Source organism: Mycobacterium hackensackense, from assembly GCF_025822555.1.
Classification (GTDB): Bacteria; Actinomycetota; Actinomycetes; order Mycobacteriales; family Mycobacteriaceae; genus Mycobacterium; species Mycobacterium fluoranthenivorans.
This window is the reverse complement of sequence record NZ_JACKUC010000038.1, coordinates 111,582-167,760: the sequence shown is the minus strand read 5'-3', so window position 1 is coordinate 167,760 and position 56,179 is coordinate 111,582. Positions and strand designations below refer to the sequence as shown.

Genomic DNA, 56,179 nt, shown 5'->3' with positions numbered 1-56,179 from the left:
GAACAGGGTGTTGTCACGCTCGATGGCCATGATGTCGGCGTGCTTGGTGATCGCCCAGAACGGGCGGTAGGGCGGGTTGTCCACCCATGCCACCGGTTCGTTGGCGCGCAACCAGGCCAGGTTGGCGTGCAGTCGTTCGTCATCGGCGTAGGCCGACGGATCGGCCAACACCTTCCCATGCTCACTGGCGCTGTGACCGGTCAACGTCGTCATGGCGCCCATGGTGCCATGCGCCGTCGGCGCCTGCGCTCCCCGATGGCCTCGAAGCGCGCCCCGAGCCCGTCGATGAAGGATGTGAGCGCCAATTCAAAGCTGGCCGTGTCGATTTCATCGGCCTTACCGCGCAGCAGGTGGGCCTGGTTCATATGCGGGTAGCGATCGCGATAAACCTGCACATCATCGGCGAATCCGCGGGAGAAGGAGCCGACCGTGGAGCCCAGTACCAGTGAGCGGGTCGCCGCACCGATCAGGGTCGCATCCCGCGGAGGCCAACCCGCGCGCACCAATCCACCGTGTACGACGTCGGCGATCCGAAGGCTTGCGTCGCGTTGGCCGATACCGCCGGCGAGATAGGGCACCAGATTGGGGTGCGCGGCCAGGGCGGTCCGGTAGGAGCGCGCCCAGTCGGCCAGTCCCACGGCCCAGTCGGCACCCTCGTCGAATGCGCTGGTCCGGACCTCGCCGACCACTCGGCTGGCGACGTCGTCGAGCACGTCGTCCTTGGTGGGGTAGTGCTTGTACAGCGACGCGGCCTGCACCCCGAGGACTGTGGCCAGCTTTCGCATCGACAAGCCGTCCAGGCCGTCCAGATCGATCATCTCGAGTGCGGCGTCGCGGATTCGATCGCGGCTGAGCAGGGGCACGCGGGGCCGGCCCATGGCGCACCTCGCTTCCAGGAAACTTGCCTAAGCTAACGATGTTAGCTTATAGTGGCTCGCATAAGCTAACACTGTTCGCTACTGGGTGCCACACCCCGAGGAGATACCGATGCGCAGGACCGTTTTCAGTTCTGAACACGAGGACTTCCGCGCCATGATCCGGGCGTTCATCGAATCCGAGGTCACGCCGGTCTACGACAAGTGGTTCGAAGAGGGCATCGCGCCACGCGACTTCTACTACAAGCTCGGCGAGCTGGGGATCTTCGGTATCGAGATCCCGGCCGAATACGGCGGCGCCGGGCTGGACTCGTACAAGTTCCAGGCCATCATCACCGAGGAATGCGCCCGCGCCGGGGTGTCCTTCGGCGGCTCCAGTGTGCACATCGGCCTCTGCCTGCCCTACCTGAAGGCCCTGGCGACCGACGAGCAGAAGCAGCGCTGGTACCCCGGCATGCTGAGCGGCGAGACCATGTTCGCCATCGCGATGACCGAACCGGGTACCGGATCAGACCTGGCCGGAATGCGCACCACCGCAAAACCTTCCGGTGACGGCACCCACTACGTGCTGAACGGGTCGAAGACGTTCATCACCGGCGGCGTACATGCCGACCGGGTAATCGTCTGTGCGCGCACCGCGCCGCCGCGCGAGGACGACCGCCGTTTCGGCATCACCCTGTTGGTCGTGGATACCAAGTCCGCCGGCTATCAGGTCGGACGCAAGCTCGACAAGCTCGGCCTCCGGGTTTCCGATACGGCCGAACTCAACTTCACGGATGTGATCGTCCCCGCCGAGGATGTGCTCGGCGAGGTCGACATGGGCTTCTCCTACCTGGGCCAGAACCTGCCCCGTGAACGCCTCGGCATCGCCGTCGGCGCCTACGCTCAGGCCAAGGCGGCCGTGCGGTTCGCCACCCAGTACACCAAGGACCGCACCGTCTTCGGCAAGCCGGTTGCCGCGTTCCAGAACACCAAGTTCGAACTGGCAGCCTGCCAGGCGGACGTCGACGCCCTCGAAGCAGTGGTCGACCGGGCCATGGAGGCGCACGACCTCGATGAACTGACCCCGGCCGACGCAGCCTCTGCCAAGTTGTTCTGTACCGACGTCGCGGCCCGCGTCATCGATCGTTGCCTGCAGCTGCACGGCGGCTACGGGTACATCAACGAGTATCCGATCGCCCGCCTGTACGCCGACAACCGTGTCAGCCGTATCTATGGCGGCACCAGCGAGGTCATGAAGATGATCATCGCGAAGAACATGGGCCTCTGACCTCAGTAACCCTACGGGGTCCAGGTACCGTACGGCACAAGTGGATTGGTCCCGTACGGGATGTGCGGATTCGCGCCGCCGGTCGCCTGATCGCGTGGGATCACGATGGTCGGCACATGCTGGTTGGGGCTACCGGCCGCGGGCCGAGGCCCGAGTTCTGCCGGCACGTGGGGTGGTAGCACCACGGCGCCACCGGGGCCGGCGGTCTCGGAGGCCGTGGCATGGGTATGTGGACTGCTCGGATCGTTGAGCGGCGCCATGTCTGCACCCATGAACGTGCCCACTCCCACAATGACTTTCGCCGCTCCAGCGGTCAATATCTCGATCATGTCCTCCACGATGCCGCAGATTTTCCGAGCCGGCCGCTTTCTCTAAGCGACCTCATATCTATCGGCCAGGGGTCAGTGCCCCTCCGGCGGCACGCCAGTGCACCAGGCCACCGCTCATGTTCACCGCGTCGAAACCGTTCTCCACCAACAGGTTCGCCGCACCGGCAGACCGAAGCCCGCCCGTGCAGAACGCGATGATCAACCGGTCCTCGGGCAATTCGAGGCATCGGTCCGGCAGTGCTTCCAAGGGAATGTGCACCGCGTCGGGTATGTGGACGCGGTTCCATTCGAAATCCCGCCGGACGTCGACCACGAGTGCGCCGTCGGCAACCAGACGGACTGCCTCCGCCGCGGTGACGGATGGCGGCCGGCGCAGGAAGTGCCGAAAACTCATGCGGTGCGCACCTCCCGCCGGACGTTGACCATGGTGAGGGGACCGCTGAGCACCGGCACCAGCGCCCCTATTCGGGTCCGCATTGCCAGTCCGCGGCCGAGCATCGCCGTGACAGCGACGGTGAGGTAGAGCGCTCCGTGGAGCGGTCCCAGAATCCTGGTCACGGCGGGGTCGTGCACGGTGGCGAGATTGCCCAAGAGCACGAGCACACTGATGAGCTCCAGCGCTGACAACGCGCCGAGGGCGCGCAGCAAAGGGCTCATGCGAGGTGCGATCCCGGGCGCACGACCATCAGGACGACGACCACCGTCCACAGCAGATTGAAGATGCCGGCGAGCATGCCGAGTCGCCGCAGGGCGGCGCCGTCGACGGGGGAGTCCAGCGCTTCCCGTTGGCGCGGTGCAATCTGCGCAGCCAGCAGTCCGCCCGCGATGACGGTCAGCACCATCGCGACGATGATCCATACCTCGGTGACGCGACCTTGCACAAAGGCGAGGATGAATCCGATGATCGGCACCACGAGAGCCAGTGCGCCGTAGACGCGGGTGATGCGGTAGTGCGCACCGGCCACGTCGGGACTACCGCGCTCGGGGTCGTCAACGACGGCTGCATAGCGCGGAAACAAGCTGGTGGACACGGCGATCGGGCCCACGAACAGGATGCCCGCCACGACGTGCGCGGACAGCAAGACGGATTCCATAACCTTCAGCTTAGCTGAAGGTTATGGCGAAGGTGGGAACACTCCCGCCAGGTATGCCCGCAACGCCTCGGTCAGCCCGGGGTGCTGCGTGGCGAAGTCCGTGTCGAGCCGGGCCACCACCTCGGCGGCCCGGGCCAACAGTGCGTCACCCGCTGCGGTCGTGTGCAGCGTCGAGGCGGCACCCGCATGCGCCGTGCCGTCGTCGACCAACCCCGCTTCGACGAAGGCTGCAACCGCGGTGTGTGCGCTCTGCACGGTGATCCGTGAGCGCCGGGCGAGCTCGCTGAACGAGATACCCGGCATTCCCCGGATGTGGCCCAGAAGTCCGTACTTGCGGGTGGTGAGTCCGAGCGGCTTCAGTGCTTCGGTCAACGCGGCCTCCCAGACCCTGCTGACGGTGAGGAGACCGATCATCGGGCTGAAGGGAGGCGGGTCTGGCATGGGGGCAGGTTACCGGGGCGAGCGAAGCGACGGGAAAAGTTACCGGGGCGAGCGAAGCGACGGGAAAAGTTACCGGGGCGAGCGAAGCGGCCGCCTCAGCGCCATGAAACCGAGTGCCATCACCACGACCTCCGCGACCACGCTGACCACCGCATACGGCTGGGGCTGCCAGCCGTGTTCGGCGAAGCCGAAGAAGCCGATGGTCCGGGACAGCAGAAACGCCACGAGCGCCCCCGCCGACACGATCGCCGCCGCGGCCCGCATCCAGGCCGGCCCGCCGACCAGGATCAGGATCGTCAGGGCGCCGAGAACCGCAGTCAACACCAGGAAGCCGGGGCCGACGACCGGGATGAACCGGTAGCCGTGCAGGTACAGCCGGGCATGCGCGATCGCACTGGCGGCCATGGCCGCCACCAGACCGACATCGATGAGCCGGGGCCGCTTCACAGCAGCTTCTCCTCTTTGAGTGCCAGCGCCCGGTCGCCCTGGGTGTAGGTGACTTCGCGGATACCCAGCGCATCCTGGAGTTGACCGGCCGGCAGGGTGAGTGGCTTGGGCGCGGGGCCATCGCCGGGGTGGGGTAGCGGGTAGGCGGTGGTGGTACCGCTGTAGAAGGTCACGTTACCTTCGGTCTTGGAAAACAGCTGGTGCACATGGCCGTTCAGGCACGTCACCGAGGCGAAGCGGCTCATATAGCTCAGCGCTTGCGCGGAATCATCGGTGCCCCAACCCCAGTCGGGGTACATCGCGAACAGCGGGATATGGCTGAACACGATGATCGGGGTGTCCGAGGACAGCGGTGCAAGGTCTTTCTCGATGAACTCCAGTTGATCGGTCCCGAGATGGCCGAGCTTCTTGAGATTGAGCGTGTTCACCAGACCCAACACGTGTACGCCCGCGATGTCGAAGCTGTACCAGCCGTCACCCCGGCTGCCCGCACCGAAGGCGGCCCGGTACTTCTGGCCGGCGTCGTCGACCGAATCGTGCTCCCCGGGCACGGTGAAGATGTGCGGGGTGTTGATCCCCGCCATCATCTGCTTCACCTGATCGAACTGCGCCGGTATGGCCAGATGCGTGAGGTCCCCGGTGTGGATGACGAAATCGGGTGTGTAGCCGAGGTTGTTGATCTGGGTGATCGCACGGCCAAAGGAGCCGACGACGTCGGGGTTGGCCGTCCCGTTGAAGCCGATATGACTGTCGCTGATCTGCGCGAACCGCAGGCCGGGCCGGGTGGCCTTGGCATCCGCGGGGGCGCCGGCCACATGGGAGAGCACTTCGCCACCGACGACGGCCAGGCCGACGGCCGCACCGAACCAGGCACTGTGCCTCATGAGCTGGCGACGGGTCATACCGCGTGGATCGATGTCGGTCACGGTGCCACCACCACGGTGCCGTGCATGAACGGATGGATGCTGCAGATGTAGTCGAACGTGCCGGCGTTGGTGAACGTGAACGTGTAGGTCCCGTTGGCGTCCAAACCGGGAGAATGAAACGAGTTGTCCTGGGCGACAACGGTATGCGGCTCCTCGTCCTGGTTCGTCCAGACCACCGTCTCACCCGGCTTGACCTTCAGGGTGGCGGGTGTGAACGCGAAATTGGTGATGGTGACCTTGGTGCCGGCCACGGGCGCGGCCGACGTGGCCGTGCCGGCTTGCGGTCGTGGGGCTGCGGCACTCATGCCCGGCATTCCGGGCATACCCACCGAGGTCCCGCCGTTGGGGGCGAAGTCGACGGTGGGATCTGAGGGCGCCGCCGGGGCGGAACACCCGGCCAGCGCGATCGCCGTGATCATGACGCCGATGTGGCGTCGGGGTGCAAACATGGGTCGGTACCTCCGGGCTGACGGATTTCCGCGGTGCGGAGCGGTCACGAGTAGATAGGCCGCGCGGTTACACCGGGCCCGTGTAACCCCGCCCCCTATCTATCGGTGCACGGTCTCACCGACCGGGCAGGACGGAGGGTGGAAGCGATGCGGGTGGAGACTCCCGGTGACGCGACCTGAGCATGGGCGGCAGCAACCGAACCTGCGGCTGGTATCCGAGTCGTGCTACCCGAATTGGGAAGCCCTCTACGAAGACAATGCCACGTGGGTCTACCGCACCATCTTCGCCAAGGTGGGAAACCAGGCCGACGCCGAGGACCTCACCTCGGAGGTGTTTCTGGCTGTGATGCGACCGTTGCGGCTGACAGCCAGCGTCGCCGAGGTGCGCGCATATCTGCGGAGCACCGCCCGGACCGTCCTGGCCGCGCACTGGCGAGCCACCTTGGGTCGGGAGATCACCTCCATCGAGGACGTGGCAGCGCCGCCGGAGAGCGAAGCGGCGATCAGCACGGCCCCGCAACGGGTGGCCGCGGTGCTCGAGGCGCTGCCGGACAAGTACCGGAAGGTCCTGGAGTTGCGATTCCTGCACGGCCGCGCCGTGCGAGAGGTGGCCACCGAGATGGGGATCAGCCTGGCCAATGCCAAGGTGTTGCAACACCGCGCGCTGCGGTTGGCGGCTCAACTCAACGAGGGAGGCGCCCGATGAACCGGCGAGGTACCCGCAAGTACATCGACGATCTGCTCGCCGGACGTCGTCCGAAACCTTTCAACCCCGACGATTTCGAAGCCGAGCAGATCCGCACCGCGATCGAATTGACCGCCGGCCGCCCGGGCGCGGACGCCCCTCGCCCGGAGTTCCTCGACGGCCTGAAGGCGCGGCTGGCAGCCGAGATGTCGGGATCCGCGCCGGTCGCGGGAACCACCGCTGCGAAAGCTCCCTCAGCGACGCGCCGACAGGTCATCGTCGGCACCACCGCTGCGGCGACGGCTGCGGTCGCCGCGGTGTCGGTGGACCGGCTGCTGCTCCAGCCCGAAGCGCCGCCGAACCCCGATGGGGGCGAGGTGGTGCCCACCGACGGACAGTGGCGGCAGGTCGCGGCGAGCGCCGACGTCGCCGACGGTGCGGTGTACCCGTTCGACCTGGGCTCGATCAGTGGATTCGTGCGGCGGACACAAGGCCGAGTGGAAGCCGTGTCCGGTGTGTGCACGCATCAGGGCTGCAAGCTGTGGTTCGACCGGCCCGCCGATCAGTTGCGCTGCCCGTGCCATCTCACCTCGTTCTCGCCGGCCGGGCAGGTGCTCACCCATGCCCTGCCGGCGGCGCCGAAGCCTCTCCCGCACTTCGATATTCGTGAGCGGGACGGGGTCATCGAGGTGTTGGCGCCTCCGCCGAGCCAACCGGTATAGCCCAGCGGCTCAGCTCACGAGGCTCAACGCATGAGCACGCCGCAGCTTGCCAGACGGAGTCTTCGGGATCGTGCCGGGCTCGAGCACCACCACATTGCGCGGCCGGACATCGACCTCGGCGACCACCTCGTGTGCCACCAGCCGCTCGATACGGCGTACGTCGTCGGGCTGGTCATATTTCGTGGATTCCACTGCGACCGCGAATGTCTCACGGGACAGCCCGGCGTCGAGACGCACGGCAACCGAACATCCCGGCCGAACCCCCGGCACCCGACAGGCGGCACGTTCGATATCGGTGGGGTAGATGTTGCGCCCGGCCATGATGATGACGTCCTTGAGCCGGCCGCACACCACGACGTCGCCGGACTCGGTGAGGTAACCCAGATCGCCGGTGTCGTACCAGCCCCGGGCGTCCTGTGCCGCCAGGAACCCCGCTTCGGTGGTGTAACCCTTGGTCACCGGGCCGCCGCGCACCTCGATGACCCCGACTCCGCGGGGCGCGAGCACACTGCCGTCCTCATCGATGACGCGCAGTTCCAGGCCGCTCAGCGGCCGGCCCAGGTTGACCAGTCGCCGGGTGCGTCCGTGTGTGGCGGGAACCGCTCGGTGCAGCAGGGTCAACAGATCCGCGTCGACCTCGTCGACGAGCATGCCGCCACCGCACGGCGAGAATGACACCGCCACAGTCGTCTCGGCCATTCCGTAGGCGGGAATGATCGCCTCCGGCCGCAATCCGAACGGAGCCCCCGCATCGCACAGGTCCTCGACGTCGAACGGATCGACCTGTTCGGCACCCGAGAGGGCCCAGCGCAACGAGGACAGGTCGAAATCACCGGGAGTGGCCTGCCCGCGCAGCCGCTTGGCGAACACCTTGTAGGCGAAGTTCGGTGCGGCCGTCATCGTGCCCTTGTACTTGTCGATGAGCCTGGCCCACAGCAACGTATCGCGCAGGAAGTCCACTGGCGTGACCTTGACCAATTCGGCACCGACGTACATCGGCACGGTCAGGTAACCCGTCATGCCCATGTCGTGGAAACACGGCAGCCAGCTGACGATGACGTCGGTGTCGAGATCGAACCGGCAGCCGATCATCATCGCCTCGGCATTGGCGACGATATTGGCGTGGCTGATCTGAACGGCCTTGGGGGACCCCGTTGAGCCCGAAGTCAGCTGCATCAGCGCGATATCGTCCTCGCCCGTCGCGGTGGGCCCGGTCGGGGGATGGGCCAGCAGCGCCTCGACGGTCAGCACCGTCAGACCCCGCTCGGCCAGCACCGGCGCGGCCGCCATGAACGGATCGGAGACGATGACTGTTTTCGCCGAGATCATGTCGATCACACCGACGGTCTCCTCGGCCCAGCGTGGGAGGTCGGTGCGAGGCGTGGGCTGGTGCAGCATGGTCAGGCTGGCGCCGCGCATCCACACCGCTTGCGCGGTGGGAGCGATCTCGACCGGCGCGCCCGCCAGTACCGCCACGGCGTCGGCGTGTCCGATACCGGCCGCAGCGAGGCCGCCCGCGACCCGACCGGCCCGCTCATGCACCTCGGCCCAGGTGTGCCGCAGGGGTGCGTCCGGTTCCCCGGTCACCATCCCGTGTGGGCTGGTGCGTGCGTTGTGGAACATGGTTTCGGTGAATCGGCTCACGGCAGTCCTTTTTCGGCCCACCCGCACGGTGCGGTGTGCCTTCATCGGAGGGATCGCCACGCCCGTGTCATCGGGCGTCAATAGATCAGAGCCGTGGGGCTCGGCCGTCCTCGAAGCGCTTCTTACTTCGACGAGCGGCGGAAGTGCACCTGCCCTTTTCTGAGTCTGTTCTCGCTCATCTGTCACCCCGGCCGGAGGGACATGGCGGTGCACTTCAGGTGCGTCGACTATAGCGACCCGCGCACGCCGAGGCGCGCCAACGCGCCACAGACCGCGACGTTCATGGCACAACCCGCACTGACCGTTTCGGTGCCGCGTGATTTAGTGACTCGGTGACTGCGGATGGTTCTCGTGACGCGGGCAAGCCGTGAGTGCACGCGGTTGGCTGCTGTTCGCTGCCATGAGCGTGATCTGGGGTATTCCCTACCTGCTGATCAAGATTGCGCTGGAGGGGCTTTCGGTTCCCGTACTCGTCTTGGCCCGCACCTTGATCGGCGCCGTTGTACTGCTGCCACTGGCGCTGTCGCGGGCCAACATTCGATGTGTGCTTGCCCATGGGAAACCAGTGCTGGCCTTCGCATTCTTCGAGATCATTGCCGCGTGGTTGTTGTTGTCGAATGCCGAGCGACACCTCACCAGCTCCACGACCGGCCTGCTCATCGCGGCGTCGCCGATCATCGCGGCGGTGCTGGACCGGGTCAGCGGTGGCACCCACCGCCTCGGCGCGATCCGGTCAACCGGCCTGGCAGTCGGGCTCACCGGTGTGGCGGTGCTGGCAGGCCCCGGTCTTTCCGGCGGGGGTGCTTGGCCTGTCGCCCAGGTGCTGCTGGTGGCCACCTGCTATGCCATTGCCCCGATCATCGCCGCCCGCCATCTCGCCGATGTCGCCGCGCTTCCACTGACCGCAAGTTGCCTTGCGTTCGCGGCACTGGTGTATGCCGTGCCCGCGGCCCTGTCGTGGCCCACCGAAGTCCCCGGCACGCGCGTGCTGGTGGCCACCGCCCTGCTCGCCGTGGTGTGCACCGCGCTGGCCTTCGTCGTGTTCTTCGCGTTGATACGTGAAGTGGGACCGACCCGCGCAGTGGTGTTCACCTATGTGAATCCCGCAGTGGCCCTGGCGGCCGGCGTGATCGTCCTTGCTGAGCCGCTGACGCTGTTCAACGTCGCCGGCCTGGCACTGGTCCTCATCGGCTCGGTCCTGGCCACCCGTCAGTCCGCTGCGGAACAGGCACGGTAGCGCGTCACGCGAGGCGGCTGGCCAGTCCGCTGAGCAGAATGTCGAGTCCGCGGTTCAGCTCTGCCAGTCCGTCGTAGGAGGCCCACGCGGGCGCGAGGTCACGGATGTTGGGGAACTCGCCGATCGGCAGCCGGTGCAGTCCGAGCCGCAGGACGTGATCGGTTTCCTCGGGCCGTTCCACGATCTCCTGCAATTCGGTCAGTACATGGCCGTAGAGGAAGCCGAACAACGCCCGGTAGATGTGCAAGGCGTCGGCTCCGGTGAACCCTGCCGCGGTCAACAGCGCCAGGACCTCTTCGAGGTGACGCAAGATCCCCGGTGGCCGCATCCCCAATGGTGTCGCAAGTGGACGGGTGACCAGCAGGGGCACCACGTGGGGATGGCGGTGGGCCAGATCGCGAAAGTCGTGGCCGAGACGGCGAAGTGCCGCAACCCAATCCGATGCCGAGGTGTCCAGCGATAGCTGCTCGAAGACCAGCTCGACGACCCCGTCCAGCACGGCAGCCTTGTTCGGAACGTGTCGGTAGAGCGCCATCGGATCGCGCCCGACCGCCTCACCGAGTCGGCGCATCGACAGCGCGTCGACACCTTCCCGGTCGATGATCTCCAGGGCCTTGGCCAGAACTGCGGCGCGGGTGATCGGCCCACCCGCGCCGTCCTCGGACAGGCCCGGACCGGGCGGACCCATCGGTGTTTGCGTCATGAATGACACGCTCCCTCCGGCATCTGACTCACAGGCACGCTGGGACCGCAGACCTCACGTGTTGAAACGTGTTGAACAGGGAATATCTGATCAGTACAGCTGAGTCTACGTTGTAGACATACGACGTTGACAACGTCTCCCATGAAGCGTTGACTGGACTTCTAGCGCGGATTGAGGCGTTGCCATGATCGTCATCGTCGGATTGGTCGTTCTGCTCGCCGCGGTGATCGTGGGGTTCACCGGCGTACTGACGAATTCAGGGCCGGATCACTCCCTCCCCGACCACTTCAATGCGCTCGGCTACCACGTCACCGGGTCGACCGGCACGCTCTTCCTGTTCGGGATGATGGTCGGCGCAATCGCCATGTTGGGGTTGAGCGTGTTGTTGGCCGGCACGCGGCACACCGCGGCTCGCGGGCGCGACGCTCGACACAAACTCGAGAGATCCCGTCGCGAGACCGCGTTCTTGAATCAGGAACGCGACCAACGCCTCGCACATGACCAAAACGACGCGGAGGCGGATACCACCGGACCAATTGTCACCCGGAGGCGACCGAGCCTGTTCGGCCGCAGGCCGGCCGGTCGGCACCAGGGGAGCGCCACCGAGATCGACGCCTCCGGCAGGACGTCCACCGTGGCCACCGTCGCTCAGTCGCGGGCGACGGACAACGACAGGCAAGGAGTCCGCAATGAGGGTCGGTAAAAGGATCGCCCACAAGGTCGAAGCTGCCACGGGCAACGTGAAGAAGGCCTTCCGCTGCTCTCCGTCCGTTCACATCGAAACCAGGTAAACACCATGATCGTTCTCGGCATCATCCTCATCGTCCTGGGCCTGCTGCTGCCCAGCCTTGTTCCCACCTTCGCTTTCGCCCACATCGTTTTGGTGATCGGGGTCATCCTGCTGGTCGTCGGCCTACTGCTGATGCTCATGGGGCGGATGGGGCATGCGGTCGGCGGCCGTCGCCACTACTACTAGACCCGATACCGGGGCGAGCAGACTCACGGGTACACCCGTGTAGCCGACTAGCTCGACGCTCGAATAACCACTCGCGCAATGCATCCATTGGCTCGCGGAGGGTGCGGGCGGCTCCGACACGACCTGATTCACCCACTGACCAAACCTAAGGAGCCGATATGGCCACCCCCAGCATCCTCTTGATCGTCCTCGTGGTGTGCGTGGCGATCCTTCTCATCGTCGCCATTGCCTGGGTGGCGCGAGACAGACGCAACGCCCATCGCCATATCGCCGCCGAAGAGATTCGTGAGTCCGCGAAGGACGAGGCACGCGACGTGCGACAGCGCGAAGCATGGGCGGACGAGACCGCCGCCCGCGCTCGCGCCGCTCAGGCCGAATCCGATGTCAAGGCCGCGCAAGCCGCCGGTCTGCAACAGCAGGCCGAGGCGCACCGCAGCGAAGCGGTGGACTCGCGCGAGAAGCTCAATCAGCAATGGGAGCGCGCGGACAGCGTCGATCCGGCCGTCCACACACCCGAGAAATCCAGCGGTGTGCGCAAGGAGCATCAAGACCGATGACGAGGCCAGGACCTGCCCCCGGCCGAGAGGGGAGCGTCACGATGACAGCGCAGGAGACGAGGCCGCTCACGGGCTGTGCGCGCGAACGGGACCCGCGCGCACAGGCACTCAGCGCTCAAGAACGCTGGGAATCAGAGGGCGGCACCACAGACCACCAGGACCAGCGCTGATCAGCGGATGAAGGTATGTGCACCCCAAGGCATTTCGTCACCACGACGAAGTGACGCAGGGGAGTGCGTGACGTTCAGCCGGCTTTTCCGTCAGTCGCCGATCCGGGCAACGCGGTGAAACGCTGGACCAGATCAGCGGCCACCGTACGCAGGGGGACGTTCGAGTTCTGGCTTTCACGGCGGAGCCGATCGAAGGCCTCGCCGGCATCGATCCCGTGAATCGCCATCAACATGCCTTTGGCCTGTTCGATGGGCGCACGCGTCTCCAGCGCGCGCTGCAGTCCGACTGCGACGTCACGAACCGAACGGAACCGTGCGAAATCACCTATCGCTCGCGAGACCGCCGTGGTCAGCAGCTCCAGGATTTCGGCATCGAAGCTGTCGAACGCCGAACGCGCTCGCCCGTAGAGATTCAACGATCCGAGCGACTGGTCGACGGTGACCAAAGGTGCCGCCAGAAAGCTGAGGATGCCTTCGGCACGTGCCGCGGCCGCGAACTCCGGCCAGGTGGCCACCGCTTCCTCGGAGTCGACGAGCACGATCTCACCGAGGCGGGCAGCCTGCAGGCAGGGCCCGTCGCCGGCGTCATACTGTTCGGTGTCGACGCGCAGCGTGCGCTCGTCGGTGTGCACCGCGGTGTAGGTCCGTCCGGCCAGATCAATCGTGACGCCCGTACTGTCGGCTCCGGTGATCGCCTTCTGCGCGATCTGAGCGAGGTTCTGCAGCAGGCTGAGGAGTTCATCCTCGTCGGCCACGGTATGACTGACCGAGAGCAACATCCTTGCGAGTTCGGTGGCACTGATCTGCCGCTCACCGGAGGCCGCCGCGATCACCACGTCGGCGGCTTCGTCCGCGTCCTGGTCCACCGCCTTTGCAGGCAGCGAGTCCTCGGTGCGCGGGTCGGAAGAAATCATCCGGACAGTGTGACACAGCCGGAGACGGCGGAAACAGAATACTCATGCAGGTATATCCAGGGAACGAACCGGCCCAGCTAACCGCCTGAATTCGTCACTGTGACGCCGGTGACCTAGTCGACCCGAACGCCGGTGGCCTTGTCGAAGAGGTGGATGGCGTGGGGATCAGCGGTGACGTGCACGGTATCGCCCATCCGAATCTGGTCGCGACCGCTGGTTCGGACGATGACGTCGGCGCCGACGGGACCGGCGGTGCCGTACAGGTAGGCATCCGCCCCCAGGATCTCGACCATCGCGACAGTGACGGGGATACCGGCACCCGCCTGCGTCAGGCGCCATCCTTCGGGCCGCACACCGACGATGACCGGCCCGTTGATGGCCCCGTTGCGTTCCACGGCCATGGTGTGTCCCGCCGCGGTGACTCCTGCCTCGTCGAGATCGCCGTCGAGGAATTTCATCGCAGGTGATCCGATGAATCCCGCGACGAACACGTTGACCGGCCGGGCGTAGAGCTCCATCGGGGCGCCGACCTGTTGCAGTTCACCGTCTTTCATGACGGCGACGCGGTCACCCATGGTCATGGCCTCGGTCTGGTCGTGGGTGACGTAGACGGTGGTGACACCGAGGTCACGCTGCAGCTTGGCGATATCGGTGCGGGTCTGCACGCGCATCTTCGCGTCGAGGTTGGACAGCGGCTCATCCATGCAGAACACCTGGGGATTGCGGACGATCGCACGGCCCATCGCGACCCGCTGGCGCTGCCCACCCGAGAGCGCCTTGGGTTTGCGGTCGAGATAGTCGGTGAGGCCGAGGGTCTTGGCGGCCTCACCGATCCGACGTTCGCGCTCGTGTTTGGGCAGGCCCGCGTTCTTGAGACAGAATCCCATGTTCCCTGCGACGGTCATGTGCGGGTACAGCGCGTAGTTCTGGAACACCATGGCGATGTCCCGGTCCTTGGGGGCGGCCGTGGTGACATCGCGTCCGCCCAGGTGTATCGAGCCGGCGGTCACTTCTTCCAGGCCCGCCAGCATGCGCAGAGTGGTCGACTTGCCACAGCCCGAAGGTCCGACGAGCACCATGAATTCACCGTCGGCGATCTCCAGATCGATACCGGCCACTGCCGGCGCGGGAGCTTTCGGGTACCAGCGCTGGGCCTTGTCGAATCGAATGGTGGCCATGGGATGTACTCCTGTGATCGAGGGGGGGTGCGCGGACGGGGGAGTCGGTGTCAGCGGGACGAGATGCCACCGACCATTCCGTTGATGAATCGCTTCTGCAGTGCGAAGAAGAGCACTGCGATCGGTAGGGCGACCATCACACCGGCGGCAGCCAGCAGCGAATAGTCGGTGAGGTGTTGACCCTGGAACAGTGCCAAGCCGAGAGGGGCGGTACGTCGGCTGTCGGAGACGACGAGGACCAGCGGCAGCAGGAACTCGTTCCATGTCCACATCGTGACGATGACGGCCATGGTCATCATCGGCGCCAGGCTCGGCGGCACGACAATGCGCCAGAGCAGCCGGAAGTCACTCGATCCGTCCAACCGGGCGGCCTCGATGATCTCGCCCGGGAAAGCACGAAACTGGTTGCGCATCCAGAACACCGCGAATCCCAGGGACTGGGCGGTTTGCGGCAGGATCAGTGCCCAATAGGTGTCGGTGAGTCCGATGGTGCGCAGGTTGAAGTACAGCGGGATGATGAAGGCCTCGGCCGGCAGGGTGAGGCCGAGGAGCAAGGTATAGAACAGGATCGAGGAGCCGGGAAACCGCATCCGGGCGAACGCGTAGCCGGCCAACGTCGCCAGCGTCACGGTGAGCAACACGACGGCGGCGGTCACCACCACGCTGGACAGTAGGTAGCTACTGAAGTTCCCGCGGTTCCACGCCGCACCGTAGTTGTGCAGGTCGATACTCGTCGGGATGTTGAACCCACCCGAGTTCTGCTTGGCGGGTGTGATCGAGGACAGCACGACACCGAGCAACGGGACAACGGCGAACACGGCGAAGAGCACGAGAATGATCTGGTTGACCGTCTTCTCGGTCCGGCTCAGGTTCATTCGGCCTCCCTCGGGGTGATCCTGCTGATCAGGAAGGTCAGTGCGACGATCGCCACGGTCAGCACCACCGCGATGGCCGAGGCCAAACCCACCTGCCCGGTGTTGAAGGCGCGGTTGTAGGCCTCGAAGGCCGGGACGGTGGTGGCGGTTCCGGGGCCGCCGCGGGTGGTGATGTAAACCAGGTCAAAGGTTTTCAACGCCGACACCACGGTCAGGGTCAGCGCCACCGCGATCTGGCCGCGCAGGGACGGCAACGTGATGGCGAAGAACTCCCGGACCCGCCCGGCACCGTCGAGGCGGGCCGCTTCGAACAGTTCTGGTGCGATGTTGCCGATGCCGGACAAGAACAGCACCAGGCACAATCCGATGTTGAGCCATGTGCCGATCAGACCGATGGCGATCAGGGCGAAGGTGTGGTCGCCCAGCCACACCCGCGCCAGCGAGCCCAGCCCGATGGCGCGCAGTGTCTGGTTGAGCAGGCCGTTCTGCGAGTAGACGGAGATCCAGATCGTGCCGATGACGACGGTGGTGATCACCTGCGGCAGGAACAGCACCGTGCGGAAGAACGACATCGACCTCATCGCGTGCGCCCGTGAGATCACCGCGCTGAGCAACAGCGCGATGGTGACGGGTACCACCGCGTAGAACACCATCAGTACCCCGGCATGCAGGAATGATCCTCGCAACTGCTCGTCGTCGAACACGGTGAGGTAGTTGGAGATTCCGGCGACGGTCGCCGTCCCGATGCCGTTCCAGTTGTAGAACGAGTACTGGACGGTCTGTACCAGCGGGGCGCCGAGGAACGCCGCGAAGACCACGAACGCCGGCAGCACATAGAGATAGCCGCGTAGCGCTCCGCGGGCCCGACGACGCCGCGCCCGCGGTGGCCGGCTGAGCCGGTCACCGGGGCCGGGACTGTCCGGCGTGGTCGTTCGTCGTGGTGGGCGCAGCGTCACGGTCATTTCTGGTTCTTGAGGAAGGCGGCGTAGTCGGTTTGCAACGCATCCACGAATTGCTGCGGATCAGACTGCCCACCAAGGAGTTCCTGCATTCCCGCGGTGAGGGTGTCATAGAAGGTCGGCGTGGTGTAGTCGAGATAGGGGACCACGCCGTCGGCCGCCTGGACATCCCGGTACCGCGTCGCGATATCGCCGGCCAACGTGCCCGCCTTGGGCTCGTAGCCTGACGGCAGTACCGTCGGCAGATTGCCCGAATCCAGGAGCAGCTGTGCGGCTTTGGCGTTGGTGATGAAATCGATGTAGGCCGCGGCGACATCGGGGTGGGCGGACTTCGACGTGATGGCCCAGGCCAGTCCCTGCCCGCCGGTGGTGGCCGGCTTGCCGTCCGTGGAGGTCAGTGTGGTGAAGCCGACATCGTCACCCAGGGCGTCGTGCAGGGGCTGCTGCATCCAGGTTCCGGTGAGGGTGAACAATGCACCGCCCTTTCCGAATGCGGCCACGGCGTCGTCGCGGGAGACACCGTTGGTGCCCGGAGTCAGATAGCCCTTGGTGGACCATTCGGCGATCTGCTGGGCGGCTTTCAGTGAGGCCGGATCGGTCCATGCGCCACTGTGGCCGCTCACGAGATCCTTGACCGCCGGTGCGCCCGCCAGTGCGGCCTGGACGACGCCGAACAGGTGGATGCCGGGCGATTTGTCGAGATTGCCGAACGACATCGGCAACATCCCCTTGGCTTTGGCGGCGCCCATCGCCGAATCCAGCTCGCCCAGTGTGGTGGGCGCGGACAGGCCGAGTGACGCGAGCTTCTGGCGGTTGTAGTAGATGCCCACGACCTCGCCGGTCTGCGAGACGCCGAACAGCGTGTCGCCCTGCCAGGTCTTGCCGTCGCTGCTGAAGCTGTTCTGCTTGAGCAGGCCTTGGGGGTAGTAGCCGTCCCAGCCGTAGAGCTTGGCGTAGTCGTTCATCGGGCGCAGCATTCCTGCCGAGACGAACGCGCCCATGTCGGGGTAGCCCTGGTTGGCCTGGACGACGTCCGGGGGAGTGTTACTGGACAGCGCCAGCTTCAGGGTCGTCTTGAGATCACTGAACGACTCGACGGTCCGGTTGATCGTGACGTTGGGGTACTTCTGGTGGAACTCCGCGTTGAGCTGCTCCTGTGCCTTGGCGATACCGCCGTCGGTGTTCTGGTCCCACACGGTCAATGTGACGGGGCCGGCCGACGAGATGTCTTTGGACACCGGGCTGGTGGGCGCGGCCGGTGCGCCACCACCCGACGGGCCAGGTGCACACGCGGTCGCTGTCAGCAGGGTGATGGTCGCGGCCAGGGCGCCGCCGAATCGAAACAGTCGGGTTCTTGTCATGAGGTCAGGGCTCCTCGGGTTGCAGGGATGGCGGACTGGCGGTGTTGTTCGGCCCAATGCCGGACCGGTGCCCACTCCGGGTCATTGCGGTGCTCGTCGAGCAGATCGGCGATATCGGCGGGACGGGGTGCGCTGCGGGCGCCACCGGCGCCGCGCACCGAACAGGTGGCGCTGATGCTGGCCAGCCGCAGCCGCTGGGAGATTTCCCAGTCCCATGCGGTGGCGGCCATGAACGCGGCGGTGAAAGCATCTCCGGCCCCGGTGGGGTCCACCGCGCGGACGGCGATGGCGGGGACGCGCAGCCGGATCGGTCCCTGCGCCGCCATCGCCCCGCCCGGCCCCAGCGTGATGACCGCCAGATCGACGCGCTCGGCAAGGACATCCAATGCCGCGTCGGCGGTCTGCGCGCGGGTGTAGCCGAGCGCCTCGACCTCGTTGACGATGAGGACGTCCACATTGTCGAGCTGCTCGAGCATGGCCTCGGACCACTGGCCCGACGGGTCCCAGCCGACGCCGCTCACCAGGGTGGTGCCCCGTGCGCGCAGCCGAGTGGCCTCGGTGTGGACGGGACCGCGGCCCAGACCGACATGGGCGACGCGGACCGGCGTGGACTCCGGCCAGGACGGAAGGTGCGGGGGCTGCTGTTCGTAGGTCACGAAGGATCGGTCGTGCCCGTCGGTGATCGCCACCGAGATGGGGTTCTGATAGCCCTGGTGCTGAACGGCGAAGCGCAGATCCATATTCGGCTCATCGCGCAGGGTGCGCGCGATGATGCAACCGATGGGGTCATCGCCCAACTCGGTGACCAATGCGGTGTGCGCGCCGAGCCGGGCGGCCGCGACCGCACGGTTGGCGGCACCGCCGGGCGAGATCGCGAAGCCCTGGGCGTACACCTCGGCTCCGGGCGCCGGTGCCTGAACACCGGTGAAGACCAGGTCGCTGTACACCTGACCCGCGATCAGCACGTCGATTTCACGATCGGTCACTCGTGGGCACCTCCACAGTTTTTGACTGAGTTTGACGTTGTTTGCGCGCTTAGCGTGGCTGTCTTGCGTGACGATTATGTTGCTTGGACGTCTCCCGCGGGTAATTTCGCTGAAATTTGTCGAATATCGTTCAAAGTCGCGCAAAGTCGGTCATTCAGTGGGTACGATTCCGGACATGTTCCTTGCCCGACGCCATGAGCGCATCCTCGCCGCGCTGGCCGGTGGTGGCCAGTCAGTGGTCCAGCTCGCCGAGTCCTTGGGGGTCAGCGAGTCCACCATCCGTCGCGATCTGGACATCCTGGCCAAGGGGGGACGACTCGAGCGACTCTATGGCGGGGCCATGCTGACGCAGGGGAGCCGGGCCACCATCACCGATTCGGGCGCCGTGGAGGACCCCTTCACCTCCGATGGCCGTGGCGATCTCGAGCTGCGCCAGAAGATGGCGGTCGAGGCCGCTCGGTTGGTGTCCGACGGGGACGTCGTGGTGCTCGACATCGGGTCGACGACTCAGCTGGTCGCTCGGGAGTTGCGGGGTCGCCCCGTCACCATCATCACGTCGAACCTGGCAGTCCTCGACGAAGTTCGCGACGATGACGCCGTCGAACTCGTACTTCTGGGTGGGGTGCTACGACGCAATCAGCAGTCACTGGTCGGCCCACTGGCCGAGCAGGTCATCGGCCAGCTCAGCGCCGACATGATGTTCTTGAGCTGCACCGGCGTTCGCGGTGGCCGGGTGTTGGACAACATGGCTGTCGAGGCGCCGATCAAACAGGCCCTCATCGCCGCCTCCCAGTCGATCATCCTGCTGGCCAGCGAACTGAAATTTCCAGGCTCGGGCGCCCTGCGCCTGTGCTCACTCGACGATGTCGATGTGCTCATCACGACGGCGGGCACGCCCCAAGACGAACTTGTTCATCGCCGGGAGACCGGCAGAAAGGTCATCGTTGCATGAAACTCACGATCCTCGGTGGGGGCGGATTCCGCACCCCGTATGTCTGGCAAGCCTTGATCCGCGACGAGGGGTCGCCGCGGGTGACCGAGGTCGCCCTCTACGACGTCGACCAGGGCCGGTTGGCCACGATCACCACCATCCTCGAGCAGCTCGCCGTCGGGTTCAGCGACGTGCCGACCGTGCGGACCTATACCCAACTGGAGCCCGCGCTGGAAGGCGCGGACTTCGTCTTCGCCGCCATCCGCGTCGGTGGCGTCGAACAACGCTGCTGTGACGAACATGTCGCGTTGGACCTCAACGTGATCGGGCAGGAGACGACAGGCCCCGGCGGTATCGCCTATGCGTTGCGCACCGTGCCGGTGATGCTCGATATCGCCCATACGATCCGCAGGGTCGCCCCTGACGCCTACTTCCTGAACTTCACCAATCCGGCCGGCATCATCACCGAGGCCCTGCAGAGCGTGCTGGGGGACCGTGCCCTCGGCATCTGCGATACCCCGTCCGGTTTGGGCCGCAGGGTCGCCGCAGCGCTGGGCTACGACCACACCCGCATACACATGGACTACGTCGGTCTCAACCACCTCGGCTGGATGCGCCGGGTGCTCGTCGACGGCCACGACGTGCTGCCGGACCTGCTCGCCGACGAGCAGCGGCTGAACCGGATGGAGGAGGCGCAGGTCTTCGGAGTCGATTGGATCCGCGCGCTGCAAGTCATTCCCAACGAGTATCTCTATTACTACTACTTCAACCGCGACGCCGTCCGGCACATCCTCGAATCCCCGCAGACCCGTGGCGATTTCCTCCTCGAGACCCAGGGCAAGTTCTTCACCGAAGCCGCCGCGCAGCCCGAGCATGCGGCCAAGTTGTGGACCGCCGCGGTCGATGAGCGTGGCGCCAGCTATATGGCCGAGGCCAAGGGCGGGGTCCAGGGAGCCCCGGCCGTCGAACGGGATCGCGAGACCGATCCGGCGCATCTGGGCTATGCCGGCGTGGCCCTCGGGGTGATGGCGGCAATCAGCCGCAACGAGCGCCGCACGATGATCCTCAACGTGCGCAACCGTGGCACGATCCAAGGATTGCCCACCGATGCGGTGGTCGAGGTATCGACGATGGTGGACGCCAACGGTGTGCATCCGCTGACGTTGGAGACCCAGCCGGATCTGCATCAGCTCGGTCTGATGCAGCAGGTGAAAGCCGTTGAGCGTCAGACGATCAGTGCAGCATTGACCGGATCGAGTACCGACGCCCTCAAAGCGTTCGCGCTACACCCATTGGTCGATTCGGTGAGCGTGGCGCGCGAACTGCTGTCGCGCTACGTCGATTCCAATCCCGATATCGCCCGGGTGCTGGCCAAGCGGTCGAAGGCGGCGTGACACTGGACGTCGAGATCTGCTCCGGTACCGAGGTGGCGGGGCAACGGGTTGCGGCGCGGATCGCGGCGCTGATTCGCGACAAACCGGACGCGGTGATCGGCGTGGCCACCGGGTCGTCGCCCGAGCCGGTATACCGTGCCCTGGCACGGTTTGTCGACGACGGACTCGACGCATCTGGGGTGCGCTGGTTCGCCCTCGATGAGTACATCGGTCTGCCACCTGGCCATCCGCAGTCGTATCGGGCAGTCCTCGAACGTGTCCTCATCGGACCGCTGGGCCTGCACCCGACGTCGCTGCACGTTCCCGACGGCACCGCCGCGGATCCCGATGGGGCCGCCGAGGCCTACGAAGCCGCCATTGCCGGCGCCGGGGTGGATCTGCAGATCTTGGGCATCGGAGGAAACGGACACATCGGCTTCAACGAGCCGGGCACCCCGTTCTCCGCCACCACGCATCGCGCGACACTCACAAAGTCCACCCGCCGAGCCAACGCACGGTTCTTTCCCTCCACCGACGCGGTTCCCGTTGAATGTCTGACCCAGGGACTCGCGACGATCATGCGTGCCGGCCGCATCGAACTCGTCGCCTCCGGCAGCCACAAGGCCGATGCCGTGGCCGCGGCTGTGCGCGGCCCGGTCACCGAGCAATGCCCGGCCAGCATCCTCCAGCGGCATCCGGATGTCTGCGTCAACCTCGACACCGACGCCGCCGCAGCGGTTTACGAGTCGTCGTAGTCGGGGATAGAGCCGCTCGATGCCACAAAGTCGGCAGCACCGTCCTACCGCGGTTCACCGTCCACGAATCGCCGACAGTCGTCGCCGCGGAAGGCGGGGTCAGAACGTAACCGCGGCGATATCAACAGGTTTGGGCGCGACAGCGAAGAGACGCTCGATGTTGTCGCGGGTGCAGGGCATGGTGCCGGGAGTCATCAGCATGGCCGCCCCGGCGGCGATACCCAGCCGGACCGCCTCATCGAGCGGCCAGCCCCTGCTCAGGCCCACCGTGATGCCTGCCACCATGCTGTCTCCGGCTCCGACTCCGCTGCGGATGGGCACAGGAACGGCGGGGAAACGGTAGTCGGCGTCGGCGGTTGCCAGTAGGGCGCCGTCGCCGCCGAGGGACACCACCACAACCTCCGCGCAATCGCGGGCCATCAATTCGTGTGCTGCATCGAGTTGATCCGATTCGCTCAGTAGCGCCCGCCCGACGCATTCACGAAGCTCACGCACGCTCGGTTTGAGCAGAAAGACCCCGGATGTGATGTGGTGCAACCCAGCCCCGGAGGTGTCCAGGACCAGTCGCGCGCCGCTTTCGCGGCAGATGTCGGCGACCCGCTGGTAGAAGTCCGGGGGCACTCCCGGCGGGAGGCTTCCGCTCGCGACGATGAAGTCCGCGCCTGCCGCCGCAGAACGCAGTAGGGCCAGGCAGTCGGATTGCTCGTCGGCGCTCAGCGTCGGGCCGGGCAGCACGAATCGGTACTGGCGGCCGGTGCTTCGTTCGTTGACGGTCAGGCTTTCCCGGGTAGAGCCTGCGATAGCGACTTGGTGGACGAGCACCCCCGCGTCGGCGACCAGGGCGGCGACGCGCTCACCGATCGGGCCGCCCGCAGGAAAGACCGCCGAAACCGACGCGCCGAGGCCGTGCGCAACTGCAGCGACGTTGATTCCGCCGCCGCCCGGATCGTATCGTGCTGGGCTGCAACGCATTTTATCTGTGTGAACAACCAGGTCCACGTCTGTGGTGACGTCGAGAGCCGGGTTCATCGTGATGGTGACGATCGAGGAACCCGTTTCCGGGGTGGTAGGTGCGGCCACAATCTCAACTCCGCTCTCGAGTGCTCGTTTCTTCTTGCTAGGCAACGTTGGTGGTGGCCGGATCGTGGTGTGGATCGGGATGCCAGGAGTCCAGGGTCGGCATGAGGGCGGTCTTCTTGTAGTGGTGATCCGCCATCCGTTGCAGGATGTTGCCGAGAACCGACACCGCCTCGTTGATATAGGGGCCCTTGTTGAGCATCACGCATTCGGCGCGTTCGCTCAGTGCCGCGTCGCTGATCTCGGCCCGGGACGGATTGCCCGTCTTGGCCAATTGTTCGAGCACTTGGGTTGCCCAGATCACCGGGAGGTGCGCCGATTCACACAGCCACAGGATCTCCTCCTGTAGTTCGGCGAGTCGTTCGTATCCGCATTCCACAGCAAGGTCACCTCGCGCGATCATCACCCCCACTCGCGGACGACGCATCACTGTCAGCAACAGTTGCGGTAGATTCTCAAACGCTTGCCGGGTCTCGATCTTCAGCACGATCCCCAGCGACTCGTCACCGAGACAACTCAGCTCATCGAGCAACTGTGTGACATCGGCTGGGCTTCGGACGAAAGACATCTCAACGAGATCCGCCAGCTCGACCACTGTGGACAGGTCAGCGACGTCCTTCTCGGTGAGGGCAGAGATGGGCAGCTCTGCATCGGGCAGATTGATTCCTTTGCCCGCGCGCAGTCGCGATCCGTCGTCGGCGGCGTGGTCGATCCGCACACCCAGCATTCCGGAACTCACGCTGACGACCTCGCCGGCGATCAGTCCATCGTCGAGGTGCACTTTTTGACCCAGGCGTGCGTGGTCGAAGACCTCGGGCAGTGTGCAGCCGATGCGGGGTGGGCTGTCAGAGGCGACTGGAGCGGGTGCACAGTCCCTGGTCAGCTGAAGGGTGTCGCCCCGGTGCAGGGTCAGGGTCTGTTCGGCCTGGGGCAGTTCGCAGAGGTGCGTCGAATCCTTGGCTCCGTCGACATGCAGAACCATCCCGGTGGCGAGGTAGGTCGTCTGGCCGGCAATGACGACGAATCCACCGCCTTGTGCTGCTGCCGACTGATCGGCCGCTTCAAGGACCAGTCGGCGCTTCACACCGCGGGTGTCGTGCAGATGCAAGGTGTCCCCGTCGTGGCGGCGGCGCAGCCAGTCCCCGGATACCGGCAACGACACCAGGCTCGGGTCGGGCGGGTCAACGGGGTCCTCGGTGGCGGTCAGCCAGGCACGTGCCGGCGCGGTTACCTGCCCGAGCTGGTTTCTGGACGGCCGCAGTTTCACACAACGCGGCCCGGGTTCGAGCGGACCGGTACGCAGCTTCGGTCCGGCAAGGTCCATCGCGATGAGACAAACTTTGCCGGTGGCGTGGGCGGCCTGCTTGACGTGATGTGCCATCGAGCGCCACGCCGCTGCGTCGTCGTGCGCGCAGTTGATACGTGCGACGTTCATCCCGCGTTCCACCAGATCGCGAACCAAATCGGCGTCTGTGGCCGCCGAGGAGGGCAACGTCACCATGATGCGGGTCACACGGTCGACCGGCTCTGGCCCCAAGAGCGTTCGGGTTCGGTGCCGCAGCAGTTCGGCTCCTTGCTCGATGAGCACGCCACCCGGTAACGGCTGTTGCCACCGCCCGCCGAGCATGGCCTCGATGGCTGATCTGACCAACAGAAGTGTGGCCTGCACGTGCGGCTCACTACGACCTAGTGAGGACAGTCCATACGCGCTGAGGCGCGCTTGCAGGCCGCGCAGATCCCCTTGCCGAAGAGCCCAGTAATGCAGCATGTTGCGGGCGCTGGACCGTTGCGATTCGGCTATCCCGCGCAGCCACCAGGACCACAGCGACTCGGCGCCGGCCAGCTTGGCCAGGAGCTCGTCCACATCGTCGCGTAACTGGGTCAATTGCGCCATCGTGCTGTCGGCGTCGATCTGTGTACCCGGCACCGGAGGCTCCTGTGTGTTCGGTGGCGCCGACGTCTGCTGACATCGATCACCAGAGCGTCGCGGTGACTGCGGCGTTCCGCCGTGTCGAACCTCTGACGCGTCGCGCTCTTGCTTCCGCCCCGACAGTACGACGGCACCGACGCCGTGCCCTAGAGGCTTTGGTCCCCTTGACCCGGCAACATCGGCCGGCGATCTGCACTGCAGCGTCGGTGGCGGTCCCGGTGTTCATCAGATGTTCGTCGGTATCAGGTTGCGCATCAACGGATTCGGGCGACGGTGTCGGTGTTGGGCGGATACCGCTGGGGGCCGCCGAGTCGGCCACGGCCACAGCTACTTCGATCAGCCATCAGCCGGGAAACCGAACGGTAGTTCCGGGCATCAGGCGAACGACGCGGCCGTGGCATTCCACTTCGATCCCGGCGGCGTCGCGTGGATCCACACTGATGATGACGCCCTTTCCGCTGACTCGCAGGTGCAGGTGCAGTCCGCGGTAGTGGATCGGTATTGCCAGCACACCAAGTGATTTCGGCCAGTGCGGCGATAGGATCAAACGATTGGACCGGGTCTCCAGCCCGGTGAAGCACCGCTGCATGAGGTCGACGGTTCCCGCCATAGCGGCCAGATGAATACCCTCGGATGTGGTTCCGCCCTGGATATCCGACACATCGGACTTCAGTGCCTCGGTAAAGAACTCCATGGCCCGGTCGCGATTGGCCCTGGCCAGCACCCAGGTATGCACGACACCGCTGAGGGTCGACCCGTGCGAGGTGCGGGCCAGGTAGTAGTCCACCATCTTCGGAACCTGTTCGGGCGAAAGGTGATAACCGAGCCGCGCGAGGATCTCCCGCAACTCCGTCGCCGACAGAAGATAGAGCAGCATCAGCGCGTCGGCCTGCTTGGATGCCTTGTAGCGGTTGACGTCGTCGTGCTCCGCCTCCAGGATGCGGTCCAGTCGTTGGATGTTGCCGTACTGCCGACGAAGGCGGTCCCAATCCAGTTCCGCCAGATCGCCGTATCCCTGGAACTGGCTGATGACCCCGTCGTGGAACGGGACGAACATCCGGCGGCTGACGTCGTCCCAGTGCGCCAGTTCGGCACTGCTGAGTCCGAGCGTTTCCAGCAGGTCCAGCCTGTTCGGCAGCGGCAACAGGTCCAATGCATCGATGGCCCGCATGATCACCCACACCGCCATCACGTTGGTGTAGGCGTTGTTGTCGATACCGTCGTACGGCGCATCGGGATAACCCGAGTGGAACTCATCGGGCCCGATCACGCCACGGATGCCGTACCGGGCGAGCTCGCCGTCGTAGGTCGCCAGGCTGACGAAGAAACGTGCCACCTCGGCCAGCAGCTCTGCGCCGTAATCGATCAGGTAGGCCAAGTCTCCGGTGACCTGGTAGAACTTCCAGGCGCTGTAGGCGACGGCGATGCCGATGTGGTGCGCACGAGCGCTCGCGTCGGGATTCCAATGGCCGCTGCGCGGATTGAGATGTAGCCGTTGACTTTCCTCGCGTCCGTCACTGCCGGACTGCCATGGGAACATCGCACCCGCGTAGCCGGCGGCCGCGGCGGCATGCCGGGCTTCCGGCAGCCGCCGGTACCGGTAGTTGAGCAGCGAGCGGGTGATCATCGGCAGCCGCAGGTTCAGCACCGGGAAGATGAACAGTTCGTCCCAGAAGATGTGACCGCGGTAGGCCTCACCGTGTAATCCGCGGGCGGGCACCCCGGCATCGAGGTCGGACGTGTTGAGCGAAACCGTCTGCAACAAGTGCAGAATATGCAGCCGTAGGATCCGCAATTCGTAGGTGAAGTCTTCGAATTCGATGGATAGCCGCTCCCACAGATGCACCCAGCCGGTCAGATGCCCGTCGAGTATCTCGGCGAATCGGCCGAGTCGGGCCAGCCAGCGCTCGGCGTCGATGGCAGGCTCGGATGTCGCGACATCCCGGCCCGTATAGACGGTGACGATCTTCTCGACCGTGACCGCCTCTCCGACCGACATCCGGACAGTGATGTCGTGACCGATCCTGGCGGCCTCGTCGAACAGCCGATAGGAGGCGGGGACGGGCTCGCCGTCGCGCCACACAGAGGTTCGCGCCGCCATCGCGATGGGGATCCGAGATTGCGTCGTCTGGGTGCAGAGCAGTACCGAATCGCGAGAGATCTCGCGCTTGTGCGCCGGGCCGAGGTGTTGGTTGGCCAGATCTCGGTACCGCTCGACCAGCGAGTTCGTCACGCCGCCGTCCAGGGCGGTGCGAATATCGACGGTCCCCGACCAGTCCTCGGCAAGGATCGTGGTCTCCAGCGCGCCGACGTGGGGCAGATGCATGGCGGCGAAACGTCGCTGCGTCAGGGTGGTCGTCCGGCCGGCATCATCGCGGATCCGGACATCTCGGGTCAGCACCGCGCCGCGAAGGTCCAGTGTCTGTCGGTAGGACAGGATCTCGACCTCGTCGAGGTCGAACCAGCTGCCGCCGTCGCACCGGAACGTCAGCGCAAGCCAGTTGGGCAGGTTCACGAGGCTTTCGTTGTCGATCTTGGTGCCGGAGACGTCATCGACGAGACGGTTGTACACCCCGGCTGCGTAGGTGCCGGGGTAGTGCACCTGGCCTGCCGCCGACTCCGGTGCGGCGCCCCTGGTGGCGAAGTAGCCGTTTCCCACCGTGCACAACGCTTCTCGGAGTTTCTCGGTCTGCGGGTCGTACTCGTCGAAGGTGTACTCCCACGACTCGCCCGACGCCTGGTGTTTATAGGCCAGCCATTTAGATCCGCGCTGCAAGAACTCACGTACCTGCTCGGGACTCTGCAGGCTGAAATGGGCGGCAGACTTTCGATCCCCGTCCTCATCGTGTCCGACGACGATCCCGATTCCGTCGAAGTGCACCGCGTCGAAGGCGTCTTCGTCGGTGAGGTCGTCGCCGATGTAGATCGGCAGCAGGGCACCGGCCGGATCGATGCGATCACGGATCCAGGCCAGCGTGGTGCCCTTGTCCCAGTCGATATCCGGTCGCAGCTCAACGAGCATGCGTCCGCTGGTTACCCGCAGGCCGTCTCGATGGCCGATGTGGTGAACCAGCGCCACGATCGCATCAACGTGTTCCGGCGCGACCTCGCGGTAGTGCACCGCGACAGCAAAACGCTTGTGCTCGATGCGAACACCCGCGATCGTCGCCAGCGCGCTGGTCAATTCGGCTGCGGCCTGCTCGAACAGGGGGACCGACGCCGCCGCCGCTTCGTTGCAGTGGTAGGTGCCCTCCGGTCCGGTCAGCTCGAAGCCGTGGCTGCCCGCGTACCAGATGCCGGGTATGCCGACCCGGGCGCGGATATCGGCAAGGTCGCGACCGCTGAGGATGGCCACCGGGCACACCGCCCCGACGAGTTCCAGCGCCTCGGCTGCGCCCTCGACCAGCGCGGCTGCATCCGGGTCGGAGACGATGGGCGACAGCGTCCCGTCGTAGTCGAGGAACATCAGCGACTCTCGGGCACTGGTGATCCCGATCAGCTGACCGTACGAGGTCAGCGCATTCGGCAGCGTGGAGATCCGTTTGTCGCCGCGCCGGACTGCGACGTCTGCCAAGTCGGCGACGATGGCGTCGGCGCCGCAGCGCAGCAAGTCCCCTTGCCCGGTGGGGTCGATGCCGATGACGACCGCGAACCCACCTTCACGGCCCGCCGTCACGCCGGCGCAGGTGTCCTCGACGACGACGCATCGTTGCGGCCGCACACCCAGTCGGTGCGCCGCATCGGCCAGCACCGCCATCCGGCTTTCGCCGCCGATCCCGTCGATGCAGACGTCGAACAGGTCGTCGACCCCGGCGGCCTTCAAGGCGTGCTGACAGCGCGGGTTCGACGAATGCGCCGCGGTGGCGACCTCGATGCCCCGCAGTTTTCTGGCCAGGTCGACGGTCGCCTGGAAGACCGGCGCGTCGCCGGTGAGCGCACTGTCGAGGTTGAACAGCACCGCGTCGTGGTAGCGCGGGTCGATGGTGACCGACGGCGTCATCGGGCCGGCACGAGTTGTGCCTCCAACTGCAGGATCTGACGGGTGGTCTTCACCACCGTGTCAGGATTGAGGCTCATCGACTCGATACCGACCCGGACGAGGAATTCGGCCATGTCCGGGTAGTCCGAGGGTGCCTGTCCACACAGCCCGGAGTGAATCCTGTTGCGACGGCAGCCTTCCACCGCGAGGCGAATCATCTCTTTGACGCCCTCGTCGCGTTCGTCGTAGTCGAAGGCCACGATCTCACTATCCCGATCGACGCCGAGGGTGAGCTGAGTCAGGTCGTTGGAGCCGATGGAGAATCCGTCGAAGCGCTTGGCGAATTCGTCGATCAGGATCACGTTGTTCGGGATCTCGCACATCGCGTACACCTTGAGCCCGTTCTCACCCCTCCGCAGCCCGAGGTCAGCCATCGTCGCCAGGACGAGGTCCGCCTCGGCGATGCGACGCACGAACGGGAGCATCAGAATCACGTTCGTCAGGCCCATCTCCTCGCGAACCCGTCGCATCGCGCGGCACTCGAGCGCGAAGCCCTCCGCGTAGGCGGGATGTGCGTAGCGGGAGGCTCCCCGGAAGCCGAGCATCGGGTTGCTCTCGGACGGCTCGAAGCCTGCCCCGCCGAGCAGGCTGGCGTACTCGTTAGTCTTGAAGTCCGACATCCGGACCACGACCGGCTTGGGCCAGAAGGCGGCGGCGATGGTGCCGATCCCCTCGGAAAGGCGCTCCACGAAGAAGGCGCCGCCGTCGGGATAGCCCTGCGTAAGCCGATCGATGGTCCGACGCGCCTCGGGGTCGTCGACCACGTCGGGGTGCAGCAGGGCCAGCGGGTGGACCCGGATGTACTCGCTGATGATGAACTCCATCCGAGCGAGTCCGACGCCGTCGTTCGGCAGGAACGAGGTCTTGAAGGCGAGGTCGGGGTTCCCGAGGTTGATCATGATCTGGGTTCGCGGCCGGGCCAGGTCCGCCACCTCGGTGCGGTCCACATGGAAGCCCACTTCGCCCCGGTACACGCGACCCGAGTCACCCTCGGCGCAGGACACCGTCACCACCTGACCGTCGGGCAAGCGGGTGGTCGCGTCACCGGTGCCCACTACGGCGGGGATGCCGAGCTCCCTGGCGATGATCGACGCATGGCAGGTGCGGCCACCGCGGTTGGTGACGATCGCTGCGGCGGTCTTCATGACCGGCTCCCAGTCGGGCGTGGTGGTGTCGGCAACCAGCACCTCGCCCGGTGTGAATTCGGCCAGCTGGGTAAGGTTGTCGATCCGTTTCACCGCACCCGTTGCCACCTTTTGGCCGACCGACCGACCCTCGACGAGTATCTCCCCTCTGCCTTCGAGTACATAGGACTCCAGCGCCGTCGCGCTGTGCTGGGAGGCCACCGTCTCGGGGCGGGCCTGCACGATATACAGCTTTCCGTCGATACCGTCCTTGGCCCACTCCATGTCCATCGGGCGCCCGTAGTGCGCCTCGATGGTGCACGCATACCCGGCGAGCTCCAGGACATCGGCGTCGGTCAGGCAGAACCGTGCGCGGTCGGCCTTCGGGGTGGGGATGTTTCGCGTCGTATTCTTCGTCTCGCCGTCGACGAGGATCATCTTCACCGCCTTGTCGCCGAGGAGGCGCCGCAACACGGCGCGGTGGCCGGCAAGGTAGGTCGGCTTGTGGACATAGAACTCATCTGGGTCGACCGCGCCCTGGACCACGTTCTCGCCGAGACCGTAGGCACCGGTCACGAAGACGGCGTCGCGAAAGCCCGACTCGGTGTCGATGGAGAACATCACCCCCGACGAAGAGATGTCGGAGCGCACCATCTTCATCACCCCGATCGACAGCGAGACCTTGAAATGGTCGAAGCCCTGGTCGATGCGGTAGTGAATGGCGCGGTCGGTGAACAGGCTGGCAAAACAGCGGCGGCAGGTGTCGAGGAGACTCTCTTCACCTTTGATGTTGAGATAGGAGTCCTGTTGGCCGGCGAAGCTGGCGGTCGGCAGGTCCTCGGCGGTCGCCGAACTACGGACGGCGAGACTGACCTCCTCGCCGTACTCCTGCTGTAGTGCGCGGTAGGCATCCCGAATCTGGGCGGCCAGATCGTCGGGAAGTCCTGCGCCGTATACGATCTCGCGGGCGCGCTTGGCTTTTCGCGACAGCGCAGCCACGTCGGTGGGGTCGAGGCCGTCGAGTTCGGCTTGCAGGCGGTCCCAGGCGCCGGCGTGGTCCAACATGTAGCGGTAGGCCGCAGCGGTGATGGCGAACCCGTGTGGGACCCGGACGCCGTGGCTGGACAACTTCTGGAACATCTCGCCCAGCGAGGCGTTCTTACCGCCTACCAGCGGGACATCGTCGATGCCGAATTCCTCGAAGAAGCGGACGTACTCGGATGTACTCATGACCTGTCCCTCTCGTCGCGCGTCACGCCACGTCGCAACTGCCAACCTCCCATCCCGGCTCGCACGATGACAGGGCCGAAGGTCACTGGAATGGGTTACAGCGACGGGATCGCCCAGCACGTCGGTGGGGGTCAGCGTGGATGTCGGCACTCCGGAAGGTTGACCTGGGACGAAGGATGGCTAGTCAACCGAGGCCCTTGTCCTCTGTTGCACGACCGCAATCGTCGTCAGAATCCGGCTTGTGTGCAGTTGGTGCACTGACCAGACCGAAGAACTGACGAGGAGGTCACGATGGCGATTCGAATGGGCGTGAACGGCGTCGTCCGGGTCGGGCGCGGAACTTGCCCGAGATCACCTGCACGGGCCTGATGAGGACCATCCACCTGGTCAAAATCGTCGGCCGGTGCGACAACGAGTGGGGCTACTCCCGGCGACCGGTCGACCTGACCGGTCTACCGTTGGGGCGCTTGCGGATTCGCACGTGTATCCGCTGATGCGCCTTATAACGAAGACGACTATTCGGCAAGGCGAAGGCAGGTCGATCGTGGTAGCGTCGCGACATCGCTTTCTGATCACGTGGGGCGGTGGATGACTACCGATATCGCGACGATTCTCGACCGGTATGCGCGCGACCGCACCGGGCTCATCGACATCTTGTGGGATGTGCAGCGCGAGTCCGGCTATATCTCTGCTGAAGCCGCTGCCGGGATAGCCGATTGGCTTGGGTTGACCGCCGGGGACGTTCTCGAGACGGCGACGTTTTACCATTTCTTCCACACCACGCCGTCGGGCCGGCATCGTATTTATCTGAGCAACAACGTCATCGCCAAGACGCGCGGCTATCGCCAGGTGTATGCCGCCCTGGAACACGCGACCGGAACACGGTTCGGCGGGCCCGGCTCGCATGACTTCGGATTGTTCGAAACCGCGTGCATCGGGTTGAGCGACCACGAGCCGGCGATGCTGGTCGACGATGTCGTATTCACCGATCTGACACCCGCCACTACCGCCACGATCATCGAGCGCATGAAAAACGGTGAGTCCGCGGCGAACATCGCGAATCCTGCCGGCCTGCCGTGCGACGAGCTGGCGTATGTGGAAGCGCTGGTCCCCAGCGCCGTGCATACGACGGGGCCGGTGTTCTTCTGTGTTGACCCCGATTACCGAGCGCTACTGCACCGCTGCCTGGAGATGACGCCCGAAGCCGTGATCGCGACCATCGCGGAGTCTGGCCTACGGGGACGCGGCGGTGCGGGCTTCCCGACGGGCAATAAGTGGAAGTTGTGCCGCGCGGCCGCCGGCGCCGAGAAATACATCATCTGCAACGCCGATGAGGGCGAACCAGGGACGTTCAAGGACCGGGCTCTGCTGACCAACTCGCCCAAGCAGGTGTTCGCAGGTATGGCGATCGCGGCCCACGCCGTCGGCGCCCGTCACGGCATCTTCTACCTTCGCGCCGAATACGTGTATCTGCAGGCCTACCTCGCCAGGCAGTTGGCCGAGTTACGCGACGACGGGGTACTCGGCGACGGCTTCGATATCCGCATCCAGCTCGGTGCCGGTGCCTACATTTGTGGTGACGAATCCGCGCTGATCGAATCCTGCGAGGGAAAGCGGGGTACGCCGCGGCTCAAGCCGCCGTTCCCGGTCGTGCAAGGTTTCCTGGGCCAGCCGACGGTCGTGAACAATGTCGAAACATTCGCCGCGGCGAGCCGAGTCATGGAGGAGGGCGCCGGGTGGTTCACGGCGATGGGGGTCCCGGGGTCAACCGGTACCCGGCTGCTCAGCGTCTCCGGTGACTGCGCCGCGCCAGGGATATACGAGGTGGAGTGGGGGGTGAGGTTGCTTGAGGTACTCGACATGATCGGCGCAGACGACGCCCGGGCCGTCCAAATCAGTGGACCGTCCGGCGAGATGCTCTCAGTGGCGGCCGACGGCGAACGCAGACTGGCCTACGACGATCTGTCCTGCAACGGCTCGTTCATGGTGTTCAACCACGACCGTGACCTGATCGACGTCGTCACGGACTTCACGCAGTTTTTCGTCGACGAATCCTGTGGCATCTGCGTGCCGTGCCGGGCCGGTAACGCGCTGCTCCGACAGAAGGTTGGCTTGGTGGCCGCAGGGGAGGCGATGCGGTCCGATCTCGACGACATGGTTGCCTGGGGTGGGATCGTTTCTCGCACCAGCCGATGCGGATTGGGCGTTACCTCTCCCAATCCAATCCTGACAACGCTGAACAAGTTCCCGGAGATCTACGTGGCCGGGCTTCGTGAGCCGAACGACGGTGTCCTGCCGTCCTTCGACGTGGAGGCCGAGCTTTCCGGCTATGCGCGGGCCGTTGCCGAACTCGCACCGCAGGAGTCATCGTGACCATCGGGATCGAGATCGACGGTAATGCCGTCACCACCGAGAAAGGCAGGACACTCGTCGACGTGGCCGCGGAGGCGGGCGTCTACATCCCGACGTTGTGCTATCTGAGCGAACACCCCGCACTGGGGACGTGCCGGGTGTGTTCGGTCAGAGTCGACGGCACGGTCACGGCGGCGTGTGCGGTCCAGGTCAGCGAGGGGATGCGCGTTGAGGTCAACGCTCCCGAACTCGCCGACATCCGCAAGGCTTTGGTGGAGATGTTGTTCTCCGAGGGCAATCACAACTGTCCCAGCTGTGAGAAATCCGGTCGGTGCACACTGCAGGCGGTCGGCTACGAGGTGGACATGGTGGTCTCGCGCTTTCCGTACCAGTTCCCCGAGCGGGTCGCCGACCATGCCTCGGAGAGGATCTGGCTGGACCGAGACCGGTGCATCTTCTGCCAACGATGCGTGGAGTTCGTTCGGGATCTCAACACTGGCAAAAAGATCTTCAGCATCAGTGGCCGTGGGGGAGATGCTCGTATCGAGATCGACATCGAACTGGCCAACGCCATGCCCCCCGAGCAGGTCCGTGAGGCTGTCGACATCTGCCCCGTGGGAACGATCCTCCAGAAAGGGGTGGGCTATGACCAGCCCATCGGCGAGCGGAGCTACGACCTCGAATCGGTGAAGGACCGGGCACTGGAACCGTCGAGGAGGGGTGAGAATGACAACATCGGACACCAATGAGTTTGCATCGCACGAACTTCCAGCCACACCGCTTGACCCCGAACTCGCCGCCACGCGCGCGGCCAAAATCAAGATCTCGATGATCAGCCTCTGCGGCTGCTGGGGATGCAACTTGTCGTTGCTCGACATCGATGAGCGGATGATCACCCTGTTGGACAAGATCACGATACTGCGATCGTCGTTCACCGATATCAAGCGCATTCCGGAGCGGTGCGCGATCGGATTCATCGAAGGTGGGGTCGCCAACGAGGAGAACATCGAGACGCTGCGGCACTTCAGGGAAAACTGCGATGTGCTGATCTCGGTCGGCGCCTGTGCGATCTGGGGTGGGGTACCGTCCCTGCGTAACCCGGTCGGGCTCAAGGATTGTCTTGCCGAGGCCTACACGGACTCTCTGACGAGGCCGCCCGGCTCACGTCCGGTGGTGCCCTTCGACCGGCGGATCCCGGTCCTCACAAATAGCGTGTACCCGTGCCACGAGGTCGTGCACATGGACTATTTTCTGCCTGGCTGCCCGCCGAGCGCCGACGCGATCCTCGACGTGCTCGAGGATCTGATCAACGGGCGCCCGGTGAATCTGCCCAAAACACTGAACCATTTCGACTGATCGGGGACAGCGGGCATGGCGAAGACGATCGTGATCGATCCGATCACCCGCATCGAGGGACATGGGAAGGTGGTCATCGAACTCGATGACCACCACCACGTCACCGATGCCAAGCTGCATGTGGTCGAGTTCCGCGGCTACGAGAGGTTCATCCAGGGTCACCCCTATTGGGAGGCGCCGGTCCTCATGCAGCGAATCTGCGGCATCTGCTGTGTCAGCCATCATCTGGCCGGGGCCAAGGTGCTCGACGACATGATCGGGGTGGGCCCGGCGTCCGGGACTCGTCTCACCTCCACCGCCGTCAAGATGCGCCGCCTTGGTCACTACGCGCAGATGCTGCAGTCGCATGTCACGGCCTACTTCTATCTGGTCGTGCCGGAGATGTTGTTCGGCATGGATGCCGCACCCGAGCAACGCAATTTCATTGGGCTGATCGAGGCCAATCCTGATCTGATGAAACGTGTTGTCCGGCTGCGTAAATGGGGCCAGGAGGTCATCGAGGCCGTCTTCGGTAAGCGCATGCACGGTATCTCCTCAGTGCCCGGCGGCGTGAACAAGAACCTCTCAGCCTCCGACGTGGATCGATTCCTGCGTGGCGAGGACGGACTGCCGTCTGTCGACGAGGTCATCGAGGACGCTCAGCTGGGTCTGCAGATGTTCTACGACTTCCACGAGCAGCACCGTGTCGAGGTGGACGGCTTCGCCAACGTTTCTGCGCTGAACATGTGTCTGGTGGATGAGGACGGGAACGTCGACTATTACGACGGCAGGCTCAAGGTGGTCGACGAGCAGAAGAAGGTCGTACGTGAATTTGATTACCGCGACTATCTCGAACACATCTCCGAGGGAGTCGAAAAGTGGAGCTACATGAAGTTCCCTTACCTCACCGACCTCGGCCGCGATGCCGGGTCGGTGCGGGTAGGTCCGCTGGCGCGGCTCAACGTCACACGATCCTTGTCGACCCCGATCGCCGCGGAGGCGCTGGACAAGTTCCACTCCTACACCGGCGGACGCACCAATAACATGACGCTGCATACAAATTGGGCGCGAACCATCGAGATCATCCACGCAGCCGAGGTGGTCAGGGACCTATTGAACGACCCAGACCTGCAGAGGGACCAGCTGGTAGTCACACCGGGTGCGGACGCCTGGGTCGGGGAGGGGGTCGGTGTCGTGGAAGCACCTCGGGGCACCCTACTGCACCACTACCGTGCCGATCGCGAAGGGAACGTCACCTTCGCCAACCTGATCGTCGCCACCACACAGAACAACCAGGTAATCAACCGGACGGTGCGCAGCGTGGCCGAGGACTATCTCGACGGCCAGCCGGAGATAACCGAGGGCATGATGAACGCCATCGAGGTGGGGATTCGGGCCTATGATCCGTGCCTGAGCTGCGCCACCCACGCGCTGGGTCAGATGCCGTTGATAGTCACGGTGGTAGATGCGAAGGGCCACGTGCTGGATGAACGTCAACGCTGAGCCGCCTTGCTTGTCGCGCGATATCTTCACCAATTCGACCTCGTTGATCTACGGCATCGGAAACGTGGGACGACAGGACGACGGATTGGGCTGGGCCTTCGTCGACAGGCTCGAACAGTGCATTCCTGCACTACCCGCGCACCTCCGCCGTACCTATCAGCTCGGTTTCGAAGACGCGGATTTGATCAGTCGGTATGCGCGAGTGCTGTTCATCGACGCCACCAAAGATCCAGCGGTGGAATCGTTCACGCTCAGCCGGCCCGAGCCCAGACTGGATCTCAGCTTTACCTCCCATGCGATTTCGGTGCGGGCGATCCTGGCCACCACCCTGCAGTGTTTCGGGCAGATCCCCGACGCTTACCTGTTGGCGATCCGCGGCTATGAATGGGAACTCCAGGAGGGATTGACGGGCCCCGCCGAAAGCAACCTCGAGGAGTCACTGGACCTGATCTTGAGGCTGGCTAGCCGTTCCGAGATCCAGCACATTGCGGCGTTCGACCCCAGCCGTCTCGGAGCGAGCTTGGGCGATCTCGGTCGAGAGGGGGACCCGTCGAGTTTGATACGGCCCTGCGCATCGCCCTCGAACCCTAGCAGTTCGTTCACCAAATAGATTCCAACACTTACTGATTCGCGCCCAATTCATCACAGTGGCGAAGTGATCGGACACAAGTCGAACATCGGCGCCGATGGCACCCACCGCGGCGACGGTGCCGATCACCTCGTGGCCCGGCACCCGAGGATACCCGATGCCTGGCAGTCCTTTCGATCCAAGCTGCGGCCTAGATCGGCTGGGTGCCCACCGCCATGTACGGAGCGTTGCCGGCGAGTTCCCCTAGATCTCGGCGATTCCGAAGCGGTCGTACCCCTTGTCGGCCAGCAGCCTTGCGAACGCCGGGATGTCGAGGGGCTCATATTGGACGGTGATTCCCAGTGTGGCGGCGATTTCGTCGGCGATGGCGTAGTGATCGAGCTCCTTGGCGCCGACCAGGGGATAGATCTGGCGGTCGTGCGGGGTGGGATTCTGCAGGATTGCGGCAATGACATTGGCCTGGTCGTGTGCGGCGATGGGAGCATGTCGTCCCGTTCCGAACGGTAGCCGTAGCACTGCTTCGGTGTCGTCGCGGCGCCACGCCCAGGTGAGCCACTCGGCGAAGAACGTCGGGCGCAGATGCGTAGTGAGGAACGACGAGCGATCCAGCAGGCGTTCCGACAGCCAATGCTGCTGGGCAGCATGGCTCTTCGCGTCCCGGCGGGCCGAGATCTGGGACATGTTGACGACCGCTCCGACGCCGGCCTCGCTTGCTGCCTGGGCGAATACCACGGTGCCGGCCAGCAGGCCGTCAGTGAGAATGGGGTAGCAGAAGTACGCGGCATCGACGCCGGCCATTGCCGCGCTTAGCGCGTGGAAGTCGAGTAGATCACCCTGTACGACCTCGGCGCCGATCTCGGCGAGCGCCTCGGAACGTTGGTCGATGACGTGCACGAACGCGCGCACTCGGTGCCCAGCCTCGCGAAGGATCTTGACGGTGGGTGCGGCGGTGTTTCCGGTGGCGCCCGTGATCAGAAAGAGCGAGTCGGATGACATGAAGGGTCTCCTTGGGATATTCAGCGTGGGTTGGCAATTGGCAGTCAAAGGGACGTCGAGAGTGCGAGATCGCCCCGGAGTACAACCGGTAGCGGCGCGGTCGCAACGTCGACGACACCGAACGCGGTCGTTTGGAATTGGTTCCATCGCGGCAGGCGGGGCCCAACGCCGATGGTGCGCAGTCTGTCTCGCACTCGGCGTCGTCGCCCCGCGTCGTTCACGGTCGATGGGCGACCCTGCAGAGAGCCCCGTTCGGGGAGGAACTCATCGCGGGCTCAGCAGAGCGTCGGCAAAGGCGTGGGGCTTCTCCAGTGCACTGAAGTGGCCGGCGTTGACGATTTCTCGCACCGTGGCGGTGGGGATCGCGGCTGCGGTGACCTTTCGGTCGGCGCTTCGCGACCAGTCCTTGTCCGAGTAGACGAGCGTCACGGGTGCGGTGATCGCCGGATAGGTGCTCCGCGCAGCGATGAGGGTCGGGAGGTTGCGGTATACCGCGCGGGCGACGCGTGAATAGCCGGGTCGATTTCCCACCCGCATGAGTTCGTCGAGGAACGGCGCCGGGAGCCGGGAGGGGTCGGCGTATCCGCCGCCCATGATGCCCTTGACGATGGGTTTGTTCTCCAGGCTGGCGAACGTCGGGCCGATGAGCGGCGCGCGCACCGAGGACACGATGACTCGCGCCAAGAGATTGGCGCGCTCCAGCCCCTGGGGATAGTCGTAGGTGTTGGAGGCGACGACCCGGGTGACTCGCTCGCCGAGCTCGACGGATCCGGTGAGCGCGATGGTCGCGCCCATCGATTCGCCCGCCAAGGTGACGTCGGTCAAGTCGAGCCCGCGGACGAATTCCACGATGGCCGCCTGCAAGTCGGCGTGGTCGTAGTGTGCGCCCGGTTGGATGTCTGACCAGCCCATCCCCGGGAAGTCCACGGCGTAGACCCGGTAGCTTGCGGTGAGCAGCGGAATCACCCGTTGGAAGTAGTCCAGCTGGGTCCGCACGGTGTGCATCAGGACCAGCGGAGGTCCGTCCCCGGCGACGACATACCGAAGTCTGCTGCCGTCGGCGCGGACGAACCAGTGGCCCTTCGCGTTGGTCCACGTGGGGAGGTAGTCGAATGCGGGTTCTCTCAGCTGAGTGGTCATATACTGAGTATATGACCAGTCGTCTTGAGTTGTCAGCAGCTATGGTTTCGCTCGTGGAAGAACGACATGGGTAGGCCGAGCGTCAAGGAGCAGCTGGTCGATCGGACCAGGGGAGTGTGGCTCGAGCGCGGATTCGAGGGTGCCAGCGTTCACGACCTCGTCACGGCAGCGGGTGTCCCAAAGGGGTCGTTCTACAACCATTTTCCCAGCAAGGAGCACTTCGCCGTGGAGCATGTGCACCGCTACGTGCGCACCTTGCAGCTCGAAGCACTACGCGACGCGCCGGGTTCGGCCGTGGACGCAGTGCGCGAGCACTTCGAGCAGCAGATCGCCGCGCGCCAAGAGGGGCGGATGGAGGCTGGCTGCCTGCTGGGCACCTTCAGCAACAGCGTCACCGATTCTTACCCTGCGTTGCGGGCAGCCGTCCACGACGGGTTCGAGCAGTGGATCGACACACTGACGGCAGTGCTCTCTCGAGCCCGTGCCGCCGGGGAGATCCCCGCCACCCCGGAGCCTGCCGACCTCGCGGCGGCGTTGGTCGACGGTTTCGAGGGCGCCATCGCGCGTACCCGGGCCACCAGACTGCCGGACCCGCTTCGTGTGTTCGTCACCGTCACCCTCGCCGAGTTCACCCGCCGCCCATGATGACGTCTCGACCGCGACCTAGCGGTCGAGGTGACCGTTGAGATCACGCGTTGACTTTCAGCTGGGGGTCAAGGGCCGCGCTGCGCGTTCGTCGCACGCTGGGTATAGTTGGCCGTACCCAGTAGTGCGAGCGTGGGTGCTCGCCGCCGACTGGCCACCGTCGGACGACATCGTGAGGCAACGTGGTAGCAACGGCGCAGGGATCGGCACTACGGCCGACTGCCACTGTCCTCGTTGCCTCTGCCGCGGCCTTTCTGGCCAGCCTGGACCTGTTCATCGTCAACATCGCCTTCCCGGAGATCCGCTCGGCATTCGGTCATGCCGATCTGGCCGCGATGTCGTGGATTCTCAATGGGTACACCGTCGTCTTCGCGGCGTTCCTCAACCCCGCGGGCCGACTCGGAGACCGATACGGTCATCGGCGAATCTTCCTGTGCGGCCTGGTCGTATTTACCGTCGCTTCGGCGGCCTGCGGACTGTCGGGGACGTTCGCCATACTAGTCGCGGCACGTGTCGTTCAGGCCGTCGGCGCAGCGATGCTGATGCCCAGTTCCCTCGCGTTGTTGTTGGCGGCCGTTCCCGCGTCCCGGCGCGCGATCGCCGTGAGCACCTGGTCCGCCGTAGGCGCCATGGCTGCGGCCCTGGGGCCCCCTGTCGGCGGCCTGTTGGTCGAATTGTCCTGGCGATGGATCTTTTTCGTAAACGTGCCCCTGGGCCTGCTGGCCCTTGCCGCCGGCCCGTGGGTTCTCGCCAAGTCGAACACGACCGGCGTTGGGGTGCCGGATCTGTTCGGCGCGCTGAGCCTGATGCTTGGCGTCGGGGCGCTGGTGTGGGCATTGATCGAACTGCCGACCGCCGGGTGGACGGCCACCAAGGTGGTGTCGGCCGGAGTCTTTGCCCTGTGTGCCATGGCTACGGCAGTGTGGCGGTCACTGCGCCATCCCTCGCCGGCTCTGGACTTGGCTGCCATCCGCGTGATGCCGATGTGGTCGAGTTGCCTTGCCCTGCTCATCTTTTCGGCGGCGTTCGCGGCGATGCTCCTGGGCAGCGTCATGTTCCTCACCACCGTGTGGGGCGAGACCCCGGCAGTGGCTGGCCTGTGTCTGTCACCGGGCCCGATCGTCGTGGTGATCGTCTCGTTGACGGTGGCGGGCCGACTCATCGGCAAGGTGGGAATCGGCGCGGTCGCCGCAGTTGGAGCGATCTTGTACGTGGGCGGGATCGTCATCTGGCTGTGCCGGGTCGGCGCTTCGCCCGAGTACGTTGCCAACTTCCTACCAGGGCAGATACTCACCGGAGCAGGCGTGGGGTTGGTCATTCCGAGCCTGTCTGCGGTCACCGGTCTGGCACTGCCGTCGCATCGGTGGGGCGCCGGATCCGCCTTGACCAACACCGCTCGCCAGCTTGGAACAGTTTTGGGGACGGCGGTGCTGACGATGATCTATCAGCCCGGCATCGACCTGACTACCGTCCGACGCGGCTGGGTCTTCGTGGCTGCGGCGGCCGGGACGGCGGCACTGATCGCTGCAGTGCTTGCCGTCCGTTGGAGACCAGACCCCGAATGATTGCCGCCGGGTCATCGAGGCCCAGCGACGCGGCTTACGGCATGCACTCATCCGGCCGCTGGTGCACCTCGACGACTGCGACGTCGAGGTGCTGCTGTGCCTGAAAGTTTCGACGAACGCTTCCTAGACTGGAAAGCCCTGCGCAGGAGATGAATTCGATTACTCAGTCTCGTTTGCACCCATCCAGCCCCACGCCATAGTTTCGTCACTGTGACGTTACTACGGCCGAGTCGGTACAGCCGGAGTGGGAGGCGGCATCCAAACCCGGGCCGCCTGTCCGGCGCTGTCGGGTTGGTTTGGATTTCGCCGGCTGGTCTGCAAGGTGCGCCGATCATGCAGCGAGAGCTTGGCCGGGACCAGGAGCGCCGACGGTGTCAGGTGGTCCTGGAAATTGCGGACGCATTCGGACAGCCCTGAACCATTCCCGGATTACTGTCAACTAGTTCCGGATCGGACACGGACACATGGGTTCTGAGCCAGCACTTTCACTGGATGCGCTGCACTGGTTTTGTGCCGATAAGCCACATTATGTCAAGTAATCTGCTGCATATCGCATCAGATGAATCAATGCCCGGCCGCTTGCCTGCCACCACTCCTCCCGTCGTTTTCGGCTGCGTTGCAACACTTTCGCCCACCGTCCCCGCTCTGGATTGGGCTCACTAGGTCGCTGATGCACAATCGATAATTGCCTTTGGCTATGCCCACGCCATCCGGCAGCTGAAGTATGGCGATGTCGATCACACCATCGCGCTGTCAATTGCGGACGCGTGCATCAAGCATCTGACTTCTCAAGTTGCCGGGTCGTCCGGCGTTTCGGTAGCTGGCGTCCTGTTGGCTTCAAGCCAGAGCCGCAGCATCTCGTCACCGATGTCTTTCTGCTGCCGTTTCGTGATCCCGAGATTGGACATCCGTTGCTTGACTGAGTCGATCAGCTGGATATCTGCAGTCCATGGGATGTTCTGTGTCTTCGGGACGTCTCCGCGTACGGGTGCAGTCATCAGTTCGCTACGTGGAAACATCGTGAGCAGACTCACCATTCTCTCGGTTGTCATGCCCACTACCCCATCACTGGTGCTCCAATCGAGGATGGTGTTTCGAACACTCTCTTTGACCCGAGATTTGTTGTGAACAACGTCGTTTCGAATCTTGTTAAGTTCCCCCATGAATGCACTCTTGATGTCGTTCTTCAAGAACTCTGTCCCGAGTTGCCGCGAGTACGCGGCTGCTAGTCGTGGCCGGTACCATTCATCCCAGATTGCGTGGATGTATGCAAACCATTGCCCATAGGTCAAAAGTTGGATTGGCGGGAACCGCTCGTAAGAGATGAGTCCCCGCTTCAAGCTAAATGAGCTTGCCCCACTATCCATCGCATAGTTCAGATCCGCGATGTGGACGCGGCCTGGCCCCGATTCAGCGCGAAACGAATAGGTCCCGATGTCGAAGTATTCACCGTCGGTATCCTTCCGTGCATTGATCGTCATGGAGAGTGTGTGATGAGCTGACAGAGTCGTTGCCAGGGTCACTAGGAAGCGGGTCTCGAACTCGTCGACAACCTGGTCTATATCTTCTTCGTCGGGCATTGTATCCAGACTCTCGATCGCTTTGCCGGCGAGAGTAGCAACGTCGCTGAGGTTCTCCACCAAGTGTTGGGGGGTCGTCAGCGGCCTATCAAGGAGCTCGACAACAGCGGCCAGAACGCCGTCAACAATCGCGCTGAGCTGCGCACTATAAATCGACTTCCTCTCGCGCTCTTCAAAGAGATGGTGAAAGACCCCATGCTGCAACCCCTCCTTGGTTGATCTTTCTGCAACGCCTCTTGAGTTAGGCGCGGCCTCAACGTTGTCCCGTGCCATCTCAACAAAGAAGATCAATTGATTGAAGTTGTGCCGCCAGAGCAACGTCTCATCACTCATCGCGCACAACGGCAATCGTGCCGAACGATGGTGCCGCGGCGACCATCATTTCCAGGGTTCCTCATGATGACGATGCTAGGAGACGGCACCGACAGTGCACCCGATCCCAGCTGCGCGCTCCACGCGATTCGCCCGCCGCCGCGCCGAGCCCCGCCTCTTCCTGAGCTCACACGGGATGGATTATGCAGCAATTAGATATGCGGACCACCAGGCGGGTGCTCGACCGGGGCAGCAACGCGCCGAACGGTCTCGTGAGCATGTTTCCCTGGGCCGACCCGACCAACAGCTCCGACAACTTCGTGTCGAATGAACACCGAGATTTGTCGTCCCGCGAGGGTCTTTCGCGTAGTGCGCTGGCTCATGCGGGTGACCTTGATCCGAGGACCCGCTACTGTCGCCGCTCTACGGCTCATTTGCGGACTTCCCCCCCACCCTCATCGTCGTCGGTACCCACGACTGGCTACTCGATGACTCCCGCAATGTCTCGACCCGCATGCACGCCGCCGGCGTAGACGCGACGCTTGTCGAGATACCCGGCGGATTCCACGGCTTCATCCTTTTGCCCGTTCCAAAGTCGAAGGAAGCCAGGCGGCGAATATCGTCCTTCGTGGGCAAAGCCCTTATCAATTGATGCGTGACAGCTGAAATGTTTCGCTGCGGACAACCAGGTGGACGATTCGCCACCCAAGAGCCGTCAGGCCATGTCAGTCTGACCGGGATCGACCGCGTTGAGGAGCCGTTTGAGTTCGTGTCGCTTGTCGGCGCTGAGGTTGGACAGGACAGCGTCCTCGGCCCGGCCAACGGCCGCTTCGGCCTTTTTCAGCAGCGTCTTACCCTCGGTGGTCAGCCGGGCCGGGCGTGCCCGACCGGAGGACACCGTGGCGGGCCGGTCGACGGCACCCATCTCCTGCAACGTGAGCAGCACGTAGTTCATGGACTGCGGCGAGATGCTGGCATCCCGGGCCAGATCGGCACTGGACCGACCCGGTGATGCCGCCAGGCTGCGCAGGCAGACGAACCCGGGCAGCGTCAGGCCCAACGGGCGCAGTTCCGCGGTGACGGCCGGGCGCAGGGCCGCCAGGATTCGGTACAGCAGATAGCCGAGCGGAGCATCTCCCATGTCATACATTTTGACATATCTCAGGCATTTTGATATTTATTGGTCCGTGACTGAACCCAATGAGTCCGAGTTCGCCTTGGAGTCCGCTTACTGGGGCGAGAATCCCGGGTTGGGTCTGGACGTTAAGCCGCCGTGGAGTATCGGCCAGCCGCAAACCCGACATCGCCGCCCTGATCGAGCAGGGCAAGGTTCGCGGCGAGGTCCTCGACGCGGACTGCGGGGAAGACATCACCGCCATGCGGCTGGCCGAATTGGGTTACACCACGGTCAGCGGTCGATCGTCCACGCCGCCGCCCCCGGTGCGTCCTACTTCGTCCCGGTCTTCGTCCTGGTCTCGGGGTGCCCAACGGGCGGCCCAAGGCCGTCACCGCCGGGTTCGCTGCGATGCCCGGTGCCGAGGTCCGTGACGAACCCGACGGCCGCCCCATTCCCTGCCCGCCTGGTTGCTGACCGCGCACCTGGCCTGACCACCACACCTTAAGGAGAACCGTCGGATGCCTGATCCCCGGCCACCGCGGTGGCTCAAGCCGATGAACAAAGTGCAGATGGCCTTGCAGAAATTGGGTATTCCGACCGGACCGGTCCAGGTCCTGACGATCCCCGGCCGCAAGTCAGGCCAACCGCGCAGTACACCGATGACGCCGTTCGAGTTGAACGGGCATCTGTACACCGCGTGCGGTTATCCGGGGGCGGACTGGGCGCGCAATGCCCGCGCCGCCGGCGCCGGAACCCTGTCTCGGGGCCGCAAATCCCGTCAGGTCCGCATCGTGGAACTGACCGCCGAGCAAGCCCGGCCGGTCTGGCGGGCATTCCCCACCGCGGTGCCCGCCGGTGTCGGGTTCTACAAGCGAGCCGGACTGGTGCAACAGGGAACCCCGGAAGAGTTCGAAGCACTCGCCCGTCGATGCGCGATCTTCCGGCTGGAGCCGTCCCCACAGGATGGGCCGGGGAACCGGTGAACTCCCCCTTCCCGTCGTTTTCAGCTGCGTTGCAAGACTTTCCGGCCACCGACGCTGTCGTGCGGGCTTGTGCCGGCTGCACCCGGGGTGTTCCAGCGACGCGCTGACCTCTGTCACCCGAACGGTTTGTCTTGCAATCCGATTGACCCGACGCCGCCAGGCCAGAAGCCAATGGCACACCGCCCGGGTCGGGTCCACCGACCGCGCGACCATGAACCGTCGCCCCTGATGCTGCCGTTGTCACCCGGTTCCAGTCGCTCTAGTCGATGGCGACCAGCCCTCAAGCGTCGGTGCGCGCGCCGGCATCAACAGCTCGATCACAGACCACGTGTAATCATCCACCTCGTCGCTGCCTCAACATTGCGCTGAGGTCTGAGGCCAACTGCCTCGAGTCGGCGCTCAACAGCACACCATCGCGAACCACCCACCGGCCGGCCACCATCACATCGCGCGGGCGTCGTCCGGGGGCGTTCCAGAGCAGGCTGTCGAAAGTGTCCGGCGAACCCGCATCGAAGACGTCGCCGCAGTCCCACACGCACAGGTCGGCTGCCGCGCCGGCCCGCAGATGCCCGAGTTCGGTCCGACCCAATCCAGCAGCCGAGCCCTCGGTGGCGATGCCGAGCAACTCCCCCGCCGAAACGGGTTCCCCGACAAGGCCGGACACCTGCATCGCCAAGCGAGCGTCGGCGAGCAGATGGCCGGCGTCGTTGCTGCCGCCGCCGCTGGTCCCCAGCCCCACACGCACGCCGGCGGTGCGGAGTGCGGCGACACGTGCCACGCCCCACCCCATCGGCACATCGCAACCGGGCGCGTGCGTCGCCGTCGCACCGGATCTACCGACGAGGTCGATCTCGGCGTCGGTGATCGCGCACAGGTGGGCGACCGTGACGTCAGGTGCCAGCCAGCCCCACTCGTCGAGCAGCTCTAGCGGTCGGCGGCCGTACCGTTCGGCGGCCACCTGTACGTCGATGACCTCATTGGCCTGAGTTCGCCGGCGCAGCCCCAACAGTCGGGCGACTTCGGCGAGCGCGGCGAACGTCTCAGGGCCGTCGGCGTGCACGCCCGACGGTCCGACCGCCAGTTGCACCATGCCGTCAGCCGAGACGCCGTCGCGCGCGTGAGGAAGGTGGGTGGCGTAGATGTCGGCCACCGAACGCGCCGCGGCATCGGGTGTGTCGCGCGCGGTGCCCCGCACGAACGCCAGCCGGGCGCCCAGTCTGCGCGCTGCGCTGATCGTCGCTCCGGCCAGCGCAACCGGATCCTGGCCCGATGGCCAGGTCAGATGATGGTCGGCCACCGTGGTCACTCCATCGAGCAGCGACTCCGCCAGACCCACCGACGCTGCGGCCGCCGTCAATTCGGGATCCACGTTCGCTGCGGCGTAGCGGCTCGACATCCGGGCGAGCCAGTCCCGCATCGGCAGGAACCTGGTGTCCTGGCCGGACCGGAACGCGCTCTGCAGCAGATGGTGGTGAGCGTTCACCAGCCCCGGGGTGATCACACATCCGGAGACGTCGACCGAGTTGGCGCCCGCGGGGGCGGCGCCGTCGATCACACGCCCGCCGTCGATGACGACCGATTCCCGCGTGATGGTGTCGACATCGACCATCACCGACTCCGCGCCGCTCAGTACGATTGCGCTCACAGCTCCAGGACCAAACGTCCTCCGGTGCAACGGGATACGCAGACCATCATGGACTCGTTCTCCGACCGCTCCTCCGGCGACAGAACCACGTCGCGGTGATCGACCTGGCCACTGACCACACCGGTCTCGCAGGTGCCGCACATGCCCTCGCGACAGGAGGCCGGCACCACGATGCCGCGTGCGTCGAGCACCTCGAGGATGGTGCGGTCCTGCGGAACGGTCACCGTCACACCCGAAAAGGCCAGGGAGACTTCGAACTGTTCATTCGGTGCGCTGGATGACACGGGTGCGGTAAACCTTTCGGTGAACGAATCGACCGCGGCCTGGGTGGCGCATGCGTCGGCCACCGCGTCGAGCATGCTCGGCGGTCCGCACGTGTAGACGGCGGTGCCGCGCGCCAGCCCGCTGAGCTCGTCACGGAGGTTCAGTCGTCCGGATCGCAGCGACTCGTGGATCGTCACAAACCTCGGATGGCGTTCGACGAGTTCGTCGGCGTAGGCCATCTCCGCGCGTGCACGCCCGACGTAGATCAGCCGCCACTGCCGGCCACTCTGTTGCGCGACGGCTACGAGGGAGAGCAGCGGAGTGATCCCGATGCCGCCGGCGACGAACACGTAGTTCAAGGCACGCGTGAGGGCAAAGTGGTTGCGCGGTGCACTGATCCAGGTCTCCGCGCCGACCGCGAGGTCCGCGCGGGCCGAGGACGAACCTCCCCGACCTTCGGCTCGGCACTCGATGGCGATGCGGTAGGTGCCCACGTCGTCCGGTGACGAGCACAATGAATACTGTCGCACCCAGCCGGCCGGGGTGGTGAGGTCGATGTGCGACCCCGCCGACCATGTGGGCAGCGGACCGCCGTCGGCGGCGGCCAGGACGAACTCGTCGACATGGTCGGCGACGGATCGGCGGGCCACCACGCGTACGCGTATCGCGTCAGTACTTCCGTTGGACGTCAAAGACATCGGGGAGATCTCCTCAGATACCGAACGATGATCTCCGCCGCATTCCCAGCCAGGGAACCGCCTTCAGAGTGAGGCTTGGACCACGATCAGGTGCGCGATATCGGGCCCGGTCAGCCGCCACCGGTGAGGGATGCCGCCAGCGTAATAGAGGCTGTCTCCCTTACGCAATCCGACGATACTACCCTCGCCGAGGTCGACTTCGATCTCACCCAGCGTGACATAAACCCATTCGTCCTGCACGTGCCGGAAGTAGTCGGCGTACTCCCGCCTGCTCACCGCCAGCTCCTGCGGGTAGAAGGCCGCGCCCTCGCCGACCAGCAGACGCGCGTAGCCGACCCCGTCCCCGTCCTGTGGAAGGGTGGCGCCTTCATTGGAGCGGACGATGTGCGCGCCGTCGGGAACGGGCGCGGTTACATAGCTGACGTCCGGCGGTTTCGCGGCAAGCATCAGGTTCACCTGCGTGGTCTCCAGTGCACGCGCGATCCGCTCCAGGGTCGCCATACTGGGGCGCGCATACCCGCGCTCGAGCTGAGACAGGAACGGATGCGAGATGCGCGCTTGCGCTGCGAGATTCATCAACGTCATACCGTGACTTTTGCGGCGCCGGCGAATTTCTGCACCCAGCGACGCCTGTGCCGCGTCCGGCTCGTCCAGTGCCATGGTCCGTCATCTTTCCTTCGTGACCGTTCAGGTACAACGTGATCATCATCGTCGTCGTTGACCACTCCGCACGCTGCCTATGTTTACTCAGCTGCAGTCTCATTTAACGACACCGCAACAGAGCCACACTAGCTTGGTTGATGTTGACGTGGTCAACAAAACCCAAACAGCAAGACTCTGCCGATCCCAGCCGCGGCGGAACCTCAGTCCGGGCGCAACGACGCGCAAGAACGCCAATCCTATTGGAGCCCATACGATGCAGGCCATGGCCGCGACACGAGTGCGCGGGCTCACGGGCCGTCTTTCCGACGGCGCCACCGTCGACATCGAACTGTCCACGGGCACCGGGGTGTGCCGGGTCCAGCGCGTGGAACCACACACTGCGGCGACCAGCGGCATCGGTGAAACCGACTGGATCGATCTACGCGGGTTCGTGCTGACCGCGGCCGCGGCCGAACCACATGCCCACCTCGATAAGGCGTTGTCATGGCCAGAACTGAACCCGCCGCTCGGCGATCTGCACGATGCAATCGCCACCTGGCAGGAGGGCAGCCCGCGACTCGACGAACAGTCGTTCCGCCGGCGCGCCACCCAGGCGACTACGGCCATGCTCGCCAATGGGATTACCGCGGTCCGCTCACACGTCGACGTCCTCCCCGGCGACGACCCGCTACGCGCGGTGCGCGTGCTCGCCGAGATCCGGGAAGCGCTCCAGGGACTGATGACCATCCAGATCGTGGTTCTTGCCGGGCCTTTCACCCCCACTGCCGTCATCGAATCAGCACTCGATGCCGGGGCTGATCTGGTCGGCGGCGCTCCGCACATCGCCGAGGACCCACTTGCCGAGGTGAACCGGTTACTGACCATCGCCGAAAAGCGCGGCACCGGAGTGGACCTGCACATCGACGAGTTCATGGACGGTGACCACCTGACCATCGAGGCTTACGCTGATCGGGTCGCCGACTGGCCTCGAGAGCGAATCCGTACCGCGAGTCACTGCAGCCGTTTGGCCACCCTGCCGCCAGCTGACCTGGATCGCGTGGCGGCGGCCCTGGCCGATGCCTCCGTCGCGGTCATCGCACTCCCAATCACCAACCTGTACCTGCAGGGACGGCGTGGCGCCTCCGCAGGACGCCGAGGGATAACCGCGGTAGACGTGCTCCGGGCCGCCGGCGTCCTGGTGGCGGGAGGCGCTGACAACATCCGCGACCCCTTCAACCCGGTCGGCCGCGCCGACCCGTTTGAGACCGCATCTCTGCTCGTCACGGCAGCCCATCAAACACCGCATGTTGCGGCGGATCTCGTCACCGACTCGGCACGCGCCGTGCTAGGACTCGAACCCGCAGGCCCGCGCGTCGGCGCGCGCGCCGACTTCCTGGCGGTACGCGGGACCGACATCGTCGATGTGATCGCGGGCGCACCGCCCGACCGGGTGGTGATCGTCAACGGCACGCCGGTGGCCTGCACCGAGACCACGAGCTGGACGACGGCGTTCGTCGCCCCACCGTCCTACATCCCGTGAACAGGGAGGATCCATGTCTACTTCAGAAACGACCGCACCACCCGCACTCGGCCATCCACTGGTCGGCTTCGAGCACTGCGACCTGACGTACCCGGACGGAACCCACGCCCTCCGCGATGTCAGCCTCACCGTCCGGGAGGGTGAATTCGTCAGCGTGGTAGGACCTTCCGGATGCGGGAAGTCGACGCTGCTGCGGCTGTCCGCGGGACTGGAGACGATCACCGGCGGCTACCTGCAATGTGGCGCAGCCCGAATCGGCTACGTGTTTCAGGACGCGACCCTGCTGCCGTGGCGTTCGGTGAAGGACAACGTGGCGCTGTTCGGTGAGCTCGACGGTGTCGGACGCGACCAGCGCCAACAGCGTGTCAAGGCGGCGTTGGCCACGGTGGGTCTCGAAGGATTCGAGGACCACCTACCGCATATGCTGTCCGGCGGTATGCGTATGCGGGCCTCCCTCGCCCGGTCCCTCACCCTCGATCCGGACCTGTTCCTGTTCGACGAACCCTTCGCCGCACTCGACGAAATCACCCGTGAACGGCTCGGAGTCGAACTCAGTGAGCTTTTCGCGGCAAAGCGCTTCGCGGGGCTGTTCATCACTCACTCGGTGTCGGAAGCCACCTTTCTGTCGAGCCGGGTGTTGGTGATGTCAGGACGCCCCGGCACGATCGTCGACGAGATCGACGTTCCGTTCGCGTTCCCGCGTCCGGCGGATCTGCGGTTCACGCCCGAGTTCGGTGAGATCGCGGGCCACATCTCCCGCGCGTTGCGGGAGGCGCACTCATGACCGCTACCAAGCCCACCGGCGCCGTAGTGCCCACCAACGCCGCAAAGGCTACGTCGAAATCCCCGTTGCGCAGTAGTTCTCGGTATCTCAGCGTCGCCGGGCCCGCACTCGTCCTTCTTCTGGTGATCGGAATCTGGTATCTGATCACCTACGGCGTCCTCGACCCGGGCCGACGGTTCCTGATGCCGGCGCCGCACCAGGTGATCGCCGACGGGCTGCTCGGCGACTCCATGCCGGCGATGGCGGAAGCCCTTGCCAGGACCACCACCGTAGCGCTCACCGGACTGGCAATCGCCGCGGTCATAGGCATCATCTGGGCGGTGATCATGTCACTGTCACCTGTGATGGAGACCGCACTCTTCCCCTATGCCGTTGTACTGCAATGTATCCCAATACTCGCACTGGTACCGCTGGTCGGCTTCTGGTTCGGCTTCGGATTCACCGCCCGCGTGTTCGTCTGCGTGTTGATCGCACTGTTCCCGATCGTGTCGAACACATTGTTCGGTCTGCGTTCGGTCGACCGGCAGATGCGCGATCTGTTCGCGCTACACCACCCGAGTCGGCTCACGGTGCTGCGGAAGCTGGAGTTCCCCGCCGCGATGCCGGCCATCTTCGCGGGCCTGCGAATCTCCGCCGGACTCTCGGTGGTCGGCGCTATCGTCGGCGACTTCTTCTTCAAGCAAGGCGATCCCGGCATCGGAATCCTGATCGACAACTACCGCTCACGGCTGCAGTCGCCGGAACTGTTCGCCTCCATCATCCTTGCATCCTTGCTGGGCGTTGCCGTCTTCTGGCTCTTCGGCTGGCTCGGCAATCGAGTCGTCGGTCGCTGGTACCAGCCCTCCTGATCCACCAAACCGCCACCGCACAGAAAGAGAAGGCATGAACACCCACACCTGGCGTGGCCTGTCCAGACGCACCGGAGTCGCGGCCATGGCCGTGGCCATCACCCTTACCGCTGCCTGTGGCTCCGACGAGAGTGCCGAATCCTCGGGATACGCAGGCGAAGTCGGTCCGGTCGACCTACGCGGGAGCTGCCCGGCAAAGGTCGTCATCCAGACCGATTGGAACCCCGAGGCCGAGCACGGTCACCTGTATCAGCTCCTCGGTCCCGACGCCAAGATCAACGCTGAGAACAAGCGCGTCACGGGACCCCTGTTCGACCGCGGGCGGTACACCGGCGTCGATATCGAGATCCGCGCCGGCGGACCGGCCATCGGGTTCCAGTCGGTGACATCCCAGATGTACTCCGACCCCGAGATATTGCTGGGCTACGTCGACACCGACCAGGCCATTCAGAACTCACGGTCCAACCCGACAACCGCCGTGATGGCCCCACTCGACATCAGCCCGCAGATGATCATGTGGGATCCCGCCACCTATCCTCAAGTCAAAGACATTGCGGGCCTCAAACCAGTCAACGCACGGGTGCTGTACTTCGAGGGCTCCACCTACATGAGCTTCCTGACCGGCGCCGGTATCCTCTCGCGAGATCAGGTCGACGGTAGCTACGACGGCACGCCCGCCAACTTCGTCGCCGACGGCGGGAAGGCGGCCCAGCAGGGCTACGCCAGTTCGGAACCCCAGCTCTATCAGGAAGAGATCGAGGGCTGGAAAAAGCCGGTCGACTATCAGCTCATCCACGACGTGGGCTATCCGATCTACAAGCTGGCGTTGTCCGTGCGCAGTGCCGACTTGGAGAAGAATGCCGCCTGCCTGACCAAGCTCGTCCCCGTCTTGCAGCGGGGTGCGGTCGACTACCTCGCTTCGCCGGCAGGCGCTGACAAGGTGATTCTGGACGCGGTCGCGCAGTACAACACCGGATGGGTGTACTCCCAGCGCAATGCCGACTACGCCGTGCAGACAATGAAAGAGCTCAAGCTCGTCGGCAACGGCAACAACAACACCATCGGCGATATGGACGAGGCCAGAGTACAGCGCATCATCGACGTGACCACGCCGATCTTCACCCAGCAGGGCACGCCGCCCGCCGACGGCCTGAAACCCGCGGCAGTTTCGACCAATCGGTTCATCGACACGTCGATCGGGCTCCCGTCGTGACAGCCCCGGTCGTGGCCATCGGCACCGACGACGGCCGACCCGCATTCGGACAGGAGGACGTGGATGCGCTCGCCGACGACCTGCTCGCCATCGTCGGCCCCCGCGGCATCAGCACGCTTCCCCGTGCCCTGCAACGGGCGGCCGTCGACGGGTCGGGGATGAGTCCCATCCTGTCCGCTCAGGATCTCGGAAGGCCCGACCTGGTCTGCTACCCGCGCACCGTCGACGTCATCCCGGCCGTCGTGCGCGCCGCCGTCGCCCGCGGTGTACCGATCACCACGCGTGGCAAGGGCACCGGCAACTACGGACAGGTGATCCCGCGATTCGGCGGAATGGTCCTCGACATGACGTCCCTGACCGAGATCCATTCCATCAGCGATCGTGCGATCACCGCTCAGCCTGGCGCCCGAATGATCAACTTGGAGCAGAGGGCGTGGGCGAACGGCAGCCAGCTGTGGATGTATCCGTCGACGGTGCAGTCCACCCTCGGCGGCTTCCTGGCCGGTGGTTCGGCCGGCACGGGGACCATAGTCCACGGGCGCAATCACCAGGGTTTCGTCGAAGCCCTCGATGTGGTGTACGGCACCGACGACGCCGAAATCATCCATCTTGAGGGTGACGACGCCCAACCCTTCGTGCACACCTACGGAGTCGCCGGAATCATCGTGGGCGCTTCGGTCCGGGCGGAACCGTTACAGGACTGGCGCTCGGTCTACGTCAGTTTCAGCTCGCACCACGACGCGTTCCAGGCGGCCCTGGCCGTCTCGGCGATCGAGCCGAAGCCGCGCTTACTGTCCGCGGACGGCCCACTGATCGTCAACGCCCTGCCTGCCGACCCGGCGCTGGTTCACGGTCGCGCGAGTGTGCGGGGCATTCTCGACGCCCGCGCCGTCGATGAGGCCAACGACCTACTCGTGAGCGCCGGTGGACGCGTCGAGGCAGTCCGCGAGGGCGGCGCAGAAACGATCAAGCTGTCCACGCTCTCCTACAATCATCCCACCTGGTGGCTCCAGAAAGCGCAGCCAGACAAGTGGTTTCACATGGAGTGCCGCGGCAACGCGCTGGTGACCCGGCTGGACGAGGTCGAAGAGGTCTACGAGGGCGGCAACCTGCACCTCGAGGTCGGCCACCAGACGATGTCAGGGATGCTCAACGGCATCTACCGCAGTCCCGAGCAGGTGATCGAAGGCGTCGGGAGGCTGCAGGAACTCGGCGTCGGTGTGCACTCCCCGCATCAGTGGTATGTCGACCTCGACGCCGAGCGGGTCCGGGCCCTGGCAAGCACCACCGACCCGAAGGGGCTGCTGAATCCCGGGAGGTGGATGTGACCGCGAACAAGTCGAGCCGGCGTTACGCCGAGCTCACCACGGAGCAGATTGCGACTGCACTGTCGCGGGACTCGGTGCTCGTCCTTCCGACCGGTGCCATCGAACCGCATGGACCTCACTTGCCGTTGGCCACTGATCTCATTGTGGCAGAGGCGGTCTCATCGGCAGTTGTGGAACTCGGTGCTGACGCCGGACACGACGTCTGGTTGCTGCCCGCCCTCGGCTACACCAAATCCGACGAACACGCACGCCTTCCGGGCACGATCTGGCTCCGCTACTCCACATTGTTCGACACCCTCGTGGACATCGGGGCGTCGATCGCCCGAACCCCGGCCCGCCGACTCCTCATCGTCAACGCGCACGGCGGAAACTCTGCGCTCATCGAGGTGGCCGCACGGGAACTGCGCCGCCAGTTCGATCTTCAGACGTTCTTCGCCTCCGGTCCCGCACAACCCGGCCCGACCGAACGCGGGCTCGGCATCCATGCGGGCTGGGCCGAGACGTCGATAATGCTGCATCTGCGGCCCGACCTCGTCCACATGGACAAGGCCAAGCCCGCGGTGGCCGACGCCGTTGCCGACGCCACCCATGTCGGCTTCACCAAGACGGTCAAGTTCGGTTGGCTCTCCACCGACTTCGCCGAGTCGGGGGTTGTCGGTGATCCCACCGGAGCGGACGCCGACACCGGGTCGGCGCTCTTCCACGAACGCGTCGACGCGTTGGTAGCGGCACTCGGCGAGATCTCCACCTTCGACCCGGGGCGGGCCCGCCATTGATCTCGAGCGCCTGCGACTTCGGCGGCGATTCTGCGCGACTGAGGAGTACCGGTGATCACGCCCGGCCAGGAGGTTCCCCGAGCGGCCGGTGCCGGAGTCACCGATCACGGGCGGGTGCACCGGGTCCAAAGTAGATAGAAGTGCTAATGACCTGTTGGTAGTTTGGCCAATTGCATTGGCGGGCAAACGCAACCGTACTTCGACGATGCGCCACCTCGGCGAGACTGTCCTGGCCTTCAACCGCGCGCGCGGAGATCGGCGCGGCTCTCGTTGTACCGCAGGCGGTTGCGAGCCGCGTTCACGCTTGGTGGCTACATGAGCTCCGCGGTCACCCGACCCCAGTGAAGCCTGCGCCGACGATGTCGAACCCTGCGGTGAGCAGGTCACGCAGCGCTTGGGCGCCGTTGGCGGGATCCCATGAACGGTAGGCGGTGGTGGCGGCCGCGTCGGCCGCTGCGACGAGCAATGCGGCATGAAACGGCGTGCTGCCGGCGGCGATCGCGCGATCGGTCGCCCACCAAGTGAGGGCGTGTCGGAACTGGTCGCCAAAGGTTCGCCCGCTGCTAGCCAGTGCCGGGTTGCGTTGCAGGACGTGGCGTTGGACTTCGATCTGCTCACTGACCGAGTCAACGGTTCCCACGAGGATGTGCTGCAGCGAGTTCCATACCGGCTCAGCGGCGGGGCGGGCATCGAGGAGCGCGAGATAGGCCGCGAGTTCGGAGGGGTCGGCGTCAAAGACCACGGCGTCCTTGGAGGCGAAGTAGTTAAAGAACGTGGCACGGGAGACATTGGCCTCAGCGGCGATCATATCGATGCTGACGTCGGCGTAATCGTGCACTTCCAAGAGCCGAGTGGCGGCGGCACGGATGTCTCGCCAGGTTTGAAGCTTCTTGCGTTCCCGTAGGCCCAATGGCCGTTCGGCGCCCTGCCCGAACTCGGGGGCGCTGCGGGCAGCCCGCGAACGGCCGGATGGCCCTGGCGAGGAGACTGCTAACATGCACTGAGTCTAACATTAGATTCGGTTGAAGTTTCATCATCGTAGTCCCCGCGGCCCCCGCTGGTCGTCA

55 protein-coding genes and 1 pseudogene (1 of these 56 running past the window's edge) are annotated in these 56,179 nt (G+C 65.1%); 26 read left to right on the top strand and 30 right to left on the bottom strand.

The features are described from left to right. Both H7J86_RS29510 and H7J86_RS29505 read right to left on the bottom strand, forming a co-directional pair. Positions 1-213 carry the 5' end (the start) of a cytochrome P450 gene (locus H7J86_RS29510; protein ID WP_267295295.1) on the bottom strand. 1,050 nt of this gene lie to the left of the window's left edge, so the window shows 213 of its 1,263 coding nt (coding positions 1-213); the start codon lies at positions 211-213; the stop codon falls past the left edge of the window. Continuing rightward, positions 210-878, bottom strand: coding sequence for a TetR/AcrR family transcriptional regulator (locus H7J86_RS29505; RefSeq protein ID WP_267295293.1), 669 nt, complete (start codon positions 876-878; stop codon positions 210-212). Before H7J86_RS29505 ends, H7J86_RS29510 begins: the two co-directional genes overlap by 4 nt. Positions 879-987: 109 nt before the next feature. Between H7J86_RS29505 and H7J86_RS29500 the strand changes: the two genes are divergently transcribed. Next, positions 988-2,145 carry an acyl-CoA dehydrogenase family protein gene (locus H7J86_RS29500; protein ID WP_090357582.1) on the top strand — a complete coding sequence of 386 codons (1,158 nt, stop codon included), beginning with the start codon at positions 988-990 and terminating at the stop codon, positions 2,143-2,145. A gap of 11 nt (positions 2,146-2,156) precedes the next feature. On the opposite strand, the gene H7J86_RS29495 is transcribed toward H7J86_RS29500, so the two are convergent. The 8 genes from H7J86_RS29495 to H7J86_RS29460 all read right to left on the bottom strand — a co-directional run bounded on the left by H7J86_RS29495 (position 2,157) and on the right by H7J86_RS29460 (position 5,831). Continuing rightward, positions 2,157-2,474, bottom strand: a complete 318-nt coding sequence (locus tag H7J86_RS29495; protein ID WP_267295291.1) for a hypothetical protein — start codon at positions 2,472-2,474, stop codon at positions 2,157-2,159. 58 nt (positions 2,475-2,532) lie between these two features. Then, positions 2,533-2,868, bottom strand: a complete 336-nt coding sequence (locus H7J86_RS29490; RefSeq protein WP_267295289.1) for a rhodanese-like domain-containing protein — start codon at positions 2,866-2,868, stop codon at positions 2,533-2,535. Next, a complete protein-coding gene (locus tag H7J86_RS29485; protein WP_090357577.1) occupies positions 2,865-3,131 on the bottom strand; it encodes a hypothetical protein in 267 nt (88 codons plus the stop codon). The genes H7J86_RS29490 and H7J86_RS29485 overlap by 4 nt, the downstream gene beginning before the upstream one ends. Beyond that, positions 3,128-3,568, bottom strand: coding sequence for a DUF2897 family protein (locus tag H7J86_RS29480; RefSeq protein ID WP_267295286.1), 441 nt, complete (start codon positions 3,566-3,568; stop codon positions 3,128-3,130). Before H7J86_RS29480 ends, H7J86_RS29485 begins: the two co-directional genes overlap by 4 nt. Positions 3,569-3,589: 21 nt before the next feature. After that, positions 3,590-4,009, bottom strand: coding sequence for a MarR family winged helix-turn-helix transcriptional regulator (locus tag H7J86_RS29475; protein WP_267295284.1), 420 nt, complete (start codon positions 4,007-4,009; stop codon positions 3,590-3,592). Between the two features lie 69 nt (positions 4,010-4,078). Then, on the bottom strand, positions 4,079-4,414 hold the full coding sequence (locus H7J86_RS29470) for a hypothetical protein (RefSeq protein WP_267295772.1): 336 nt from the start codon (positions 4,412-4,414) through the stop codon (positions 4,079-4,081). Between the two features lie 38 nt (positions 4,415-4,452). After that, complete coding sequence (locus H7J86_RS29465; RefSeq protein WP_267295770.1) at positions 4,453-5,358, bottom strand: metallophosphoesterase family protein; 906 nt, start codon at positions 5,356-5,358, stop codon at positions 4,453-4,455. A 20-nt stretch (positions 5,359-5,378) separates the two neighbouring features. Next, a complete protein-coding gene (locus H7J86_RS29460) occupies positions 5,379-5,831 on the bottom strand; it encodes a cupredoxin domain-containing protein (RefSeq protein ID WP_372517352.1) in 453 nt (150 codons plus the stop codon). A 166-nt stretch (positions 5,832-5,997) separates the two neighbouring features. On the opposite strand from H7J86_RS29460, the gene H7J86_RS29455 reads away from it, so the two are divergent. Continuing rightward, the gene (locus H7J86_RS29455) at positions 5,998-6,537 is read left to right on the top strand and encodes an RNA polymerase sigma factor (protein WP_372517351.1); all 540 of its coding nucleotides are present in this window, start codon (positions 5,998-6,000) and stop codon (positions 6,535-6,537) included. Continuing rightward, positions 6,534-7,238 (top strand): Rieske (2Fe-2S) protein, encoded by a 705-nt coding sequence (locus H7J86_RS29450; protein ID WP_267295282.1) that lies wholly within the window; start codon positions 6,534-6,536, stop codon positions 7,236-7,238. The genes H7J86_RS29455 and H7J86_RS29450 overlap by 4 nt, the downstream gene beginning before the upstream one ends. A gap of 9 nt (positions 7,239-7,247) precedes the next feature. Here the strand turns inward: H7J86_RS29450 and H7J86_RS29445 are convergent, their stop codons facing one another. Continuing rightward, positions 7,248-8,882: a fatty acyl-AMP ligase gene (locus tag H7J86_RS29445; protein ID WP_267295280.1), complete on the bottom strand. Its 1,635-nt coding sequence runs from the start codon at positions 8,880-8,882 to the stop codon at positions 7,248-7,250. Between the two features lie 367 nt (positions 8,883-9,249). Here H7J86_RS29445 and H7J86_RS29440 point away from each other — a divergent pair, with 367 nt between their 5' ends. Continuing rightward, positions 9,250-10,119: a DMT family transporter gene (locus tag H7J86_RS29440; RefSeq protein ID WP_187095532.1), complete on the top strand. Its 870-nt coding sequence runs from the start codon at positions 9,250-9,252 to the stop codon at positions 10,117-10,119. A gap of 4 nt (positions 10,120-10,123) precedes the next feature. Here H7J86_RS29440 and H7J86_RS29435 read toward each other — a convergent pair whose 3' ends face one another. Then, positions 10,124-10,822, bottom strand: coding sequence for a TetR/AcrR family transcriptional regulator (locus H7J86_RS29435; RefSeq protein ID WP_267295278.1), 699 nt, complete (start codon positions 10,820-10,822; stop codon positions 10,124-10,126). 184 nt (positions 10,823-11,006) lie between these two features. Between H7J86_RS29435 and H7J86_RS29430 the strand changes: the two genes are divergently transcribed. The 3 genes from H7J86_RS29430 to H7J86_RS29420 all read left to right on the top strand — a co-directional run bounded on the left by H7J86_RS29430 (position 11,007) and on the right by H7J86_RS29420 (position 12,355). Beyond that, on the top strand, positions 11,007-11,525 hold the full coding sequence (locus H7J86_RS29430) for a hypothetical protein (protein WP_267295275.1): 519 nt from the start codon (positions 11,007-11,009) through the stop codon (positions 11,523-11,525). Between the two features lie 93 nt (positions 11,526-11,618). Then, a complete protein-coding gene (locus H7J86_RS29425) occupies positions 11,619-11,798 on the top strand; it encodes a DUF6131 family protein (RefSeq protein WP_036339683.1) in 180 nt (59 codons plus the stop codon). 158 nt (positions 11,799-11,956) lie between these two features. Then, positions 11,957-12,355 carry a hypothetical protein gene (locus H7J86_RS29420; protein WP_090357564.1) on the top strand — a complete coding sequence of 133 codons (399 nt, stop codon included), beginning with the start codon at positions 11,957-11,959 and terminating at the stop codon, positions 12,353-12,355. A 244-nt stretch (positions 12,356-12,599) separates the two neighbouring features. Here H7J86_RS29420 and H7J86_RS29415 read toward each other — a convergent pair whose 3' ends face one another. From H7J86_RS29415 to H7J86_RS29390, 6 genes are all read right to left on the bottom strand, one after another. Beyond that, on the bottom strand, positions 12,600-13,439 hold the full coding sequence (locus tag H7J86_RS29415; RefSeq protein WP_090357562.1) for a GAF and ANTAR domain-containing protein: 840 nt from the start codon (positions 13,437-13,439) through the stop codon (positions 12,600-12,602). A gap of 113 nt (positions 13,440-13,552) precedes the next feature. Further along, positions 13,553-14,617: an ABC transporter ATP-binding protein gene (locus H7J86_RS29410; RefSeq protein ID WP_267295273.1), complete on the bottom strand. Its 1,065-nt coding sequence runs from the start codon at positions 14,615-14,617 to the stop codon at positions 13,553-13,555. Positions 14,618-14,667: 50 nt separating this feature from the next. Further along, positions 14,668-15,492 carry a carbohydrate ABC transporter permease gene (locus H7J86_RS29405; protein WP_167159757.1) on the bottom strand — a complete coding sequence of 275 codons (825 nt, stop codon included), beginning with the start codon at positions 15,490-15,492 and terminating at the stop codon, positions 14,668-14,670. Beyond that, on the bottom strand, positions 15,489-16,454 hold the full coding sequence (locus H7J86_RS29400; RefSeq protein ID WP_090357555.1) for a carbohydrate ABC transporter permease: 966 nt from the start codon (positions 16,452-16,454) through the stop codon (positions 15,489-15,491). The genes H7J86_RS29405 and H7J86_RS29400 overlap by 4 nt, the downstream gene beginning before the upstream one ends. Further along, positions 16,451-17,812, bottom strand: coding sequence for an extracellular solute-binding protein (locus H7J86_RS29395; RefSeq protein ID WP_267295270.1), 1,362 nt, complete (start codon positions 17,810-17,812; stop codon positions 16,451-16,453). The genes H7J86_RS29400 and H7J86_RS29395 overlap by 4 nt, the downstream gene beginning before the upstream one ends. Next, a complete protein-coding gene (locus H7J86_RS29390) occupies positions 17,809-18,798 on the bottom strand; it encodes a carbohydrate kinase family protein (protein ID WP_090357552.1) in 990 nt (329 codons plus the stop codon). The genes H7J86_RS29395 and H7J86_RS29390 overlap by 4 nt, the downstream gene beginning before the upstream one ends. Before the next feature lie 175 nt (positions 18,799-18,973). Here H7J86_RS29390 and H7J86_RS29385 point away from each other — a divergent pair, with 175 nt between their 5' ends. Genes H7J86_RS29385 through H7J86_RS29375 form a run of 3 tightly spaced genes read left to right on the top strand, consistent with a single transcriptional unit; the run spans position 18,974 to position 21,857 of the window. Continuing rightward, complete coding sequence (locus H7J86_RS29385; RefSeq protein ID WP_267295268.1) at positions 18,974-19,750, top strand: DeoR/GlpR family DNA-binding transcription regulator; 777 nt, start codon at positions 18,974-18,976, stop codon at positions 19,748-19,750. Next, positions 19,747-21,123: a 6-phospho-beta-glucosidase gene (locus H7J86_RS29380; RefSeq protein WP_267295266.1), complete on the top strand. Its 1,377-nt coding sequence runs from the start codon at positions 19,747-19,749 to the stop codon at positions 21,121-21,123. Before H7J86_RS29385 ends, H7J86_RS29380 begins: the two co-directional genes overlap by 4 nt. Continuing rightward, entirely contained in the window at positions 21,120-21,857 is a 738-nt protein-coding gene (locus tag H7J86_RS29375) for a glucosamine-6-phosphate deaminase (RefSeq protein ID WP_267295264.1), read from the top strand. The genes H7J86_RS29380 and H7J86_RS29375 overlap by 4 nt, the downstream gene beginning before the upstream one ends. Positions 21,858-21,956: 99 nt before the next feature. Here H7J86_RS29375 and H7J86_RS29370 read toward each other — a convergent pair whose 3' ends face one another. The 4 genes from H7J86_RS29370 to ppsA form a co-directional block, all read right to left on the bottom strand. Then, positions 21,957-22,937, bottom strand: coding sequence for a 1-phosphofructokinase family hexose kinase (locus tag H7J86_RS29370; RefSeq protein ID WP_267295764.1), 981 nt, complete (start codon positions 22,935-22,937; stop codon positions 21,957-21,959). Positions 22,938-22,974: 37 nt separating this feature from the next. Beyond that, the gene (locus tag H7J86_RS29365; RefSeq protein WP_267295762.1) at positions 22,975-24,828 is read right to left on the bottom strand and encodes a pyruvate kinase; all 1,854 of its coding nucleotides are present in this window, start codon (positions 24,826-24,828) and stop codon (positions 22,975-22,977) included. A 379-nt stretch (positions 24,829-25,207) separates the two neighbouring features. Further along, the gene (otsB, locus tag H7J86_RS29360; RefSeq protein ID WP_267295262.1) at positions 25,208-28,864 is read right to left on the bottom strand and encodes a trehalose-phosphatase; all 3,657 of its coding nucleotides are present in this window, start codon (positions 28,862-28,864) and stop codon (positions 25,208-25,210) included. Beyond that, the gene (gene ppsA / locus H7J86_RS29355; RefSeq protein WP_267295259.1) at positions 28,861-31,257 is read right to left on the bottom strand and encodes a phosphoenolpyruvate synthase; all 2,397 of its coding nucleotides are present in this window, start codon (positions 31,255-31,257) and stop codon (positions 28,861-28,863) included. The genes otsB and ppsA overlap by 4 nt, the downstream gene beginning before the upstream one ends. A gap of 588 nt (positions 31,258-31,845) precedes the next feature. Here ppsA and H7J86_RS29350 point away from each other — a divergent pair. The 5 genes from H7J86_RS29350 to H7J86_RS29330 are packed head-to-tail and all read left to right on the top strand — an operon-like array spanning position 31,846 to position 37,057. Continuing rightward, entirely contained in the window at positions 31,846-33,630 is a 1,785-nt protein-coding gene (locus tag H7J86_RS29350) for an NAD(P)H-dependent oxidoreductase subunit E (protein WP_267295257.1), read from the top strand. Continuing rightward, complete coding sequence (locus H7J86_RS29345) at positions 33,627-34,358, top strand: 2Fe-2S iron-sulfur cluster-binding protein (protein WP_267295254.1); 732 nt, start codon at positions 33,627-33,629, stop codon at positions 34,356-34,358. The genes H7J86_RS29350 and H7J86_RS29345 overlap by 4 nt, the downstream gene beginning before the upstream one ends. After that, positions 34,336-34,965: an NADH-quinone oxidoreductase subunit B family protein gene (locus H7J86_RS29340; protein WP_267295252.1), complete on the top strand. Its 630-nt coding sequence runs from the start codon at positions 34,336-34,338 to the stop codon at positions 34,963-34,965. Before H7J86_RS29345 ends, H7J86_RS29340 begins: the two co-directional genes overlap by 23 nt. Positions 34,966-34,980: 15 nt before the next feature. After that, positions 34,981-36,447, top strand: a complete 1,467-nt coding sequence (locus tag H7J86_RS29335; RefSeq protein ID WP_267295250.1) for a Ni/Fe hydrogenase subunit alpha — start codon at positions 34,981-34,983, stop codon at positions 36,445-36,447. Further along, on the top strand, positions 36,431-37,057 hold the full coding sequence (locus H7J86_RS29330) for a hydrogenase maturation protease (protein ID WP_267295247.1): 627 nt from the start codon (positions 36,431-36,433) through the stop codon (positions 37,055-37,057). The genes H7J86_RS29335 and H7J86_RS29330 overlap by 17 nt, the downstream gene beginning before the upstream one ends. Positions 37,058-37,279: 222 nt before the next feature. Here the strand turns inward: H7J86_RS29330 and H7J86_RS29325 are convergent, their stop codons facing one another. Both H7J86_RS29325 and H7J86_RS29320 read right to left on the bottom strand, forming a co-directional pair. Beyond that, positions 37,280-38,032: an NmrA family NAD(P)-binding protein gene (locus H7J86_RS29325; protein WP_267295244.1), complete on the bottom strand. Its 753-nt coding sequence runs from the start codon at positions 38,030-38,032 to the stop codon at positions 37,280-37,282. Positions 38,033-38,296: 264 nt separating this feature from the next. Then, positions 38,297-39,172 (bottom strand): alpha/beta fold hydrolase, encoded by an 876-nt coding sequence (locus H7J86_RS29320; RefSeq protein WP_267295242.1) that lies wholly within the window; start codon positions 39,170-39,172, stop codon positions 38,297-38,299. A gap of 66 nt (positions 39,173-39,238) precedes the next feature. Here H7J86_RS29320 and H7J86_RS29315 point away from each other — a divergent pair, with 66 nt between their 5' ends. Beyond that, on the top strand, positions 39,239-39,817 hold the full coding sequence (locus H7J86_RS29315; protein WP_267295240.1) for a TetR/AcrR family transcriptional regulator: 579 nt from the start codon (positions 39,239-39,241) through the stop codon (positions 39,815-39,817). A gap of 182 nt (positions 39,818-39,999) precedes the next feature. Beyond that, positions 40,000-41,382, top strand: coding sequence for an MFS transporter (locus tag H7J86_RS29310; protein WP_187095553.1), 1,383 nt, complete (start codon positions 40,000-40,002; stop codon positions 41,380-41,382). A 788-nt stretch (positions 41,383-42,170) separates the two neighbouring features. On the opposite strand, the gene H7J86_RS29305 is transcribed toward H7J86_RS29310, so the two are convergent. Next, positions 42,171-43,295, bottom strand: coding sequence for a hypothetical protein (locus tag H7J86_RS29305; RefSeq protein WP_267295238.1), 1,125 nt, complete (start codon positions 43,293-43,295; stop codon positions 42,171-42,173). 391 nt (positions 43,296-43,686) lie between these two features. On the opposite strand from H7J86_RS29305, the gene H7J86_RS33665 reads away from it, so the two are divergent. Beyond that, positions 43,687-43,926 carry an alpha/beta hydrolase gene (locus H7J86_RS33665; protein ID WP_372517359.1) on the top strand — a complete coding sequence of 80 codons (240 nt, stop codon included), beginning with the start codon at positions 43,687-43,689 and terminating at the stop codon, positions 43,924-43,926. Positions 43,927-43,989: 63 nt separating this feature from the next. Here H7J86_RS33665 and H7J86_RS29300 read toward each other — a convergent pair whose 3' ends face one another. Beyond that, entirely contained in the window at positions 43,990-44,424 is a 435-nt protein-coding gene (locus H7J86_RS29300) for a MarR family winged helix-turn-helix transcriptional regulator (RefSeq protein WP_372517350.1), read from the bottom strand. Positions 44,425-44,461: 37 nt separating this feature from the next. Here H7J86_RS29300 and H7J86_RS29295 point away from each other — a divergent pair. Both H7J86_RS29295 and H7J86_RS29290 read left to right on the top strand, forming a co-directional pair. Then, a pseudogene (locus H7J86_RS29295) lies at positions 44,462-44,684 on the top strand (class I SAM-dependent methyltransferase); the annotation flags it as partial. A 225-nt stretch (positions 44,685-44,909) separates the two neighbouring features. Next, positions 44,910-45,374 carry a nitroreductase family deazaflavin-dependent oxidoreductase gene (locus H7J86_RS29290; RefSeq protein ID WP_267295235.1) on the top strand — a complete coding sequence of 155 codons (465 nt, stop codon included), beginning with the start codon at positions 44,910-44,912 and terminating at the stop codon, positions 45,372-45,374. Positions 45,375-45,708: 334 nt separating this feature from the next. Here H7J86_RS29290 and H7J86_RS29285 read toward each other — a convergent pair whose 3' ends face one another. The 3 genes from H7J86_RS29285 to H7J86_RS29275 form a co-directional block, all read right to left on the bottom strand. Then, positions 45,709-47,019 carry an amidohydrolase family protein gene (locus H7J86_RS29285; protein ID WP_267295234.1) on the bottom strand — a complete coding sequence of 437 codons (1,311 nt, stop codon included), beginning with the start codon at positions 47,017-47,019 and terminating at the stop codon, positions 45,709-45,711. Beyond that, positions 47,016-47,981 (bottom strand): PDR/VanB family oxidoreductase, encoded by a 966-nt coding sequence (locus H7J86_RS29280; protein WP_267295233.1) that lies wholly within the window; start codon positions 47,979-47,981, stop codon positions 47,016-47,018. Before H7J86_RS29280 ends, H7J86_RS29285 begins: the two co-directional genes overlap by 4 nt. Positions 47,982-48,044: 63 nt before the next feature. Next, positions 48,045-48,641: a helix-turn-helix domain-containing protein gene (locus H7J86_RS29275; RefSeq protein WP_267295232.1), complete on the bottom strand. Its 597-nt coding sequence runs from the start codon at positions 48,639-48,641 to the stop codon at positions 48,045-48,047. A 256-nt stretch (positions 48,642-48,897) separates the two neighbouring features. Here H7J86_RS29275 and H7J86_RS29270 point away from each other — a divergent pair, with 256 nt between their 5' ends. From H7J86_RS29270 to H7J86_RS29245, 6 genes are read left to right on the top strand one after another with little or no spacing between them, the layout of a single operon-like run. Next, positions 48,898-50,163, top strand: a complete 1,266-nt coding sequence (locus tag H7J86_RS29270) for an amidohydrolase family protein (protein ID WP_372517349.1) — start codon at positions 48,898-48,900, stop codon at positions 50,161-50,163. Positions 50,164-50,176: 13 nt separating this feature from the next. After that, positions 50,177-50,947: an ABC transporter ATP-binding protein gene (locus tag H7J86_RS29265; RefSeq protein WP_267295228.1), complete on the top strand. Its 771-nt coding sequence runs from the start codon at positions 50,177-50,179 to the stop codon at positions 50,945-50,947. Then, complete coding sequence (locus H7J86_RS29260; protein WP_267295226.1) at positions 50,944-51,795, top strand: ABC transporter permease; 852 nt, start codon at positions 50,944-50,946, stop codon at positions 51,793-51,795. The genes H7J86_RS29265 and H7J86_RS29260 overlap by 4 nt, the downstream gene beginning before the upstream one ends. Before the next feature lie 34 nt (positions 51,796-51,829). Continuing rightward, the gene (locus tag H7J86_RS29255; RefSeq protein WP_267295224.1) at positions 51,830-53,008 is read left to right on the top strand and encodes an ABC transporter substrate-binding protein; all 1,179 of its coding nucleotides are present in this window, start codon (positions 51,830-51,832) and stop codon (positions 53,006-53,008) included. Continuing rightward, the gene (locus H7J86_RS29250) at positions 53,005-54,336 is read left to right on the top strand and encodes an FAD-binding oxidoreductase (RefSeq protein ID WP_267295223.1); all 1,332 of its coding nucleotides are present in this window, start codon (positions 53,005-53,007) and stop codon (positions 54,334-54,336) included. The genes H7J86_RS29255 and H7J86_RS29250 overlap by 4 nt, the downstream gene beginning before the upstream one ends. Next, positions 54,333-55,112 carry a creatininase family protein gene (locus tag H7J86_RS29245; protein WP_267295222.1) on the top strand — a complete coding sequence of 260 codons (780 nt, stop codon included), beginning with the start codon at positions 54,333-54,335 and terminating at the stop codon, positions 55,110-55,112. The genes H7J86_RS29250 and H7J86_RS29245 overlap by 4 nt, the downstream gene beginning before the upstream one ends. Positions 55,113-55,440: 328 nt before the next feature. On the opposite strand, the gene H7J86_RS29240 is transcribed toward H7J86_RS29245, so the two are convergent. Beyond that, the gene (locus H7J86_RS29240) at positions 55,441-56,109 is read right to left on the bottom strand and encodes a TetR/AcrR family transcriptional regulator (protein WP_267295220.1); all 669 of its coding nucleotides are present in this window, start codon (positions 56,107-56,109) and stop codon (positions 55,441-55,443) included. Between the last annotated feature and the right edge of the window lie 70 nt (positions 56,110-56,179).

Excerpts from the sequence above, each read along its gene's own strand:
- H7J86_RS29505 (WP_267295293.1), bottom strand. The coding sequence starts at position 878 with ATGGGCCGGCCCCGCGTGCCCCTGCTCAGCCGCGATCGAATCCGCGAC.
- H7J86_RS29500 (WP_090357582.1), top strand. The coding sequence starts at position 988 with ATGCGCAGGACCGTTTTCAGTTCTGAACACGAGGACTTCCGCGCCATG.
- H7J86_RS29495 (WP_267295291.1), bottom strand. The coding sequence starts at position 2,474 with ATGATCGAGATATTGACCGCTGGAGCGGCGAAAGTCATTGTGGGAGTG.
- H7J86_RS29490 (WP_267295289.1), bottom strand. The coding sequence starts at position 2,868 with ATGAGTTTTCGGCACTTCCTGCGCCGGCCGCCATCCGTCACCGCGGCG.
- H7J86_RS29485 (WP_090357577.1), bottom strand. The coding sequence starts at position 3,131 with ATGAGCCCTTTGCTGCGCGCCCTCGGCGCGTTGTCAGCGCTGGAGCTC.
- H7J86_RS29480 (WP_267295286.1), bottom strand. The coding sequence starts at position 3,568 with ATGGAATCCGTCTTGCTGTCCGCGCACGTCGTGGCGGGCATCCTGTTC.
- H7J86_RS29475 (WP_267295284.1), bottom strand. The coding sequence starts at position 4,009 with ATGCCAGACCCGCCTCCCTTCAGCCCGATGATCGGTCTCCTCACCGTC.
- H7J86_RS29470 (WP_267295772.1), bottom strand. The coding sequence starts at position 4,414 with ATGGCCGCCAGTGCGATCGCGCATGCCCGGCTGTACCTGCACGGCTAC.
- H7J86_RS29465 (WP_267295770.1), bottom strand. The coding sequence starts at position 5,358 with ATGACCCGTCGCCAGCTCATGAGGCACAGTGCCTGGTTCGGTGCGGCC.
- H7J86_RS29460 (WP_372517352.1), bottom strand. The coding sequence starts at position 5,831 with ATGTTTGCACCCCGACGCCACATCGGCGTCATGATCACGGCGATCGCG.
- H7J86_RS29450 (WP_267295282.1), top strand. The coding sequence starts at position 6,534 with ATGAACCGGCGAGGTACCCGCAAGTACATCGACGATCTGCTCGCCGGA.
- H7J86_RS29435 (WP_267295278.1), bottom strand. The coding sequence starts at position 10,822 with ATGACGCAAACACCGATGGGTCCGCCCGGTCCGGGCCTGTCCGAGGAC.
- H7J86_RS29430 (WP_267295275.1), top strand. The coding sequence starts at position 11,007 with ATGATCGTCATCGTCGGATTGGTCGTTCTGCTCGCCGCGGTGATCGTG.
- H7J86_RS29425 (WP_036339683.1), top strand. The coding sequence starts at position 11,619 with ATGATCGTTCTCGGCATCATCCTCATCGTCCTGGGCCTGCTGCTGCCC.
- H7J86_RS29420 (WP_090357564.1), top strand. The coding sequence starts at position 11,957 with ATGGCCACCCCCAGCATCCTCTTGATCGTCCTCGTGGTGTGCGTGGCG.
- H7J86_RS29415 (WP_090357562.1), bottom strand. The coding sequence starts at position 13,439 with ATGATTTCTTCCGACCCGCGCACCGAGGACTCGCTGCCTGCAAAGGCG.
- H7J86_RS29410 (WP_267295273.1), bottom strand. The coding sequence starts at position 14,617 with ATGGCCACCATTCGATTCGACAAGGCCCAGCGCTGGTACCCGAAAGCT.
- H7J86_RS29405 (WP_167159757.1), bottom strand. The coding sequence starts at position 15,492 with ATGAACCTGAGCCGGACCGAGAAGACGGTCAACCAGATCATTCTCGTG.
- H7J86_RS29400 (WP_090357555.1), bottom strand. The coding sequence starts at position 16,454 with ATGACCGTGACGCTGCGCCCACCACGACGAACGACCACGCCGGACAGT.
- H7J86_RS29395 (WP_267295270.1), bottom strand. The coding sequence starts at position 17,812 with ATGACAAGAACCCGACTGTTTCGATTCGGCGGCGCCCTGGCCGCGACC.
- H7J86_RS29385 (WP_267295268.1), top strand. The coding sequence starts at position 18,974 with ATGTTCCTTGCCCGACGCCATGAGCGCATCCTCGCCGCGCTGGCCGGT.
- H7J86_RS29380 (WP_267295266.1), top strand. The coding sequence starts at position 19,747 with ATGAAACTCACGATCCTCGGTGGGGGCGGATTCCGCACCCCGTATGTC.
- H7J86_RS29365 (WP_267295762.1), bottom strand. The coding sequence starts at position 24,828 with ATGGCGCAATTGACCCAGTTACGCGACGATGTGGACGAGCTCCTGGCC.
- otsB (WP_267295262.1), bottom strand. The coding sequence starts at position 28,864 with ATGACGCCGTCGGTCACCATCGACCCGCGCTACCACGACGCGGTGCTG.
- ppsA (WP_267295259.1), bottom strand. The coding sequence starts at position 31,257 with ATGAGTACATCCGAGTACGTCCGCTTCTTCGAGGAATTCGGCATCGAC.
- H7J86_RS29350 (WP_267295257.1), top strand. The coding sequence starts at position 31,846 with ATGACTACCGATATCGCGACGATTCTCGACCGGTATGCGCGCGACCGC.
- H7J86_RS29340 (WP_267295252.1), top strand. The coding sequence starts at position 34,336 with ATGACAACATCGGACACCAATGAGTTTGCATCGCACGAACTTCCAGCC.
- H7J86_RS29335 (WP_267295250.1), top strand. The coding sequence starts at position 34,981 with ATGGCGAAGACGATCGTGATCGATCCGATCACCCGCATCGAGGGACAT.
- H7J86_RS29330 (WP_267295247.1), top strand. The coding sequence starts at position 36,431 with ATGAACGTCAACGCTGAGCCGCCTTGCTTGTCGCGCGATATCTTCACC.
- H7J86_RS29325 (WP_267295244.1), bottom strand. The coding sequence starts at position 38,032 with ATGTCATCCGACTCGCTCTTTCTGATCACGGGCGCCACCGGAAACACC.
- H7J86_RS29320 (WP_267295242.1), bottom strand. The coding sequence starts at position 39,172 with ATGACCACTCAGCTGAGAGAACCCGCATTCGACTACCTCCCCACGTGG.
- H7J86_RS29315 (WP_267295240.1), top strand. The coding sequence starts at position 39,239 with ATGGGTAGGCCGAGCGTCAAGGAGCAGCTGGTCGATCGGACCAGGGGA.
- H7J86_RS29305 (WP_267295238.1), bottom strand. The coding sequence starts at position 43,295 with ATGAGTGATGAGACGTTGCTCTGGCGGCACAACTTCAATCAATTGATC.
- H7J86_RS29300 (WP_372517350.1), bottom strand. The coding sequence starts at position 44,424 with ATGTATGACATGGGAGATGCTCCGCTCGGCTATCTGCTGTACCGAATC.
- H7J86_RS29290 (WP_267295235.1), top strand. The coding sequence starts at position 44,910 with ATGCCTGATCCCCGGCCACCGCGGTGGCTCAAGCCGATGAACAAAGTG.
- H7J86_RS29280 (WP_267295233.1), bottom strand. The coding sequence starts at position 47,981 with ATGTCTTTGACGTCCAACGGAAGTACTGACGCGATACGCGTACGCGTG.
- H7J86_RS29275 (WP_267295232.1), bottom strand. The coding sequence starts at position 48,641 with ATGGCACTGGACGAGCCGGACGCGGCACAGGCGTCGCTGGGTGCAGAA.
- H7J86_RS29270 (WP_372517349.1), top strand. The coding sequence starts at position 48,898 with ATGCAGGCCATGGCCGCGACACGAGTGCGCGGGCTCACGGGCCGTCTT.
- H7J86_RS29265 (WP_267295228.1), top strand. The coding sequence starts at position 50,177 with ATGTCTACTTCAGAAACGACCGCACCACCCGCACTCGGCCATCCACTG.
- H7J86_RS29260 (WP_267295226.1), top strand. The coding sequence starts at position 50,944 with ATGACCGCTACCAAGCCCACCGGCGCCGTAGTGCCCACCAACGCCGCA.
- H7J86_RS29255 (WP_267295224.1), top strand. The coding sequence starts at position 51,830 with ATGAACACCCACACCTGGCGTGGCCTGTCCAGACGCACCGGAGTCGCG.
- H7J86_RS29240 (WP_267295220.1), bottom strand. The coding sequence starts at position 56,109 with ATGTTAGCAGTCTCCTCGCCAGGGCCATCCGGCCGTTCGCGGGCTGCC.